Annotated in this window: 49 protein-coding genes and 1 tRNA gene (1 of these 50 running past the window's edge); 39 read left to right on the plus strand and 11 right to left on the minus strand. The window is 55.2% G+C overall.

Annotation, left to right across the window (positions count from 1 at the left end; translation table 11 throughout):
• Positions 1 to 264: 264 nt before the first annotated feature.
• The gene (locus tag A6F49_RS07130) at positions 265 to 1,485 is read right to left on the minus strand and encodes a MalY/PatB family protein (RefSeq protein WP_043057847.1); all 1,221 of its coding nucleotides are present in this window, start codon (positions 1,483 to 1,485) and stop codon (positions 265 to 267) included.
• Positions 1,486 to 1,593: 108 nt separating this feature from the next.
• On the opposite strand from A6F49_RS07130, the gene A6F49_RS07135 reads away from it, so the two are divergent.
• Positions 1,594 to 2,709: a pyridoxal-phosphate-dependent aminotransferase family protein gene (locus tag A6F49_RS07135; protein WP_043057848.1), complete on the plus strand. Its 1,116-nt coding sequence runs from the start codon at positions 1,594 to 1,596 to the stop codon at positions 2,707 to 2,709.
• 73 nt (positions 2,710 to 2,782) lie between these two features.
• On the opposite strand, the gene A6F49_RS07140 is transcribed toward A6F49_RS07135, so the two are convergent.
• Positions 2,783 to 4,213, minus strand: coding sequence for an NAD-dependent malic enzyme (locus tag A6F49_RS07140; protein WP_043057849.1), 1,431 nt, complete (start codon positions 4,211 to 4,213; stop codon positions 2,783 to 2,785).
• An 849-nt stretch (positions 4,214 to 5,062) separates the two neighbouring features.
• Between A6F49_RS07140 and A6F49_RS07150 the strand changes: the two genes are divergently transcribed.
• From A6F49_RS07150 to der, 15 genes are all read left to right on the plus strand, one after another.
• Complete coding sequence (locus A6F49_RS07150; RefSeq protein WP_052504853.1) at positions 5,063 to 6,148, plus strand: tetratricopeptide repeat protein; 1,086 nt, start codon at positions 5,063 to 5,065, stop codon at positions 6,146 to 6,148.
• 3 nt (positions 6,149 to 6,151) lie between these two features.
• The gene (locus A6F49_RS07155; protein ID WP_052504854.1) at positions 6,152 to 6,979 is read left to right on the plus strand and encodes an HAD-IIA family hydrolase; all 828 of its coding nucleotides are present in this window, start codon (positions 6,152 to 6,154) and stop codon (positions 6,977 to 6,979) included.
• On the plus strand, positions 6,972 to 7,130 hold the full coding sequence (locus A6F49_RS18045) for a hypothetical protein (RefSeq protein ID WP_161485787.1): 159 nt from the start codon (positions 6,972 to 6,974) through the stop codon (positions 7,128 to 7,130). Before A6F49_RS07155 ends, A6F49_RS18045 begins: the two co-directional genes overlap by 8 nt.
• A 1-nt stretch (position 7,131) precedes the next feature.
• Entirely contained in the window at positions 7,132 to 7,938 is an 807-nt protein-coding gene (locus A6F49_RS07160; protein WP_043057851.1) for a TlyA family RNA methyltransferase, read from the plus strand.
• A gap of 99 nt (positions 7,939 to 8,037) precedes the next feature.
• The gene (locus A6F49_RS07165; protein ID WP_043057852.1) at positions 8,038 to 9,180 is read left to right on the plus strand and encodes an NAD kinase; all 1,143 of its coding nucleotides are present in this window, start codon (positions 8,038 to 8,040) and stop codon (positions 9,178 to 9,180) included.
• Positions 9,181 to 9,190: 10 nt separating this feature from the next.
• Complete coding sequence (gene recN / locus A6F49_RS07170) at positions 9,191 to 10,906, plus strand: DNA repair protein RecN (protein ID WP_043057853.1); 1,716 nt, start codon at positions 9,191 to 9,193, stop codon at positions 10,904 to 10,906.
• Entirely contained in the window at positions 10,906 to 11,520 is a 615-nt protein-coding gene (locus A6F49_RS07175; RefSeq protein WP_043057854.1) for an NUDIX domain-containing protein, read from the plus strand. Before recN ends, A6F49_RS07175 begins: the two co-directional genes overlap by 1 nt.
• 5 nt (positions 11,521 to 11,525) lie before the next feature.
• Positions 11,526 to 12,479, plus strand: coding sequence for a site-specific tyrosine recombinase XerD (gene xerD / locus A6F49_RS07180; protein WP_043057855.1), 954 nt, complete (start codon positions 11,526 to 11,528; stop codon positions 12,477 to 12,479).
• 206 nt (positions 12,480 to 12,685) lie between these two features.
• Positions 12,686 to 13,546 (plus strand): ParA family protein, encoded by an 861-nt coding sequence (locus A6F49_RS07185; protein WP_043057981.1) that lies wholly within the window; start codon positions 12,686 to 12,688, stop codon positions 13,544 to 13,546.
• Entirely contained in the window at positions 13,543 to 14,337 is a 795-nt protein-coding gene (locus tag A6F49_RS07190; RefSeq protein WP_043057856.1) for a segregation and condensation protein A, read from the plus strand. Before A6F49_RS07185 ends, A6F49_RS07190 begins: the two co-directional genes overlap by 4 nt.
• Complete coding sequence (gene scpB, locus A6F49_RS07195; protein ID WP_043057857.1) at positions 14,334 to 14,912, plus strand: SMC-Scp complex subunit ScpB; 579 nt, start codon at positions 14,334 to 14,336, stop codon at positions 14,910 to 14,912. Before A6F49_RS07190 ends, scpB begins: the two co-directional genes overlap by 4 nt.
• Before the next feature lie 5 nt (positions 14,913 to 14,917).
• Positions 14,918 to 15,814, plus strand: coding sequence for a pseudouridine synthase (locus A6F49_RS07200; protein WP_043057858.1), 897 nt, complete (start codon positions 14,918 to 14,920; stop codon positions 15,812 to 15,814).
• Entirely contained in the window at positions 15,811 to 16,986 is a 1,176-nt protein-coding gene (locus tag A6F49_RS07205; protein WP_043057859.1) for a prephenate dehydrogenase, read from the plus strand. Before A6F49_RS07200 ends, A6F49_RS07205 begins: the two co-directional genes overlap by 4 nt.
• Positions 16,986 to 17,687, plus strand: coding sequence for a (d)CMP kinase (gene cmk / locus A6F49_RS07210; RefSeq protein ID WP_043057860.1), 702 nt, complete (start codon positions 16,986 to 16,988; stop codon positions 17,685 to 17,687). The genes A6F49_RS07205 and cmk overlap by 1 nt, the downstream gene beginning before the upstream one ends.
• A 9-nt stretch (positions 17,688 to 17,696) precedes the next feature.
• Complete coding sequence (der, locus tag A6F49_RS07215; RefSeq protein ID WP_043057861.1) at positions 17,697 to 19,205, plus strand: ribosome biogenesis GTPase Der; 1,509 nt, start codon at positions 17,697 to 17,699, stop codon at positions 19,203 to 19,205.
• A gap of 16 nt (positions 19,206 to 19,221) precedes the next feature.
• Here the strand turns inward: der and A6F49_RS07220 are convergent, their stop codons facing one another.
• Positions 19,222 to 19,755 carry an adenine phosphoribosyltransferase gene (locus tag A6F49_RS07220; protein WP_043057982.1) on the minus strand — a complete coding sequence of 178 codons (534 nt, stop codon included), beginning with the start codon at positions 19,753 to 19,755 and terminating at the stop codon, positions 19,222 to 19,224.
• Between the two features lie 125 nt (positions 19,756 to 19,880).
• On the opposite strand from A6F49_RS07220, the gene A6F49_RS07225 reads away from it, so the two are divergent.
• From A6F49_RS07225 to A6F49_RS07245, 5 genes are all read left to right on the plus strand, one after another.
• Positions 19,881 to 19,954, plus strand: a tRNA-Pro gene (locus A6F49_RS07225).
• Between the two features lie 297 nt (positions 19,955 to 20,251).
• On the plus strand, positions 20,252 to 20,704 hold the full coding sequence (locus A6F49_RS07230; protein ID WP_043057862.1) for an FHA domain-containing protein: 453 nt from the start codon (positions 20,252 to 20,254) through the stop codon (positions 20,702 to 20,704).
• Positions 20,705 to 20,784: 80 nt separating this feature from the next.
• Positions 20,785 to 21,534 carry a transcriptional regulator FtsR gene (ftsR, locus tag A6F49_RS07235; RefSeq protein WP_327019954.1) on the plus strand — a complete coding sequence of 250 codons (750 nt, stop codon included), beginning with the start codon at positions 20,785 to 20,787 and terminating at the stop codon, positions 21,532 to 21,534.
• Positions 21,535 to 21,576: 42 nt separating this feature from the next.
• The gene (locus A6F49_RS07240; protein ID WP_052504855.1) at positions 21,577 to 22,203 is read left to right on the plus strand and encodes a bifunctional nuclease family protein; all 627 of its coding nucleotides are present in this window, start codon (positions 21,577 to 21,579) and stop codon (positions 22,201 to 22,203) included.
• A 185-nt stretch (positions 22,204 to 22,388) separates the two neighbouring features.
• The gene (locus A6F49_RS07245; RefSeq protein WP_043057864.1) at positions 22,389 to 22,979 is read left to right on the plus strand and encodes a MerR family transcriptional regulator; all 591 of its coding nucleotides are present in this window, start codon (positions 22,389 to 22,391) and stop codon (positions 22,977 to 22,979) included.
• 101 nt (positions 22,980 to 23,080) lie between these two features.
• Here A6F49_RS07245 and A6F49_RS07250 read toward each other — a convergent pair whose 3' ends face one another.
• Positions 23,081 to 23,905 (minus strand): ParA family protein, encoded by an 825-nt coding sequence (locus tag A6F49_RS07250; protein ID WP_043057865.1) that lies wholly within the window; start codon positions 23,903 to 23,905, stop codon positions 23,081 to 23,083.
• A gap of 270 nt (positions 23,906 to 24,175) precedes the next feature.
• Between A6F49_RS07250 and A6F49_RS07255 the strand changes: the two genes are divergently transcribed.
• Both A6F49_RS07255 and A6F49_RS07260 read left to right on the plus strand, forming a co-directional pair.
• Positions 24,176 to 27,628 carry a pyruvate carboxylase gene (locus tag A6F49_RS07255; RefSeq protein WP_043057984.1) on the plus strand — a complete coding sequence of 1,151 codons (3,453 nt, stop codon included), beginning with the start codon at positions 24,176 to 24,178 and terminating at the stop codon, positions 27,626 to 27,628.
• Positions 27,629 to 27,682: 54 nt separating this feature from the next.
• A complete protein-coding gene (locus A6F49_RS07260) occupies positions 27,683 to 29,110 on the plus strand; it encodes a mycothione reductase (RefSeq protein ID WP_043057866.1) in 1,428 nt (475 codons plus the stop codon).
• A 74-nt stretch (positions 29,111 to 29,184) separates the two neighbouring features.
• On the opposite strand, the gene A6F49_RS07265 is transcribed toward A6F49_RS07260, so the two are convergent.
• The 3 genes from A6F49_RS07265 to A6F49_RS07275 all read right to left on the minus strand — a co-directional run bounded on the left by A6F49_RS07265 (position 29,185) and on the right by A6F49_RS07275 (position 32,319).
• Positions 29,185 to 30,996: an AMP-dependent synthetase/ligase gene (locus tag A6F49_RS07265; RefSeq protein WP_043057867.1), complete on the minus strand. Its 1,812-nt coding sequence runs from the start codon at positions 30,994 to 30,996 to the stop codon at positions 29,185 to 29,187.
• 107 nt (positions 30,997 to 31,103) lie between these two features.
• Positions 31,104 to 31,538, minus strand: coding sequence for an MFS transporter (locus A6F49_RS07270; protein ID WP_052504856.1), 435 nt, complete (start codon positions 31,536 to 31,538; stop codon positions 31,104 to 31,106).
• Positions 31,522 to 32,319 (minus strand): alpha/beta hydrolase, encoded by a 798-nt coding sequence (locus tag A6F49_RS07275; protein WP_082911648.1) that lies wholly within the window; start codon positions 32,317 to 32,319, stop codon positions 31,522 to 31,524. Before A6F49_RS07275 ends, A6F49_RS07270 begins: the two co-directional genes overlap by 17 nt.
• 140 nt (positions 32,320 to 32,459) lie before the next feature.
• Between A6F49_RS07275 and A6F49_RS07280 the strand changes: the two genes are divergently transcribed.
• On the plus strand, positions 32,460 to 33,869 hold the full coding sequence (locus tag A6F49_RS07280) for a class II 3-deoxy-7-phosphoheptulonate synthase (RefSeq protein ID WP_082911665.1): 1,410 nt from the start codon (positions 32,460 to 32,462) through the stop codon (positions 33,867 to 33,869).
• Positions 33,870 to 33,974: 105 nt separating this feature from the next.
• Here A6F49_RS07280 and A6F49_RS07285 read toward each other — a convergent pair whose 3' ends face one another.
• Both A6F49_RS07285 and A6F49_RS07290 read right to left on the minus strand, forming a co-directional pair.
• A complete protein-coding gene (locus A6F49_RS07285; protein WP_052504858.1) occupies positions 33,975 to 35,246 on the minus strand; it encodes a protein kinase domain-containing protein in 1,272 nt (423 codons plus the stop codon).
• 63 nt (positions 35,247 to 35,309) lie between these two features.
• Positions 35,310 to 37,286 (minus strand): lytic transglycosylase domain-containing protein, encoded by a 1,977-nt coding sequence (locus tag A6F49_RS07290; RefSeq protein WP_052504859.1) that lies wholly within the window; start codon positions 37,284 to 37,286, stop codon positions 35,310 to 35,312.
• A 230-nt stretch (positions 37,287 to 37,516) separates the two neighbouring features.
• Between A6F49_RS07290 and A6F49_RS07295 the strand changes: the two genes are divergently transcribed.
• Positions 37,517 to 37,879 carry an Rv2175c family DNA-binding protein gene (locus tag A6F49_RS07295; RefSeq protein ID WP_043057868.1) on the plus strand — a complete coding sequence of 121 codons (363 nt, stop codon included), beginning with the start codon at positions 37,517 to 37,519 and terminating at the stop codon, positions 37,877 to 37,879.
• 3 nt (positions 37,880 to 37,882) lie between these two features.
• On the opposite strand, the gene A6F49_RS07300 is transcribed toward A6F49_RS07295, so the two are convergent.
• The gene (locus A6F49_RS07300; RefSeq protein WP_043057869.1) at positions 37,883 to 38,959 is read right to left on the minus strand and encodes a polyprenyl synthetase family protein; all 1,077 of its coding nucleotides are present in this window, start codon (positions 38,957 to 38,959) and stop codon (positions 37,883 to 37,885) included.
• An 88-nt stretch (positions 38,960 to 39,047) separates the two neighbouring features.
• Here A6F49_RS07300 and dinB point away from each other — a divergent pair, with 88 nt between their 5' ends.
• Both dinB and A6F49_RS07310 read left to right on the plus strand, forming a co-directional pair.
• Positions 39,048 to 40,322: a DNA polymerase IV gene (dinB, locus tag A6F49_RS07305; RefSeq protein WP_043057870.1), complete on the plus strand. Its 1,275-nt coding sequence runs from the start codon at positions 39,048 to 39,050 to the stop codon at positions 40,320 to 40,322.
• Between the two features lie 121 nt (positions 40,323 to 40,443).
• Entirely contained in the window at positions 40,444 to 40,824 is a 381-nt protein-coding gene (locus A6F49_RS07310) for a DUF3040 domain-containing protein (RefSeq protein ID WP_043057871.1), read from the plus strand.
• A gap of 86 nt (positions 40,825 to 40,910) precedes the next feature.
• Here A6F49_RS07310 and A6F49_RS07315 read toward each other — a convergent pair whose 3' ends face one another.
• On the minus strand, positions 40,911 to 42,959 hold the full coding sequence (locus A6F49_RS07315; protein WP_150119418.1) for a hypothetical protein: 2,049 nt from the start codon (positions 42,957 to 42,959) through the stop codon (positions 40,911 to 40,913).
• Positions 42,960 to 43,406: 447 nt separating this feature from the next.
• On the opposite strand from A6F49_RS07315, the gene mraZ reads away from it, so the two are divergent.
• From mraZ to A6F49_RS07375, 12 genes are all read left to right on the plus strand, one after another.
• Positions 43,407 to 43,838: a division/cell wall cluster transcriptional repressor MraZ gene (gene mraZ, locus A6F49_RS07320; RefSeq protein WP_043057991.1), complete on the plus strand. Its 432-nt coding sequence runs from the start codon at positions 43,407 to 43,409 to the stop codon at positions 43,836 to 43,838.
• A 166-nt stretch (positions 43,839 to 44,004) separates the two neighbouring features.
• Positions 44,005 to 45,018 (plus strand): 16S rRNA (cytosine(1402)-N(4))-methyltransferase RsmH, encoded by a 1,014-nt coding sequence (rsmH, locus tag A6F49_RS07325; protein ID WP_043057873.1) that lies wholly within the window; start codon positions 44,005 to 44,007, stop codon positions 45,016 to 45,018.
• Positions 45,015 to 45,773, plus strand: a complete 759-nt coding sequence (locus A6F49_RS07330; protein ID WP_052504860.1) for a hypothetical protein — start codon at positions 45,015 to 45,017, stop codon at positions 45,771 to 45,773. Before rsmH ends, A6F49_RS07330 begins: the two co-directional genes overlap by 4 nt.
• Positions 45,774 to 45,814: 41 nt before the next feature.
• Positions 45,815 to 47,599, plus strand: coding sequence for a peptidoglycan D,D-transpeptidase FtsI family protein (locus A6F49_RS07335; RefSeq protein ID WP_235604901.1), 1,785 nt, complete (start codon positions 45,815 to 45,817; stop codon positions 47,597 to 47,599).
• Entirely contained in the window at positions 47,593 to 49,257 is a 1,665-nt protein-coding gene (locus tag A6F49_RS07340) for a UDP-N-acetylmuramoyl-L-alanyl-D-glutamate--2,6-diaminopimelate ligase (RefSeq protein ID WP_052504861.1), read from the plus strand. Before A6F49_RS07335 ends, A6F49_RS07340 begins: the two co-directional genes overlap by 7 nt.
• Positions 49,258 to 49,278: 21 nt before the next feature.
• Entirely contained in the window at positions 49,279 to 50,763 is a 1,485-nt protein-coding gene (locus A6F49_RS07345; protein WP_043057875.1) for a UDP-N-acetylmuramoyl-tripeptide--D-alanyl-D-alanine ligase, read from the plus strand.
• On the plus strand, positions 50,760 to 51,863 hold the full coding sequence (mraY, locus tag A6F49_RS07350; RefSeq protein WP_043057876.1) for a phospho-N-acetylmuramoyl-pentapeptide-transferase: 1,104 nt from the start codon (positions 50,760 to 50,762) through the stop codon (positions 51,861 to 51,863). The genes A6F49_RS07345 and mraY overlap by 4 nt, the downstream gene beginning before the upstream one ends.
• Entirely contained in the window at positions 51,860 to 53,380 is a 1,521-nt protein-coding gene (gene murD, locus A6F49_RS07355) for a UDP-N-acetylmuramoyl-L-alanine--D-glutamate ligase (protein ID WP_235604902.1), read from the plus strand. Before mraY ends, murD begins: the two co-directional genes overlap by 4 nt.
• Positions 53,381 to 53,404: 24 nt before the next feature.
• Complete coding sequence (gene ftsW / locus A6F49_RS07360; RefSeq protein ID WP_052504862.1) at positions 53,405 to 54,622, plus strand: putative lipid II flippase FtsW; 1,218 nt, start codon at positions 53,405 to 53,407, stop codon at positions 54,620 to 54,622.
• Complete coding sequence (gene murG / locus A6F49_RS07365) at positions 54,619 to 55,734, plus strand: undecaprenyldiphospho-muramoylpentapeptide beta-N-acetylglucosaminyltransferase (RefSeq protein WP_043057878.1); 1,116 nt, start codon at positions 54,619 to 54,621, stop codon at positions 55,732 to 55,734. The genes ftsW and murG overlap by 4 nt, the downstream gene beginning before the upstream one ends.
• Entirely contained in the window at positions 55,731 to 57,239 is a 1,509-nt protein-coding gene (gene murC, locus A6F49_RS07370) for a UDP-N-acetylmuramate--L-alanine ligase (protein ID WP_043057879.1), read from the plus strand. The genes murG and murC overlap by 4 nt, the downstream gene beginning before the upstream one ends.
• Positions 57,240 to 57,244: 5 nt before the next feature.
• Positions 57,245 to 57,671, plus strand: the 5' portion of a protein-coding gene (locus A6F49_RS07375; RefSeq protein ID WP_043057880.1) for a cell division protein FtsQ/DivIB. Its footprint extends 587 nt past the window's final position; 427 of the gene's 1,014 nt are visible here — the first part of the coding sequence; its start codon is at positions 57,245 to 57,247; its stop codon lies off the right edge, out of view.

Raw genomic sequence — 57,671 nt, forward strand, 5'->3', positions numbered from 1 at the left:
CGGCGAGTCCTACCGCGTCAAAAACGCCCTAATGAAATAACCCCTTATCGCCACTTTGGCAGGAAACCCTGCCAAAGTGGCCGGATTCTTATCGCTTTAATGGCCGACTTCTAATTGACAAAACACATGCATGGGCGTCCTTGCACCCCAGGGGTACATAGATCAAGACCGAGGTGACCCAGTTCTCACGCTATGGGTCATTTGACGTTGATTATTTGTAAGAGGATATCTAGATTCTAGAGGGTTGGTGCACCAGGAGAGACATTAGCCAGCATAAATTGCGCCCAGGCGGGTAACGATTTGCTCTACGATTGCCGGGGCGGTCGCGAAATTGATTCTCAGATGTCCATCACCTGATGCTCCTGTTTCAACGCCGTCCGTCGCGACGACTCCACTGTGTTGAGCGGTAATATCTGCAAGGCTACGGTGCTCGGTCACAAGCGTCGCAAACTTGGCATAATTTGGAGTACTGCGTAAATCGAGCCAAGCCAAGTAGGTAGATTCGGGTTCAAGGTAGCACCCTCCAGGCAGATGGTGGGCCACAAGTTCATCGAATAACCCGCGATTGGTATCTAACTGCTCTAGTGCGGCGTCGAACCACTCTTGGCTGTGGTCTAACGCGGCGATGGTGGCAACATATCCCGACGAGGCGGTCCCCATTTCAAAATGTGCTGCATGGCGGTGCCACAGGTCCGCATCAGCAGGATTGGTGAAAATCAAACTGGCGGCTTTTGTCCCAGGGATGGAATAGGCTTTTGTCGCTGACCACGCCGTGATCGCGACTTCTGCTGCTTGAGCACTGATTGAAGCAAATGGTATGTGACGGTGACCATCGTAAACCAACGGCGAATGAATTTCATCAGAGAACACCCGGACTCCGTAACGTTGGGCCAATTCCGCGATGCATTCCAGCTCTGTGCGGGTGTATACCTTGCCGATGGGGTTGTGCGGATTCACGAGAACCAATAAACCACCGGCTAACATCGCGTGCTCCAAAGCTTCCCAATCAATCCGCCAGTGGTCATGTAACTCATCAGGGGCGAGCATATCTACGGACTGGATCCGACGCTGATCAGAAAACACATGTCGTACGAAATTCATATACGCCGGCGTCATCAACGTGATGGGTGAATCGGCGGGAGTAAATAAACGCGCGACGACGTCGTACGCGGTCATGACATCCGAGATGGGGCGAAAGGCATCGTCAGACACTTCTAAGCCAACGGTCGAGAAGTATTGGCGTACAACGCGCTGAAAACCTTCGACCAGCACCGGATCCCGGTATCCCAGCGAACCATCTGCCGCCCATCGGGTCAGGGCCTGTCGTATCGGCGCCGCGGGAGTGAAGTCCATTTCGGCCACAAAACAGGGCAGCGTTTCATGACCATGAATATGTTCGGGAAACATGCTCCACTTCATCGAGCCAGAAGAGCGCAATGCAGGGATGGACAGGTCGCCAAGAATCTCAGGGACGTCATAAGTCATGCGTTCAGCCTATCGATCCTTGCTTAGTATTGACTAGGAGTAACGCAATAATGGCGGGAGAACATCGGATATACCCACGACGCAGCGCTGAGCCTAGACTGTGGAACTATGACTGAAAATTCCGTGTTTGAAAGCCCCATTGTTGGTCGCCAATTATTCGGTCCCGGACCGTGTAATCCGTATCCCGAAGCCCATTTGGCATTGAGTTTACCGTTGCTTGGGCATCTCGATCCCGCATTTATTGACGCCATGGATGCCACCAGTGAAATGCTACGTCAGGTGTGGGGAACACGAAATCAGCGCACCCTGCCGCTGTCGGCCACCGGGTCTGCTGGAATGGAAGCTGCCTTCGTCAACACGGTACACGCCGGCGACGTCGTGGTGGTCGCCGTCAACGGGCTCTTTGGCGAACGGATGGTTGACGTTGCGGCTCGTCACGGCGCTGAAGTGATCGCGGTTGAACACGAATATGGCACACCCGTTGACGTCGAGCGCGTGATTACCGCCCACCCAAATCCAAAAATTATTGCCGCGGTGCATGCAGAAACCTCTACCGGTGTGGTCTCGGATATTCAGGCGCTGGGCGAGAATAAGGGTGATGCCCTGCTGCTGGCCGACTGTGTAACCTCGATCGGCGGTATGGAGATGCAGCTGGATGACTGGGGTGTTGACTTGGCGTATGCCGGGTCGCAAAAATGTCTAGGGGTCGCCCCTGGACTGGCACCATTTACCATTTCTGACCAGGCGTTTGAGCGCCGCGTTGAAAAACCGTCGAACTGGTATCTGGATCTGAACCTTTTGGGCGGGTATGCAACCGGGACAACCGGCGGGCGACGTACCTATCACCACACTGCCCCAACGGGAATGGTGGTGTCATTGAAGGCGGCGCTGGAACGGATATTTGCTGAGGGCCTGCAGAATGTCTACGCACGTCATGCGGCAGCAGGACAAGCACTCCAAGATGGCCTTGAAGCCATGGGTCTGACCTTGTTCGCCGAAGAAGGCTCGCGTCTAGCTCAGCTGACCACAGTCAACGTTCCCGAAGGCGTCGATTCTGCGGCCGTGCGTCACTACTTGATGAGTAAATACAATCTAGAGATCGGCGCTGGAACTGGTGCTTATGCCGCCAAGATTTGGCGCATTGGGATGATGGGGCACAACGCCACCGACGCCAATGCCAACCTGCTGCTTGCCGCACTGAAAGACGCGTTGAACAATGCCTAAGCATACGCAGCCACGCGCTTAAAAAGAGTTGGGACCAGCAAATGCCGGTCCCAACGTGGTTGATAGCTGAAGACTAGAAGTCGATGTCGTCCTGAGTCTCAGTCGTGGTTGGTGCGACGCCGTTACGTTCGGCGACCGCGGCCACGGCAGCAGCGACGGCTGGAGCAACACGCTGGTTGAAGACCGATGGGATGACGTAGCTTGGGTTCAGCTCGTCTTCCGTGATGGTTTCGGAAATCGCATCGGCAGCGGCAACGAGCATATCTTCGGTGATATCAGACGCCCCGGCATCCAATAGGCCACGGAACAGCCCCGGGAAGGCCAGTACGTTGTTGATCTGATTCGGGAAATCGGAACGACCGGTCGCGACAACAGCAGCGTGCTGGGAAGCCTCGGTCGGCAGGATTTCTGGATCGGGGTTTGCCATGGCAAATATAATGGAGCCCTCATTCATGTTGGCCACGTCATCAGCATCAATGAGGTTTGGTGCAGACACCCCGATAAAGACGTCGGCGCCAACCATGGCCTCTTTGAGACTGCCGGAGAAACCCTCGGTGTTGGTATTGTCGGCCAACCACTGACGGTGCTCGTCACGCTGGCTGGTATTTGGTTCCAAGACACCGTCGCGGCCAGCGGCCATGATGTGTTGGGCACCGGAGGCCTTAAGCAGTCGGATGATGGCATGACCGGCAGCGCCGACGCCGGAGACGACGATGCGGACATCTTCGATCTTCTTGTTGACGACCTTCAGCGCGTTATTCAATGCAGCCTGGGTGACAATCGCGGTCCCGTGCTGGTCATCGTGGAAGACGGGAATGTCGAGTTCTTCGCGCAGCCGAGCTTCGATTTCAAAGCACCGTGGAGCGGAAATATCTTCCAGGTTGATACCACCGTAGGCCGGAGCCAATGCTTTGACGATCTGAATGATCTCTTCGGTGTCCTTGGTATCGAGTGCAACAGGCCAGGCATCGACATTGGCGAACTGTTTGAACAGGACTGCTTTACCCTCCATGACCGGCATTGCAGCGGCTGGGCCGATATCACCCAGGCCTAGCACGGCGGTGCCATCAGTGACCACAGCAATGGTGTTGCGCTTGATGGTCAATTCGCGGGCGCGGACTGGGTCCTTGGCAATGGCCTTGCAAACACGCGCCACGCCTGGAGTATAGGCGCGAGAGAGATCATCACGGTTACGAACATGAACTTTCGAAACCGTCTGCAGCTTTCCACCCTGGTGCATGTGGAAGGTGCGGTCAGACAGGCTGAGCACTTCGAACCCCTCTACGGCTTCGATGGCGTCTTTGACCTGGCGGCTATGTTCCTTACCACGAGTGTTACACGTCAGGTTGATGATGTTGGATTCGTGGCTGGCGTCAACAATATCTAAAGCGGTGATCGCAGCACCGGCCTCGGCAACTACAGCGGTCAGATCGCTGGTAGCGGTGAACGTCGTAGGGGCCTGGACTTTGACAATGATCGAATAGCCGGGGCTAGGTGTTGCCATGTTTGATTGAACTCCTTGAACAGGTAATAAGCAGAGTCATAAACCAAAGGCTCTGCTTTGTGGTGATTGAACGAGCGGCTCGTGTGCACTACCTGGCGATCATGGGGTATATGACGACAGCACATGCAGCGGCACTGGCCTGGGTAAAGGCTCAAAGGCCACATGATTTGGAGTTGTCAGAATACCACGCCAGGTCAAAGGCTCGATGAGAGTTCAGACTTGTTGAGCCAGATGGTGCAATATTTTATCAAAACTCTAGTAATTGGTCGTGACTTATATTACAGTGGACGCTTATCGGAGCTTCGAAGATGCAGCATCTGATACTGATCTCGCCGGATATACTCTCCGCCCACACGGTGGAGGTGGCGCAGGCTTCAGCTGCCGACTCCGCGATAACACCGCAGACGCTCTGCATGATTTCGGCCCAACCATCGACCGAAGTTGTTGCTACCCGTTGACCATATAACGGGTTCCCACAGACCAGTTCCCTTTTTCATTCGGCGCTTGTGACGCGCCCGAGGTCTTTGAGGAGACATCATGACTTCAGTTCCAAACACATCCCCTCGTCCAACACCTCTGACTCCATCGCAGCAATTGTTGGCGAATTTTCCTGTCGGGGGAGCAGATCCCGACTTTGCAGTAGAAGGATCCGTCAGGCCGAAAATTTGTGCTCTTCCTGTGGTCGGCAAATTGCTGCCTCAATGTAAGTAAGTCATTGCTGTTGGCGAAGGACGCCGTCAACGGTCAAAATCCGGCGGGCTTTGGGGGGAACAGTTGTAGGATAGAGGCAGTATATTGACCTGCCTGTATCCTAAACAGGCGCAACGTTAACCCAAGGACGTAACAGCTTTGACCGACAGCACTGGAAACCAGCCGAAGAATCGCGACGATTCACCACGTGAGGAGCGTTCGGACCGTCGAGATGCACCCCGCGATCGGCAACAGCGTGACCGCGGAGGCAACTTCGGTAAGGGGCGACAGCGCGGTCAGCAGCGCGATGGAGACCGTCGTGGTGGGGGCCGAGGCCGGGACGACCATCGTGGTCGCGGTAAAGGACCGCGGAAATTCGATGGCAAGCCGAGTCGTCGTGAGGATCGTCCAGAATACGAGGAACGTACCCCACCGCCGCACAACCCGGCCGACCTGCGTTCAGCGAACCGTCCCGATCGTGGACGCTCTCCGGATATCGATCCCGATGTGACCGGTAGCGAACTGGATAAAAGTGTGCAGCGGGAACTGGGGGCGCTCGATGATCAGAACCGCCCCTGGGTCCAGAAGCACCTTGTCATGGCCGGCCGGTTGATGGAAGATGACCCTGAATTAGCGTTTGCTCATGCGCTTGCGGCATCTCGACGGGGCGGTCGACTCGGCGTCGTGCGTGAAGCCGCGGGGATGACGGCCTATGCTGCAGGCAAGTTCTCAGAAGCCCTTCGGGAATTTCGTACCTACCGTCGAATCTCAGGCGATAACGCACACTTACCAGAGATGGTGGACTCGGAACGAGCTCTGGGCCGCATTGAAAAAGCGCTCGAAATGGCAGCCGAGGTGCCCCTCGATAAGCTGCCGGTCACATCTCGGGTCGAATTGGCGATTGTGGTTGCGGGCATTCATCTAGACCAGGACAACGCCGAACAAGCAGTCAAGGCGTTGGAGATTTCAGAACTCAACCCGCGTCGCGGCTTTTCCTATTCACCGCGGCTCTTTAGTGCTTACGCTCAAGCACTCGAGGGTGCGGGGCGAACGACTGAAGCCCGCAAATGGGCGAATCTAGCCATCCGGGCAGAACATGCATTAGGTCTGGATATCGAACCCGAACCAGAGATCTTCGATATCGCGGAAGAAGACGACGAAACGACTCCTTCGGTTCGTGCGCGCGACGTCATGCCTCCGGCAGCTTCCAAAGATGAAGCAGGCGCTCAAGGCGGCGAAAGCTAGTTCGTGACGACGTTTTTTAATGGGTACGACGGTCTGCTATGCGATCTCGATGGTGTCGTGTATGCAGGTGCACAGCCGATTGATCAAGCCATCGCCACCCTGAATGCCCTCATAAGTGCAGGGGTACCGGTTGCATTCGTCACAAATAATGCTTCGAAAGCGGCGACAGAAGTCGCAGAGCGCCTCGTTGAGCTTGGGGTTGACACGGATACTGAGCACGTGATGACCTCGGCCCAAGCCGTGGTGAACCTGCTCTCCGCAGACTATCACCGCGACGCAGGGCCGGTTCTGGTGACGGGCTCACCGCAATTGACCGAACAGATCCAGGCCGCAGGCTTCGAGGTCACCCAGGTCGCTGCTGACGACCCTCAAGTCGTTGTGCAAGGCTTCAACCCCAAACTGGGCTGGAATGATCTGGCACAGGCCAGCTTTGCTATTCAGCGTGGTGCCGGATGGTTGGCAACAAATCTTGACCTAACCATCCCGCTGAGTCAGGGGATCGCTCCTGGTAATGGCTCGCTAGTCAATACCGTCGCTCAGGCAACCGGAACCCGACCTGAGGTCGCTGCAGGAAAGCCGGCCCCGGTCATGTTCACTACGATGGCTCAGAAGTTTTCAATGACCAGGCCCCTGGTGGTTGGGGATCGGCTAGATACCGACGTTCTTGGTGCCGCAAACGCTGGATTTGATGGTGCACTCGTAGAGACCGGAATCCACCGGCGCCAAGATATCGACGCCCATCGGGTGGTGGTGACACCGACCTGGGTGTTACCGAGTCTCGGGGCGTTACTGCAAGAACCCCTCGATGATTATTGGAGTCGCGATGCGTGACTTGCAGAATTTGCCAGCCGAGGTTGCCGCGCAGTTAGCTGATGTTCATGAGCTTTCACCCGCTGATGAACTCGCCACGTATGAGCGCGTACTGACTGAACTGACGGAGCTGCTCAACGCTCCTGAAGAACACGGACCCGGAGACCAATAGAGTGAAACGTCTCGATCAAGCCCTCGTCTCGCGTCAGCTGGTGACTTCACGAACCGCAGCAGCTAAGCACATCCAGGCCGGTGAGGTGATCGTCAATGGCCAAAAAGTCACGAAGCCCGCGACCAAAGTCTCAGATCGAGACGTGATAAGGCTGACGATATCTGGGCCCCAATTCGCTTCTCGTGCCGGGCATAAATTAGCCGGAGCCTTAGAAATTTTTCACACCATCAAGGTCTCCGGGACTCGCTGTTTGGACGCCGGCGCATCGACCGGTGGCTTCACCGACGTTTTGCTTCAGCAAGGGGCGCGTGAGGTCGTTGCCGTCGATGTTGGCCATGACCAACTGGTACAGCGCTTGCGGGTTGATCCACGAGTCGAGGTCCATGAGGGACTCAATGTTCGATACCTTACGCTGGAAGAAATCGGCGAGCCAGTAGACCTTGTGGTGTCTGATCTGTCGTTCATCTCATTGAGACTCGTCCTCGGAGCTTTAGTTTCGGTATGTGTCCCCGGTGCTCACTTGGTCTTGATGATTAAACCGCAATTTGAGATCGGTCGTGAGCGCCTGCCAAAAACTGGCGTCGTGACGGATCCAGACCAACGACGCGAGGCAGTCGTCGGAGTGATTGAAGCAGCCTTAGCCCAGGGTTTAGTGCCGCAAGGGGTGGCGTTGAGTCCTTTACCAGGCCAGGACGGCAATCGGGAATTCTTTTTCTGGGCCACCTACGATGTTGCCGGAGCGCACCTTCATGCCACAATTGAAGCGTCGCAATGGTTGGACGCCCAGCGTGTTCAGTGGGCTGACTAAAACGTGACAGGTTTTCCACACCGCGCCTGGAAAGGTAGCAAAATCAGATAAAATGGCTAGATTGGTGTGTTAGGCAATACGTACAAACGAAGGAGAACCATGAGCCGGCGAATATTAATTTTGGCTCACACGGGGCGCCAAAAGGCCATGCAATCTGCACTGCAGGCCATCGAATTGTTACGTGCGTCCGGGCTCACACCGGTCATGTTGCCTCACGACGCTGCCGTCATGTACGAAGCCATTCATAATGGCGTACTACAAACTCATGAGGCCGGTGTCGATGCGATTGACACCAAAACCTCTCTACATGATGTTGAACTAGGCATGGTCTTGGGCGGGGACGGTTCGGTTTTGCGTGCTGCTGAGATGGTTCGCGAATCTAGTCTGCCACTCATGGCTGTCAACCTTGGCCACGTGGGGTTCCTCGCCGAAGCAGAACAAGCCGATCTAGAACTTGCCGTCTCGGCGGTGGTCAATAAGAATTACCTCGTTGAGGAACGCATGGCCATTGACGTGAAAGTTTTGGTGGGCAAACACCTGGTAGCTCATACTTGGGCCTTGAATGAGGCGTCGGTGGAGAAATCCAATCGCGAGCGTATGCTTGAGGTGGTCATCGGCGTCGATAATCGGCCGATTTCATCGTTCGGCTGTGACGGAGTCGTTATGGCAACTCCCACCGGCTCAACAGCGTACGCGTTTTCCGGAGGCGGGCCCATCGTATGGCCTGAGGTCCAAGCCATGCTGATGGTGCCCCTATCTGCCCACGCACTCTTTGCCCGGCCATTAGTGGTTGCCCCGGAATCCGTCATCTCTGTCGACGTACTGCAACGCAGCAACGAAAACGGAGTGCTCTGGTGTGACGGACGGCGGACCGTAGACTTGCCATTTGGGGCGAGAATTGAAGTCACCCGCTCAGACAGTCCAGTCAAACTGGCGCGGCTGGCCCTGACACCATTTTCAGAACGACTGGTCCGAAAGTTCGATCTGCCCACAGAAGGTTGGCGTGGCTCGATTAGCGAAACAGACCGAGCTGCGATTGATGCCCGCGAGCGAGCCCGTCGAGATCAAGACAGCTGGCATCAATCCCTGGCTGATTCGCAAGGCATCCGCATCGTGGAACCTCATCATGCGGCACCGCGCCCAGATATGGTCCCACCGCGCACGACACCCATTCCGATAGTCACCAAGGCCGACGAAGACGAAATTATCGAAGTATCGAAACCACCAGCCGAGGACGAATAGGGAGCAACGCATGCTAGAACACCTGTCGATCAACTCGTTAGGCGTCATCGAAGAAACCACCGTCGAACTTGATCCGGGGTTCAACGTCGTAACGGGTGAAACTGGCGCCGGTAAGACGATGGTCGTGACCGCACTGAACCTGTTGTTGGGGGCACGTGCGGATGCCGGCGCGATTCGTGCAGGTGACTCCAAAGCAACGGTTGAAGCTGGGTTTGTGTTACCAGCCGACCATCGAGCGATAGGTGCAGCTGAAGAAGCAGGCGCGATCCTTGATGAGGATAACCATGACCGCCACCTGGTCATTACCCGTGCAATCAGCGCTTCAGATTCCGGTACGCGCTCGCGGGCTACAGCCGGAGGCCGCGGTGTTCCGGTGGCGTTACTATCGGAAATCGGGGAAAATGCGGTAGCTATTCACGGTCAGTCCGATCAACTGCGGTTGAAGTCAACGACAGCACAACGTCACGCTCTGGACGCCTATGGGGGGAAATCCATTGCCAAAGCGCTGGCTGCTTACCGCCAGACTTATACCAGCCTGCAAGAGGTCTCCAGACAGCTCCAGGAACTGATTAATCAGGCTCAAGAGCGCGCTCTTGAGGCTGAAAACCTGCAACGCAGCCTGGAAGAAATCGATAACGCCAACATCCAAGACGACGAAGATGAAGAAATCCAGGAGCGCATTAAACGCCTAGAATCCGCCGAAGAATTCCGAGATGCGGCACGCATGGCCACAACGGCTCTGTCGGGGGATGATTACAATCTGGATGCTTCAAGTGCCGAATCACTAGTTGAAGCAGCGCGTCAAGTTATTGCGCAGACACCGGGACAGGTGGAAGAACTCGAAGAGATCGGCAAACGGCTCACCTCGGTCGGTATTGAGATTGCAGACATTACTGCGGAAATCTCTCAGTTTGCTTCGAGTCTGGATGATGAAGGTCCTGCCGCCTTGAACCAAGCACAATCCCGGTTGGCTGAGTTGAATCGTCTCAAAAAGCTCTATGGGCCAGATCTGGCTGATGTTGTCCGGTGGGCTGAAGAACAGCGCCCGCGCCTTGATGAACTCCACGGCGACACTGATCGTATCGAGTATTTAGAAGAAGAACAGCAAGTATTGACTGACCGACTCCAGCAAGAGGGCACCCAACTGACCTCGCTACGACAAAAAGCTGGCGAACGACTAGGCAAGGAAGTCACCAAGGAGCTCCATGGCCTGCTGATGCCAACCGCGCAGTTCTCGGTGGCCGTCACTCCAGCAGAACAACCTGGACCACACGGTTTTGACGACATAGCGCTGCTACTGCAACCGCACCCTGGCTCAGATCCGAGACCACTTGGTAAAGGCGCATCAGGCGGTGAGCTGTCGCGCATCATGTTGGCACTTGAAGTTGTTCTGGCAAACACTGATCCGGTCCCGACTTTTATCTTCGATGAGATCGACGCCGGTGTCGGTGGCGAAGCCGCCGTGCAGATCGGTCGACGTCTAGCCCGGTTGGCCAAACACGTCCAAGTCATCGTCGTCACCCACCTACCCCAGGTTGCGGCCTATGCGGATAAACACCTGCGAGTCAATAAGGCTCCGAATGTGGAAGCAGGTTTCACGACCTCGGATGTCAGCGAACTGGTCGGCGAGGCCCGCATCTCTGAACTGGCACGCATGCTGGCCGGACACGCCGATTCAACCTCAGCTCGCGAGCACGCTAAAGAACTCTTGGAGGCCTCACACTAATGGGCCAACAACACATACACGACACCGACCGGGTTGTTGCAGTTCAGGATCAGGCAACGGTCTTTCACGGTGCAATCTGGGACATCCAACGGGACACCTTCACGATGACTGATACTGAGCAGCCGCTGACTCGCGAATATATTACCCACCCGGGTGCGGTGGCCATTGTGGCTGTTGACGATCAGCAGCGAATCGCAATGATCAACCAGTATCGTCATCCGGTAGGACAGAACTGCTGGGAAATCCCGGCGGGGCTCTTGGACGTCGAGGGAGAAGACCATCTGGTCACCGCCCAACGTGAATTGGCAGAAGAAGCTGACCTGCAAGCTGCGGATTGGTCTGTGTTGGTGGACCACTATCCTTCGGCTGGGTCTTCAGCAGAAGCTATCCGTATCTTCTTGGCCCAAGGCATCGAAGAGCTCCCAGCGGAACAACGCCATCAACGCGAAGCCGAAGAAGCTCACTTGATCCTACGTTGGGTTCCTTTCGACCAAGCATTACATGCAGTGCTCGCAGGGGCAGTTCGAAACGTCAATGCAATCAGCGGTATCTTGGCAGCTCACTTGGTGCTAAACGGACAACACCAGGCCCGCCCCGCCCAGGCACCTTTCTAACCTTTATGACCGATAACATCACTATCCCCGAAGCCCTGCAGCATCACGTCACCACCTACCTGAATCACCTCATGATCGAACGTGGTCTATCAGATAACACATTGGCAGCATACCGCCGAGACCTCCAACGATATTTGCGCTATCTTGCTCAGGAACGCGTTGATGACGTCACGACGATTACTGCTCACCACCTTGCGGGTTTTCTCCAGGCGCTTAGCTCAGGTAGCCACAACATGGGCAATTTGGCTCAAAGCTCCGTCAACCGAGTATTTATTGCTGCTCGTGGTTGGCACCGATTCATGTTTTTGGAAAATACGACCTCAACCAATCCAGCTGCAGAAATTAAACCCCCCAAAACCGGACAGCAGCTGCCGGAGGGTCTCAGTATTGACGAAATCACACGATTATTAGATACTCCGCCGATCGATACCGCCCAGGGGCTCCGTGACCGAGCCATGATGGAATTGCTGTACGCCACCGGCGCTCGTATTACCGAAGCAATTGATCTTGACGTTGATGACATTGTGCATCTCGACGACGATGACACCACCGTTGTTCGGTTATTTGGAAAAGGGTCAAAAGAGCGTATCGTGCCGTTGGGTTCATACGCGCAACGAGCTGTTGATGCGTATCTGGTTCGTGGCAGACCCAAGCATGCTGCCGGTGGGAAAGGTTCACCTGCGCTATTCTTAAACAGGTTCGGAGGGCGGCTATCGCGTCAGACCGGATGGAATGTTCTGAAACAAGCTGCTGAAGACGCCGAGATCACCGCAGAAATTTCCCCCCACACTTTGCGCCACTCTTTTGCCACGCACCTGTTGCAAGGCGGAGCGGACGTTAGAGTTGTGCAAGAATTACTGGGGCATGCATCGGTGACGACGACCCAGATTTACACTCAAGTCACTGCTGACACGCTCCGGGAGGTTTTTGCCTATGCGCATCCTCGGGCGCAAGGCTAGCCTGACCTTCAGGTTTGACGTTAAACTTTAAGGCTCGCCGTGAAAAAACCAATTAGTTCGGGAAGTCATGTGATCCAGCAATACACTAGAGTCAGAAACCACACTCACGTCACTTACGAACACTAAGAGGATCACACCCCCAACTTACGTAGCGGTCAGGAGTTTCAAGCATCGTGAACGACGCCAGCCAACAACCACAACCCGTGATGATGATCACCGGAGATCCGGTGATCGGACCCACCGGGCGGCCAAAGCACGAATTTCCCGTTCCAGAGCCACTCGAAACACACGGTCCTGCCCGCATCATCGCGATGGTGAACCAAAAAGGTGGTGTCGGCAAAACCACTTCCTCAGTGAATATGGGGGCTGCGCTGGCAGGTTACGGTCGAAAAGTGCTGATGGTTGACTTCGACCCTCAAGGCGCGCTGTCGGCAGGGTTCGGCATGAATCCTCATGAGATGGACCTCACGGTCTATAACGTATTGATGGAACGTGGCGTACATATCAGCGACGGCATCGTCACGACGGAAGATCCAAACGTTGATCTCTTGCCTGCCAACATTGATCTATCTGCTGCAGAAGTACAGCTGGTCAATGAGGTGGCACGCGAGCAAGTACTGGCACGCGCCCTACGTCCCGTCATTGACGACTACGATGTCATCATCATTGACTGTCAACCGTCCCTGGGCCTGTTGACGGTCAACGCGTTAGCAGCAGCACACGGTGTGATTATCCCACTGACTGCTGAATTCTTTGCCTTACGTGCTGTGGCACTGTTGGTAGAAACCATCGAAAAGGTTCAAGATCGCATCAACCCGGATCTCATTATCGACGGCGTGCTGGCAACTATGGTCGATGGGCGAACCCTGCATTCGAAAGAAGTTATCGGTCGATTGGTAGAGGCCTTTGGCGACCGAGTGTTTGAAACAGTGATTAACCGTTCCATCAAGTTTGCTGATGCAACAGTGGCAGCGGAACCCATCACAACGTTTGCGCCCAATCACCCGGGTGCCAAAAACTACCGACAACTTGCTCGAGAACTGATCTGCCGCGGTGGCGCTCCGTGAGCCTGCTAGCTTCGCCGACCTTCGAGGATGAATACACCGAAGAACATGTTGGCTTTGAACTAGCGCTCACCAATTTTTCTGGACCGTTTGATCTGCTGCTGTCGCTGATAGCTCGGCGACGCATGGACGTCACAGAAGTTGCACTAGCCGAAGTAACCGATGAATTCTTAGCGTACGTGGCGACCTTGGAAACTACCGAGGAGGTCTTAGAGAACTCGACCTCCTTTATGGTCGTAGCCGCGACCCTGCTGGAACTGAAGACCGCCCGTTTGCTGCCATCTGGGATCGGGGACGCCAATGACGAGATGGCCCTGTTAGAAGAACGAGATCTGTTGTTTGCCCGGTTATTGCAATACCGAGCATTCAAGCAGGCCGCGGATTTGATCAAAGAACGTATTAGCATGCAATCAGCCATGCTGCCACGTCAGGGTGGGCCTGAGCCTCAGCATGCCAACCTGTTGCCAGAACTCGTCTTTGATTTATCTGCTGATGATTTTGTCGCCATCGCGAACGAAGTTTTCACAAAATTTGTGACCGAACCTGTTGAAGTCGGCACTCAACACTTACACGCGCCGGTTGTGTCCCTGACCGAACAAGTTTCAATCATGTCTCGCCGCATTCAAGAAGCTGGTCGATTGACGTTTAGCGATCTCACCAGTGACGCATCGACCACAATGGTGGTTGTGGTACGATTTCTGGGTTTACTAACGATGTACCGTGATCGATTAATCAGCTGGCAGCAGGAAACCCCACTGGGCGAAATTACGGTGTTCTGGCAAGAGGCAGCATGACACAGCAGCGGTATGAATCGGAATTATTTGCCCAGCTGGAAGCCATCTTGTTAATCTCCGATGAGCCGGTGACCGTTCAACAACTGGTCAAAGTCACGGATGCGAGCCCCACGGAACTCGAGACCACCTTGAAGGCTATTCAACGCGACTATGACGGAGAAACTGGCGGTATTGTTCGAGGTTTTCAACTGCGACATGTCGCAGGGGGGTGGCGTCTTTATACTCGTGCGGACCATGCTGATGTGATTGCCACATATATGGTCCAAGGGGCCACCCAAAAGTTAAGCCAAGCTGCGTTGGAGACTTTGGCAGTTATCGCGTATCTGCAACCGGCTACTCGATCACGGGTTGCCCAAATCCGTGGTGTGAACTCGGATTCGGTCGTACGCACGCTCCTGACAAGAGGGCTGATTGCTGAAGATGGCACCGAGGAACATACCAGTGCCGTACGCTATAAAACGACGGATTATTTTTTGGAACTACTTGGCCTAAACTCTATAGAGGAATTGCCCAAGATTTCCCCACTCCTTCCCGGAGTAGATGAAGCAAGTAAATTAGCAGAAAGTCAGGAATAAATAATATGACATCCCGCAAGCCGAGAGGCTCCGGACGCCGCAACCGCACACCCAAAGCTGGTCGTCGCGGTGGCCCATTTTCCGGTGCCGACTATGATCGCAATCTAGGTCCAGTAGACCGCAGCCAATACCGAAAAGGCAAAGGCCAGGGCAAGAAATCCCGCCAACACGTGCCTGAAGGCGAACGCCTACAAAAAGTCATCGCGGCTGCTGGTATAGCCTCCCGCCGTGTGGCAGAAGATCTCATTGCTGAGGGCCGCGTCGAAGTTAACGAAGAAATCGTGACCGCACTGGGTACTCGCGTGGATCCTGACAACGACATCATTTTTGTCGATGGTATCCGCGTCAACACCAAACCCGACTCCGTCTACTATGCCTTCAACAAGCCTCGGGGCGTTATTTCAACCATGTCGGATCCGAAAGGTCGCCCTTCGATTGCCGACTTCGTCAATACCGCAGACACCCGGCTATTCCACATAGGCCGTCTCGATAATGAAACCGAGGGCCTGCTGCTACTCACCAACGACGGCGAACTTGCAAACCGTCTTTCACATCCAAGCTACGAAGTGCCAAAAACATATCTGGTCCAGGTCAAAGGTCCGATGCGCAAGGGTGTCGGCGATGAACTTCGTAAAGGCATCGAACTGGAAGAAGATGGCCTGGTGTCCGTCGACTCCTTCAAAGTTGTAGACTCTACGCCCGGCCACATCCTGTGCGAAGTCATTATTCACAGCGGTCAGAACCGTGTGGTGCGCCGCCTCATGAAAGCTGTTGGTTACCCTGTACAACGCCTGGTTCGCATTGCCCATGGACCCATTACCCTTGGCAATCAGCGTCAAGGCAGCATCCGACAGCTCAACTCACAAGAAGTCGGACATCTCATGGCAACGGTAGGACTATGACGACACCGCGGTTCTCACGCACAGAAATTGTCAACACTGCCTCACTCGCCGCAGCTACCGAAACAATTTCCAAACACCACACCATCCATGAGCCCGTGCTCATTGTTGGGACGGGTCTGTTGGGGACCTCTATCGGTCTCGGCTTACGGTCGGTCGGCTTACAGGTTTTGCTCACTGACCCGTCACCGTCTGCCCAAGCGGTGGCCGAAGACATCGGCGCAGGCCAAGGGCTAACGGATGAAGACCAACCCGGCACCGTGGTGGTCGCAGCACCGCCAGATGTCACGGGTGCAGAAGTGATCAAAGCCTTGCGCCGCTGGCCCGCTGCGGTCGTGCTTGATATCGCTTCGGTCAAAGTGGCTATTGCTCAGGAAATCGCGGCAGCAGTTGCTGCAGGTGAGCTCACCGCTCAGGACGCACAGCGTTATATCGGCACCCACCCGATGGCTGGGCGTGAACGGTCAGGCCCAGTAGCGGCTCGTGGCGAGTTATTTACCGCTGCACCCTGGGTGCTGTGTACGACGTCCGAAACACCCCAGTACGTCATCGACGTTGCCTCTGACGTCGCACGGCTGCTTGGGGCCACCATCTATCACATGACCCCCGAAGAGCACGACGGTGCTGTTGCCCAAATCAGCCACTTGCCGCAGATTGCTGCCTCGCTGTTGGCCTCGCGCCTCCAAGGTACTTCTGGCCAAGCGCTGCAATTGGCAGGCAATGGGCTGCGTGATACGACCCGAATCGCTGCCTCTGATCCCAGTCTGTGGGTACAGATCTTGACGGCAAATGCTGAACAAATCCTGCCAGAACTTCACGGGATGAAGGCTGACCTTGACCGGTTAATTAACACCCTGAGTGCACCCAGTGCCTCGGGGGCTCGACTCGACGTCGCCCAACTGATGGACGAAGGAAACCGCGGCCAAGCGCGGATTCCAGGCAAGCACGGTGGGCCGGCTCAAGGCTTTGCCCAGGTCACCGTCCTGGTCGACGACAAACCGGGTGCGATTGTTTCAGCGCTGCAGGCTGTGGCCGATGCGGGGGTGAACGTGGAAGACTTGAGAATGGAACACTCATCTGGTTACCAGGTCGGTATGCTGGAAATCGCTGTGGTTCCCGGTCATAAGAAGCACCTGGTCAACGCGTTGACCAAACTAGGATGGAAGGTACTGTAATGTCTGCACAATCACGGCTCGTCATCGCCATAGATGGTCCTTCAGGCACTGGTAAATCCACGGTTGCCCGCTGGGTGGCCCAAGACTTGAAACTCAGCTATCTCGACACCGGCGCAAACTATCGTGCCGCCACGCTGTGGTGCATGCGAAATGGTCTGGACCTGACCCAACCGGAGACCGTGGAGACCCAGCAGATTACTGAACTGATCACGACCATGCCGCTGGCCCAGGACCTCAATCCGAATAATGTTTCGGTGGCTCTAGACGGACAGGATATTACCGAGGCGATTCGCACCGACGAAGTCACTGCCAACGTGTCAGCCCTTTCGACACGTCCGCAGGTGCGAGAATTGCTGGTCAAACTGCAACAACAAGCTATTGAATCACGGCCGCGCATTGTCGTGGAAGGCCGCGATATCACCACAGTGGTGGCGCCCGACGCCGATGCTCGCATTTTGCTGACAGCCTCACCGGAAGTACGCATGGCGCGACGTCGTCAACAATTGCGTGAGACTGACCAAGACCCAACCAACGTTGAATCTGATGTCATGGTCCGGGATGCGAAAGACTCAGCCCTCGTGGACTTCATGACCCCAGCTGAAGGTGTTGCTGAAATCGATTCGACGAATCTTTCCCTTGAAGACACCGTGACCGTCGTCCTGGCTGAAATACAACGCCAAGTCAACGCCAAACAATCTTAAGAAAGCGTAATGACAGAAGAAGAATACATCCCATCTAGCGCTGACACGGTCGATGAAGACCTCGCGCAGATGACCGATGAAGAACATCAAGCCCGCACCCAGGCCTATCTGGCCGGACTCCAACAATACGAACTTGAAGACGACGACCAACAGATCCTGGAAGGTTTCGAAGAAGCTGAAAGCTTTGCGGAACTGGACTTCGTGCCACCCGTCGTGGCCGTTGTTGGCCGACCGAACGTTGGTAAGTCAACACTAGTTAACCGCATCATCGGCCGCCGCCAAGCCGTAGTCGAGGACGTCCCGGGGGTCACCCGTGACCGCGTCTTCTACGAAGCCGAGTGGAATGGGCGTCCGTTTACCGTCGCTGATACCGGTGGCTGGGAATACGGCGTCAAAGGCCTGGCCGGCAAAGTGGCCGAACAAGCTGAGCGAGCCGTGCAGCGGGCCGATGCTGTGCTGTTTGTGGTCGATGCGACCGTGGGGATCACCGCTACCGACGAAGCGATTGTCACCATGCTCCGCAAGGCCAATAAACCAATCACCCTAGTGGCCAACAAGGCCGACGGGCAGTCGCATGAGGCCGACGCCGCGATGCTATGGGGTCTGGGTTTTGGTTACCCTTGGCCGGTGTCTGCGCTCCATGGACGCGGGACGGCGGACCTCCTGGATGCACTACTAGAAGAACTTCCCGAAGAATCTGCGTATAAAGACGTGCTGACTGCTCGGGGACCACGCCGCGTGGCGCTGGTTGGACGACCAAACGTAGGTAAGTCGTCACTACTCAATAGTCTGGCAGGCAGCGCCCGAGCTGTTGTCGACGATACCGCGGGGACTACCCGTGATCCAGTCGATGAGCTCATTGAGCTCGACGGTGATATCTGGGAGTTCATTGACACCGCTGGGATCCGACGTCGTCAACATATGGCTTCTGGATCCGACTACTATGCATCCCTGCGGACGCGTGCTGCGCTGGAACGCGCTGAGGTTGCGGTGGTCTTATTAGAAGCTTCCCAGCCGCTGAGCGAACAGGACGTGCGTATCATTCAGATCGTGCTGGATACCGGTCGCGCTCTGGTCTTAGCCTTCAACAAGTGGGACCTGCTTGATGAGGACCGTCGTCTGGATCTAGAACGAGAAGTCGACTTGGACCTGCAACACGTCTCCTGGGCGCCACGCATCAATATTTCAGCTAAAACTGGTTGGCACAAAAACCGCTTGGTGCCCGCGTTGGAGACCTCGCTGGACTCCTGGGAAACTCGTATCCCGACCGGCAAACTCAACTCGTTCATCGGCGAATTGGTGGCGGCTCACCCGCACCCGGTACGAGGTGGCAAACAACCTCGAATTCTATTTGCCACCCAATCGTCGACCCGACCGCCTAAATTCGTACTGTTTACCACAGGCTTTTTGGACCCCGGTTACCGACGATTCATCATCAATCGCCTACGGCAGTACTTCGGGTTTGAAGGTTCCCCTATCGAACTGACGATGCGTGTGCGCGAACGTCGGAAACGTTAGCTTGGACTGCCGCAGACTACATGCTAAGGAGCGCGCGAGTCTGCGGCATGACCAATCGACCGCCTAACCCTTCAAGCTCAAGGACAACACCAATTTGGGTCACCTCAGCTCCGGCTGCGGTTATCAAATGAGCACCGGCTTTCAGCGATCCACCGGTGGCCAGGATGTCATCAATGAGTAGCACTCGCATTCCTGGCTTAAGATCCGGTGATACCTCCAGGTGGTCTTCCCCATATTCCTTGGTATAGGTCACCCGATGTGCAGGCTTTGGTAATTTCCCGGCCTTGCGTATTGGGATCATACCGGTCCTCGCCAGCGTTGCGACTGCTCCGGCAAAGATAAAACCCCGCGCCTCAATGCCTGCGACGACATCGAAATCGCCTTGTGCCTGCACGAGCAGTTCGTGTGCGACGGCATGCATCGCTCGACCATCAGCCAGCAGGGGAGTGATGTCTCGAAACGAAACCCCTGGCTGAGGATAGTCTGCAATGGTCCTGATAAGGGAACGCGCATAGGCGATATTGTCTGTTTGTGAAGGAAAGACAGTCATATTGTCGATTCTAAAACCAACAGCCGAAATCAACGGCATCCACTGAAGTACATAAATTCGGAGTTTCTTTGGACATAGTGTAGAGTAACCCGAGTATCCTAGCTCTGAATCAATCAGTGCAAGATCGGGCTGTGGCGCAGCTTGGTAGCGCACATCTCTGGGGGAGATGGGGTCGCAGGTTCAAATCCTGTCAGCCCGACGAGATCATCCTTGGTTTAGCACTAAACCAAGGATGTTTTAGTCTTGTCAGTAAGCCTCTCGGCACGTGCTTGAGGAAACCCAGCAGGACGGAGTCGTAATATTTGCTCCAAAATGTCTGGGATTTTACTGTGAGCATACTTTGGCTCAAAAACCAAGATGACAGGCTGTTTTATCTGAGGCTTCCCAGCTTCAACAAGTGAATTAGCCGAATCGATCGGCTAAACTTAGGTGGGCCAGGGTGGCAGTTGGGACCGTGTCACCCATGATGAATTTGTACAACAAGGAGCGTTCAAGCATGACAAAAGATAACCCCGTTCCTGGTAACTCAGAAGACCAGTCTGAGGTTGAGTCAACGACCGTTGGGTTACCCAAGCTTGAACCCTTAAGAAACCTGCCGCTCGACGCTGAAGAACGCTCAGCCGTAGAAGCCTTGCCGATAGGGTCCGCACTCTTAGTTGCACATGAAGGACCCAACCGTGGGGCTCGTTTCTTGCTGGATCAGGACAAGGTCACGGTCGGTCGTCATCCCGATGCTGACATCTTCCTTGATGATGTGACCGTATCCCGTCAGCATGCCGTATTCGAAAGGGAAGCCGGCGGCTATCGCGTTGCCGATACCGGATCACTCAACGGCACTTACATCAACAACGATCGGGTCGATTCCTTACTACTTCGCACTGGCATGGAGTTGCAGATTGGGAAGTTCCGTTTGTCCTATTATGCAGGAACCCAGCAACCTAAAAAGTAGCCGCTTGATGCTCTCGTCGCCGGTCAGATGCCGGCGACGTGTTGCATCTGATCCTACGTTGTTGAAAAGGTTTCAAGATATTGGCCGCTTCCCCTAAACCCCGCAGCACGTCGTCCTCGAGTTCAAAACGTTCGCAGGCATTGATGAGTATCGGCGAAGTTTTAGAGCACATCAATGCTGAGTTTCCGGAAGTCCGGGCCTCAAAAGTGCGCTTCTTAGAGGAACGTGGATTAGTTACCCCCGCTCGCACAGCAGCAGGCTACCGAAAATACACGCAGGCTGATGTGGACCGGTTACGTTTTATTTTGGCCATACAACGTGATCAATTTTTGCCGCTAAAAGTTATCAAAGACTATCTTGACGCCATTGACGCCGGTAGACGCCCTGAATCGTTGCCTGGTGGGTTACGACTTGAACCTCGGTCGGTGTCTCAACAACTTGCCCACGAAATCAGCGGCCATATTCGTCCTATGACTCGGGCTGAGCTTCAGGGCATGTGTGGGGCTTCCGACGAGTTGATGAAAACACTTGAATCCTACCGTTTGATCTGGCCGGATGAGACCGGACGGTATAACGATCATAGTCTCAAAGTGGCCCGGGCGGCGGTGACCTTGGCGGAGTTTGGCTTTGAACCACGGCACCTACGGCCGTTTCGCATCGCTGTCGATCGAGAGCTAGGAATGGTTCAACAGGCCACATCAGGGCTAGGCCAGCACGATGGTGGTGTTTCGATGGAACGCGCACAGGAAGCAGCACGAGAGATCACCCAAGCCTGCCTGCGCTTGCATGCAGGGGTTGTGAGTGCTGAAATTGCAGATATGGACGACTAGCCGCAGCTAGCGTTGGTCACCACAACGAAAAGGAGCTTCACCATGGCCGACATTGTACTGAAGGTCCTTGAAATCAGGATCGTACTACCGGGTAACCAGCCGATCCTATTGCTCTTGCACCAACAAAGTCAGCGTTTGCTCCGTCTCTGGATTGGACCTTCCGAGGGGACAGCTATCGGTCTTGCCCAGCAGGGGATCGATACGCCTCGACCCACCACACATCAATTGCTGGTAGACGCTCTACGGCAAGCCGGTGACCCACTTCAAGCTGTACGCATTTCTAAAGTTGACGAAGAAGTATTCTACGCAGAACTTATTTTGACCTCCGGCACTACAGTGGACTCTCGCGCCTCGGATGCCGTAGCGTCGGCATTATTTGCTGATGTGCCGGTATATGCGACCGACACAGTTTTAGATGCGGCAGGCATTGATCTAACTGAAGGCGATATCGCAGCAGAGCTCAATATCGAACAACCGGAAATCGAGCCCGAAATTACTGAAGAAAGCGTGGATGAATTTCGCGAGTTCCTCAAAGATCTGAACCCAGAGGACTTTCTCACGCCGGAAGAGACTGCTAAAGAAGAACAAGCCGACACATCGTCTGCACATGAGGACGATGACGATAACGGCGACAACGACGGCAACGATGCTGAGGACACCGAAAAATAGTTCCGACACGACTAACGTTTTCCTCTCTGGTCTTTGACCAGGACTGATTCTCAGAATAGCGTGGGACACTATACGTTCCATTGCATAATGTGAGACCATTAACCAGTAATCGCAGATGATGTCGGTTCCACGTGAGTCTTACGAAAACTTCCCCGCGTGGAACAGAACAGCAGGAGGAAACCCTAGTGTCTCACACGAGTGATTCAGGGCATCGCCAGAGTCTCGACGCTGGCAATCAGGGTGTGTTGTTTAACGACGATGCGCCGTGGCTGGATAATGATTGCGGTTACCGCGGTCCAACCGCATCGAAAGCAGCCGGTATCACGTACCGCCAGTTAGATTATTGGGCACGTACCGGTTTGGTCGTGCCGTCGCTTCGTGGTGCAGAAGGTTCTGGAACCCAGCGACTTTATTCGTTCCGCGACGTGCTCGTGCTCAAAGTCGTCAAGAGGCTCCTCGACACCGGAGTCTCGTTGCAACAGATCCGCACGGCAGTCGAACATCTGCGTGAACGTGGGGTTGAAGATCTTGCTCAGATCACTTTGATGTCCGATGGTGCTTCCGTGTATGAATGCACCTCAGCTGACGAAGTCATTGACCTGGTTCAAGGCGGTCAAGGTGTCTATGGCATCGCTGTAGGGCGGGTATGGCGTGAAGTTGAAGGCACACTCGCCGAACTTCCAGCAGAGCGACTGGCCGATGGTCAGATCGATGCCGACTTTCCGGATGATGAGCTTGCTGCCCGACGTGCCACTCGCCGAAAAACCGCTTCTTAGCAGGCAGTCACCTCCGTATAGATTTTAAGCAAAAACCCGGTTATGTATACATAACCGGGTTTTTTGGTTCATACACGCGTTTAGGAAACGCGCTCAAAAAATTAACCCTGGAGGGCTCTGCGAGAAGGAACTTTTGGCTGGTCGAGCTTTTGCAGCAACCGATCGAACGTGCGCGCGGCCGTCGATGCGGTATCACCAGGCCAAGCATGAACCGGCCATGCAGCACCTTGGATTTGCTGCCAATTTGAGCTCTCTGGGATCTGGACGTCCAACATCCGCTTGCCGAACATCCGACGCATCTCAGCAAGGCGGTATTTATGTTCGGTCGATGCTACACGTACTCGGTTAACAACCAGCGTGGAGTTCTTAAGTTTTGGTGCGTATTCTCGTTGGAATAAATCCAACGCACGGAAGGTGCGCTCTGTGCCCGCAACGGAAAACAGACTAGGTTCTGCAACTAGCAATACGTCGGTTGATGCTGCCCACGCCATACGCGTGACACCGTTGAGGGCAGGAGGGCAGTCGATCAAGACTAGGTCATAACCCTGGGTCTGTTCTAACAAGGTCACAAGGCGATTAATCTCGCGGCGACGAGTGGTCACCTTTTCAAAAAGTGACGTTTTGGCCGATCCACGAATAACATCGAGCACGCCTGCTTCGGTGCCATTAGGTTGATTCGTTTGCATCCATCCGGATGTAACGGCGTGTTCGTGCAAGCGAAATTGTTTAGGCTTGCGCAGCATTGTACCAATCTCGGTACTCATATCATCATGTTTGATACCAAGGCCGGTGGTCGTATCAGCGTGCGGGTCGAGGTCGATGACTAGGGTCGAGACGCCAGCTGCCCAAGCCGCAGATGCCAAACCAAGGGTTATGGAAGTCTTGCCAACGCCGCCCTTGAGGCTGGAAATAGAGATAACCTGCACTACGATTGCACCTTATTTATTAAATAGACGTTTTGGTCGATACCATATTCTAACAAGCCGGGCGAGAACTTCTGGGACTGTCCCTTTCGGGTACTTATTGTTTGCAATGAGCAAGAACGTGGGTAGTATCACATATGTTCAATGTATACAGGACCGGTATCTTTGAACGTACCTGAGAGTCTGTCATTACTCGTGACAGCACTAACACACACTGGAGGAACCTTGGCTGAAAATCAAGACCACTCGGCCCACAAGAGCGGTGGTGACCCAATGTTTAACAAGGTATTGGTCGCCAACCGTGGCGAGATTGCTGTTCGCGCTTTTCGCGCGTGTCACGAGCTCAATGCCAAGACTGTCGCTGTCTTTCCATACGAAGATCGCAACTCGATTCACCGGCAAAAGGCAGATGAAGCCTATCGGATCGGTGAAGAAGGTCATCCGGTCCGGGCGTACCTAGACGTCGACAGCATTATCAAAGTTGCGTTGGAATCTGGCGCAGATGCTATTTACCCAGGCTATGGATTCCTAGCTGAGAATGCCGAGCTTGCACGGAAAGCAAAAGATAACGGTCTGACCTTCGTCGGCCCACCTGCTGAGGTCTTGGAACAAACCGGAAACAAGGTCGCCTCACTGCGCGCAGCTGAACGGGCTGGCGTGCCGACCCTGAAATCCACGGATCCTTCCGCTAATGCTGAGGAACTCATAGCTCAAGCAGACTCCATCGGCTTCCCCTTGTTCGTCAAAGCCGTTGCTGGCGGTGGCGGTCGTGGAATGCGTCGCGTCGAAGCAGCTAAAGACTTGCCTGAAGCGCTCAAGAGCGCCATGCACGAAGCAGAAACCGCCTTCGGGGACCCAACAGCCTTCCTCGAACAGGCAGTGCTACGTCCGCGCCACATCGAAGTCCAGATTCTTGCAGACAACCATGGCGACGTCGTTCACCTCTTTGAACGCGACTGCTCGATGCAACGTCGTCACCAGAAAGTCATCGAAATTGCACCGGCCCCAAATATCGATGATGAATTGCGCCAGCGACTGTACGATGATGCTGTCAAATTTGCTAAGGCCATGAACTACCAAAACGCCGGTACTGTCGAATTCTTGGTCGACACCGAAGGTGAGCGCGCCGGTCAGCATGTCTTTATTGAAATGAACCCGCGCATCCAGGTGGAACACACCATTACCGAAGAAATCACCGACGTGGATCTCGTCGCAGCCCAGCTTCGCATTGCTGCTGGAGCCTCCCTGGACGACCTTGGCATCAATCAGGAAGATCTTCAGATCCGCGGTGCTGCCATTCAGTGTCGTATTACTACCGAAGATCCCGCCAATGATTTCCGTCCAGATACCGGCAAGATTACTGCCTACCGCTCTGCCGGTGGTTCTGGTATCCGCCTGGATGGTGGCACGATCTACACCGGTGCAGAAATTTCACCGCACTTTGACTCGATGCTGGTGAAAATGTCGTCTCGAGGCCGAGACTTCCAAACTGCTATTCGCCGAGCACGTCGCGCCCTGGCAGAATTCCGTGTCCGTGGGGTAGCAACCAACATCCCGTTCCTGATGAATGTTTTCGACAACCAACAATTCATTGATGGCGACGTCGCAACGGACTTTATCGATAAGAACCCCTACCTCACGCAAATCAACCGGTCGAAAGACCGTGGCTCGCGTGCGCTGTCTTACCTTGCTGACGTCACCGTTAACCGGCCATATGGTCCTCGTATCGAGGGGATGGATCCACGTCGCAAGCTGCCGCACTTCCCTGGAGATAAGGCCGACGAACCGGACCGCAGCCCATTCGATGGTCCCTCGCTGGAAACCCCTCCAAGCGGGTGGCGCGATATCCTGGTCGACAAGGGCCCAGAAGGCTTTGCGCAAGCCCTGCGTCATCACGAAGGTCTTGCAGTCACCGATACGACCTTCCGAGATGCCCACCAGTCCCTGCTGGCAACCCGTATTCGTACCCGGGATATGCTTGCCGCCGCACCTGCAGTGTCCCATCTGATGCCACAGCTTTTATCGGCTGAAGTTTGGGGCGGGGCCACCTACGACGTCGCACTTCGGTTCTTGTCGGAAAACCCCTGGGACCGTCTGGCACGTCTCCGGGAAGAAATGCCAAACATCCCACTGCAGATGCTGCTGCGTGGTCGCAACACTGTGGGATACACACCGTACCCACAGCGCGTGACCGAAGCATTCGTTGAAGAAGCAGCACAAACCGGTGTTGATATCTTCCGTATTTTCGATGCGCTCAACGATGTCAACCAGATCATCCCTGCCATTACAGCGGTTCGCGAAAACACCTCCTCGGTTGCCGAAGCAGCCCTGTGCTACACGGGCAACCTCCTTGATCCCAACGAGAAGCTCTACACGCTGGACTACTACTTGGGCCTGGCTGAAAACATGGTCAACGCTGGGGCACACATTCTGGCGATTAAAGACATGGCAGGTCTGCTGCGCCCAGCAGCGGCAAGCAAACTGGTCACCGCCTTGCGTGAGAACTTCGATCTACCGGTGCACTTGCACACGCACGATACCTCGGGTGGACAACTGGCGACCCTGTTAGCAGCATCTGATGCAGGCGTGGACGCCGTGGATACCGCGATTGCGGCATTGGCAGGTACCACCTCGCAGGTCTCGATGTCGGCTCTTGTTGCAGCAACCGATAATACCGAGCGCGAGACCGGGCTGTGCCTGGAACACGTTGCCGGGCTGGAACCTTATTGGGAAGCAGTTCGGGAAATCTACGCACCGTTTGAATCTGGACTGCCGGCACCAACTGGTCGAGTCTACGCGCACGAGATCCCGGGTGGACAGCTATCCAACCTGCGCCAGCAGGCTATCGCATTGGGCCTGGGGGAGCGCTTCGAATCGATCGAAAACATGTACGCTGCCGCCAACGACATCCTCGGCGACATCGTCAAGGTGACGCCGTCGTCGAAGGTTGTTGGCGACCTGGCGCTGGCATTGGTATCTGCCAACGCTGACCCGGTTGACTTCGAAGAAAACCCACGCAACTACGACATTCCAGACTCGGTCATCGCCTTTTTATCCGGACAGCTTGGAGATCCTCCAGGCGGCTGGCCAGAACCATTTCGAACCAAAGCGCTGGAAGGCCGTGACACAACCGGAATCGAGGTCGAAGAGCTTGCTGCAGAGGACGAAGCCAAACTGGCCGAACCGGGGGAGACCCGTCGTCGTACCCTCAACCGGCTGCTCTTCCCTGGGCCAACCAGCGAATACGAAGAGCACGTTCGACTCTATGGCGATACCTCGGTCTTGCACACCCGCGACTTCCTCTACGGCATGGTCGAAGGCCATGAGCACGTGATCTCGCTAGGCAAGGGCGTGCGTCTGTTGACCACACTGCAGGCTGTGTCCGAAGCGGACGATAAAGGCATGCGTACCGTGATGGTCACCCTCAACGGCCAACAACGCCAGGTTGAAGTCCGCGACAGGTCCGTGAAATCCAATGTGCACGAGGCAGAGAAAGCCGATACCTCGAATACGGGTCACGTCCCAGCACCGTTTTCTGGAACCGTCACCGTCGTCGTGGAAGAAAACACGACCGTGCAAGCTGGAGACACGATCGCCACGATCGAAGCCATGAAAATGGAAGCCGGCATTACCGCCCCGATTACAGGCACTGTGTCTCGCGTGGTGCTAAAGAACCCAACCCCAGTGGAAGGAAACGACCTTATTTTGGTCCTCGATCCAGCATGACGTTAGATTGAACTAGTACGTCATTACCGGATTCGGAACCACTACACTGATGGCATGAGCATCGAACAATACGATCTGGCCATCATTGGTTCCGGATCCGGTAATTCTATTATCACCCCATATTGGGACAACAAAAAAGTTGCGATCATTGACTCTGGCACCTTTGGCGGTACCTGTCTCAACGTCGGATGTATCCCCACCAAAATGTTCGCATACCCGGCCCAGCTGACGGCAATGGCTCGTGACGCCGAACGTCTCGGCATCGACCTAAGCGTCGATGCTACGAACTGGCCGGATATCCGCGATAGAATTTTCAATCGTATCGATGCTATTTCGGAAGCCGGTAAGCATTACCGCGATGTCCAACTGGACCATACGACGCTGATCACTGAAGAAGTCCACTTCAGTGGCCCCAAACAACTCACCACGTCCAGCGGACGTGTTTTAGAAGCCGACCAAATCGTTGTTGCTGCCGGGTCTCGACCGAGCCTGCCAGACGTGCCCGGGCTCAATCTTCCTGGCGTACACACCTCAGATACGGTGATGCGGCTCAAAGCACTGCCAAAGCGCATCATTATCGTTGGTGGCAAATACATTGGTTCGGAATTCGCCGCCGTATTTTCGGGACTGGGGTCCGAAGTCATCCACATCAACCGCTCGGGGCAGTTGTTATCCAACCACGACAACACCATCTCTGATGAATTCACCCGGGTGGCAAAGGAAGCCTGGCAGGTCGCACTCAACCGGACTTTGCACTCGATTGAACGTCACGATGGCAGACTCCGGGTCAATCTCAGTGCCACCGGACATGATCACCATGAGGTCGTAGACTACTTCATCGGCGACGTCGTGTTGCTGGCCACGGGACGTAAACCAAACACTGACCGCCTCAATCTGAATGCGGTTGGCATTGACGTCGAGAACGGGTTCATCGCCCGTGATGAATACTTGCGCGTCCTCGCAGATGGCAAACCGCTCGCGGGGATCTGGGCGATGGGCGACATCGCGAATCCGCAGATGCTCAAGCATGTGGCGAACCATGAACAGCGAATCGTCTCACACAACATGGAAAACCCGGATCGGATGAAACCCGATACGCTCACCACGATTCCAGCTGGGGTCTTCACCCGCCCCCAGATCGCCAGCGCTGGTCTGACTGAAGATGAGGCGCGCCGTCAGTATGGTGATGAAGCGATCACCATGAAAGTGCAGTCCTACGGTGATACCGCCTACGGCTGGGCGATGGAAGATATCGATGGGTTTGTGAAAATCGTCGCAGAAAGAGCCACCGGCAACATTCTGGGGGCTCATATTATGGGCCAGGAAGCCACCAACCTGATTCAACCGCTGTTGACGGCCATGTCCTTTGGCATCACTGCCCATGAATTAGCACGCGGCCAGTATTGGATCCACCCGGCCATGGCAGAGGTAGTAGAAAATGCGCTTCTTGGTCTGGATGTTCCAAACTCGGAGCATCTCTAGACTCGAAATATAGAACACCGCGCTGGATCGAACCGAAAGGTTCCATCCAGCGCGGTGTTTGGTTAAGGCAGTTGTTATTTGGCTGCGGTCTGATAGATGTCGTCTACAAGATCTTGGAAATCTCGCAGAATCGTTTCACGTTTGATCTTCATCGACGGGGTCATTTGTCCTGCTTCAATCGTGAAGTCTTGATGAGCAATACGGAATTCTCGGATTGATTCCGCCCGTGAGACTGACTCGTTGGCCCGATCGATGAGTTCTTGAACATGCTCACGAACAGTCGAGTGGGATGCCATCTCTGCTATCGACATGTTGGGATCAAGGCCCTGTTGCTTGAGCCACGGTGGTGCGGTCTCCTCATCTAAGGTCACCAGTGCGGCGACGAATTTCTGATTGTCGCCAATCACCATCACCTGGGAGATCAACCCATCGGAACGGATCTGATCTTCCAACTGGGCAGGAGCCACGTTCTTGCCACTCGCAGTGACCAGGATTTCCTTCTTTCGCCCGGTGATCGTGAGATATCCGTCGTTGTCGAGATGACCAATATCGCCGGTGCGGAGCCAACCATCGACGAGGTCTTCTGCGGTCTTGTCAGGTAGGTTGAGGTATCCCTTGAATACGCACACGCCGCTGGCCAGGATCTCGCCGTCATCGGCAATCCGGATACCACATCCTGGGGCAGGCAATCCGACGGTTCCAACCCGGGTTTTGCCTGGTCGGTTCACCGTGACCGGTGCGGTCGTTTCGGTCAAACCGTATCCTTCTTTGATGTTGACCCCGACGCCGCGGAAGAAATGACTCAAATACGGGCCAAGCGGGCCGCCTCCAGAAATTGCGTCTTTGACGTTGCCACCCATCGCGGCACGAATCTTGGAGTACAACAGCTTGTCAAAAAGCCAGTGCTTCAGACGCAAGCCCACACCAATACTGCCGGCTTCCTTCGCCTTAGAATAGTCAACGGCGATTTCTGCACCACGTTCGAAGATCTTCCCTTTGCCGCCCTCCTGCGCACTCAACAAAGCCGAGTTGTAGACCTTCTCAAAGACTCTGGGCACGGCTAACAGGAAATCGGGTTGGAAGGATTTCAGATCCGGAACAAGCTGCTTGACGTCAGGGGTATGACCGACTTTCGACCCAGAAGCCAAGGTCTGGAAGGAAATAAAGCGCGCAAAAATATGCGCCAATGGGATGAATAGGATCGTGGTGCTATCCCGAGTCAGCACCTCCTGCATTTCTGAGTGCAAAATATTCAGCGATAAATTCACCAGGTTGCCGTGAGTGATCATGCACCCTTTGGGACGCCCGGTAGTGCCAGAGGTATACACAATCGTGGCCACATCATCGAGATTTGCCAGCGACCGACGACGTTCCATCTCATCGCTATCAGGTCCATTGGCGGCTAGCGCTCGCAGGTCGCCCAGACCGTCTTCCATAATCCACATGCCATGGAGTTCAGGAAGCCCTTCGCGCTGCACCGCCGTTTGAACCGCACGAGCATGGTCAGATTTTTCGACGACAACTGCTTTAACTCCTGCATCTTCAATAATCCACCCGATCTGTGAAGGAGACGAGGTTTCATAGATCGGGACCGTCACGGCACCGGCGTACATGATCGCCAGGTCAAGTAGGGTCCATTCGTAGCGGGTAGGACTCATGATGGCCACTGAGTCGCCGGGCTCGATTCCGATCGATGCTAATGCGCGGGCGATGGTTTTGGCATCTTCACGAAATTCCCGGGCCGAGATATCAGTCCACTGGCCAGGTTGCAGCTGGCGCGCAAACAGCGGGTGATGTGGATCTTGATGGAATTGATTTTCAACTAGATCGGTGGCATTGGAGTCGTGCGGGGCTTCCGCAACTGGGGGAATGATGATCTCTTTCACGGTGATGCTCCTCAGTAGACAAGGATGAGCGATTTGAATCACATTCTACTTGTCGGTAATCCAAATGACGAGACGTCGTGAAACAGGAACACGGCTGTCATGAGGGCTTATAGTTGGGCGCCGTTACCATAATCGTCGTCGTCATATGGGTTGCGGTGGTCACGCGTACGGGGGAGCAGGAAAAAGAGGCTCAGTGCCCCGGCAAGAAACGCCACAAGGGTAACCGTGGACATCCACCAGGCAAGTGGAATCCCCAGCAGTGCCGCCAGCAGCCAGATTGCAATAGCACCGATGACGCCGATCCAGGACAAGACCGTTCGTGGATTGCCAGTTGCGATCGGTCTCGGTTCGGGCGGTTGAAAGTCTTCGACGATTTCTTCGGCCGGTGCATAGTCGCGTGGCCCGGGCATTGATGAGGGGTTGGGCGTATCAGGTCCAGGCGGTGGCTCAGCGGTTGGTTCGGATTGAGCTTGCTCCGGACTGCCACCGAGTCGACGTACAAGGTCTTGCCACGCTTTATCTTCGTCACGCTGTTCCACCATGATCACCTCCAGACAGACTCAGCAGGGTGTTGACGCTGTCTTGGTAGATCAGCGGTGCGTCGTTGTCCAGAGTCGCCACGTGGTAGCTGTTATCCATGTGAACTATTCGCAAGAGGTTGGGTTCCATGCGACGACGCAGCAGTTTTGCAGTAGTTGGGGGCACAATGTGGTCTTGTGTCGACCAATACAAGGTCACCGGCGAGGAAATATCAGCCAGACGCCTGCGGACCGTCCGGAATAGTTTGGCGAGCTCGGCCACTGCCGAAACCGGGGTGCGGTCATAGGCCTCTTCGACAACGCCAGCCTTTTTAATGTCGCCAGCAAGTGGTCCCACAGTGGGAATGATGCGTTGGAAGAACGGTGACAGAGCCACTCCGAGTTGATCTACGGGTTTGAAACTCAGAGCCGGGTTGACCAGCAGGGTGGCATCGACCGCGCGGTGCGCTGCAGCATCGAGTGCCAAGGCGCCGCCCAGCGATAAACCAGCCACAGCAACGCGGTCATGTCCTTGAGCAAGCACGTAATCCACAGTCTGCTGCACGTGCCGACGCCACTGTCCGGCCGACGTTTGGGCCAGATCGCTGACTGTGGTGCCATGCCCGGGAAGTGTCAGGATGTATACCGTCGCGCCCGCTGTTGCTAAAGCCTGCCCCCAGGGCAGCACCGAGCCTGGACCAGCGGTAAAACCATGCAGCAAAACGACACCCCACTGGGTCTGGCTTTTGGCAAGGACGCCTTGGGGGTGTGGTTTAAGGATTTCAATGGACTGCATTATGCTCATCTACTCCAGCATAGTGCGGTGGATTGACGGATGAATAGCTTGTGATTTCCGCGTGAACTTTCAGCTGGAACGTGGTCTATATTGGGCTCATAGCGTCATGAACTACCTGGCGCGTGTCGTCGGGTCGTATGCTTGTCTGCATGATGTTTGACACTGCGGAAAATAATCTGGCTGTAGAGCCGTTTGGCACCACCCATTCACAGGGTGCCGCTGACTATCCTGGCCTGGATGAATGGCGGAATCTTGACGTGCAACAGGCCCCGCAGTGGTATGACCAGCAGTTGCTAGAAGATAGTCTTAACGAACTCTCCAACGTTCCACCACTGGTGTTTGCCGGAGAGGTTGATGTCCTACGCGAGCGTCTGGCCGATGCCGCTGCTGGTAAGGCCTTCGTCCTCCAAGGTGGGGATTGCGCTGAAACTTTTGCCGGTGCAACGGCCAATAAAATTTCTGCTCGAATCCGTACCATCTTGCAGATGGCCGCGGTCTTGACTTACGGCGCATCGATGCCGGTGGTCAAGATGGGTCGCATGGCTGGCCAGTTTGCTAAGCCGCGTTCATCGAATATGGAAGTCCGTGACGGCGTCGAGCTGCCATCCTTCCGTGGCGAGATCGTCAACGGCTTCGACTTCACCGAAGAATCTCGTCGTCACGATCCACGTCGCATGGTGCAGGCTTACCATACGTCCGCCTCGACCTTAAACCTGATTCGTGCATTCACGACTGGTGGCTTCGCAGATTTGCGGACGGTGCACTCTTGGAATAAAGGCTTCATGTCGAACCCGGCCTACGCTCGGTTTGATGAACTTGCCGCCGAGATCGATCGAGCCGTTCGCTTCATGGAAGCCGCCGGTGCTGACTTCAATGCGCTGCGCACCGTAGAGTTCTTCTCGGCACACGAAGCACTGCTTCTTGAATACGAACGCGCCCTGACCCGGATTGACTCCCGGACCGGTCTGCCCTACATTACGTCTTCGCACTTTGTATGGATTGGTGAACGCACTCGCCAGATCGACGGCGCACACGTGGACTACCTGTCGCGCATTCGCAACCCGATCGGCGTGAAACTTGGGCCAACCACCACGGTAGATCAGGCCATGGAGCTCATTGACAAACTGGACCCCAACCGTGAACCCGGCCGCCTGACCTTCATCGTGCGCATGGGCGCAAACACGATACGTGAGCAGCTACCGGCCATTATGGACGGCGTTAAAGCCGAAGGTGCCACTCCACTGTGGATTACTGACCCCATGCACGGCAACACCATTACTGCTGCTAATGGGTACAAGACCCGCCGCCTGGAAGACATCATGAACGAAGTTCGTGGGTTCTTTGAAGTCGCCAACGCTACTGGCACGCATCCTGGCGGGTTGCACATTGAACTCACCGGTGACGACGTCGCAGAGTGCCTGGGCGGCTCGGTTGCAATTGATGAATCAGCATTCGATGAACGCTACGAAACACTCGTCGACCCACGACTCAACCACCAACAGTCACTTGAACTTGCGTTCTTGGTTGCCGAATCGTTAGCCAAAGACAGCGCCAAATAGTCTCAAGACGTCGACCGTACCAAGCGATCAGCCCCAGGATATCCTGGGGCTGATCGCTTGCTACGGTATATAAAATTCACGGGGCGTGGTGATTCGGGGAAGGTCTTAGCCAAGGAGCAATCTCATAATGGCAGACCCCGCCCAGTTACCGAATAGCACTGTGGCTGCCGCAGCCATAATGATCAGCAGCGTATAAATTGCTGCCCGCGAGGTGCGGATCGGTGCGAAAGCCCGGACAGATTCATGTTGTTTTTTGTTTCCGAAGTCGCGCACTTGCGAACTCGTAACTGGCTGTTGCTCAACTGCTGGTCGATGATAGTGATCCATCGCGCCCATGGGAGAGGCTTCTGCGGTGACTGAGGGTGGCAGTACGGTGACGTTAGGCTGTGGGGGCGGAGGTGGCTGGTGTGGTTCCGAACTGTCATCGGTGCGCTCTGCGGTGCCGAACGCTGTGGTGGCAACATCGTCGAACACCTGGGTCGCATCGTTTGCGTTTTCCTGATGAGCCAGTTCTTCAGCTGCTTCGGGATTTTCCAACAGGTGCTGAATCAAAATCAACACTTCGGTGGCATCGGCGGGACGGTCCTCGGGAGACGGCTCGGTCATATGCAACACAATGTCATCAACTGCGGCGCTGATACCTGGAACCAGTGTCGACGGTGCCGGAACACGAGAATTGGTGTGTTGCACAGCGATGGCTACGGCTGACTCGCCACTAAAGGGGCGCTGGCCCGTGAGCATTTCGAAAATCACGATACCCAGGGCATATACATCTGATCGTTTATCGGCCTGTTCCCCGGTGACCAGTTCTGGCGACATATAGGACACGGTGCCCATCAGGGCCATTCCAGTGCCCGTGTGGTTAGAGGCGGCTCGCGCCAGTCCGAAGTCTGCGACCTTAATATCGCCATCGTTGGATACTAAAACGTTTTCGGGTTTGATGTCCCGGTGTACCAGACCCACCTGATGGGCGGCGGCAACCCCCCGAATTATAGGCAGGGCAATGTTCCAGGTTTCTTCAACCGTCATCTGACCGGCGGCACGCATCACCTCGCGCAGCGTATGGCCCTCAATAAACTCCATTGCCAGAAACGCTACGTCGCCATTACCGGCGGTACCCACGCCCTGGTCATAGACATTGACGACGTGCGGATGATTAATTTTGGCGGTGTTCTTGGCTTCTGCCTCAAACTTTTCAATAACGGCTGGATCTTCAGCCATGTTTGGTCGCAGGATTTTTAGTGCCACCTCACGGTCAAGTCGGGTATCAACGGCACGATAGACCGTGGCCATACCACCGTGGGCCAACCGCTGTGTGATTTCGTAGCGGTTGTCGACGGTGAGGCCAACGAGCGAGGGTCCTGCTGGGGTATTCACAACACATAGAATACCCGGCCAGCAATGCCGACCGGGTATCCGTTTCCTATCAGGGGAGTTTCATTAGAATCTGCTCATAGCATTTCGGACTTTGCTGACGTAGTCCTTCGTATCGGGGTACATTCCGTACTTCCGGACCCCGCCTTCACCTTGGTAATAACCGGCAATACCAATATCACCTGGGTTATTTCGCTGCAGATGACGAATGATCGCCACGCCCGCAGTGATGTTGTCCTGCGGATCCAGGAGGTTCAACTTCCGACCAACGAGCTGAGATGCCCACTCACCAGATGATGGAATGACCTGCATGGTACCGATCGCGTTGGCGGGGGAGACCGCCGTCGGGTTGAAAGCAGACTCTACCTGAGCATGCGCCAACGCCAATTTCGGATCGACACCCATCTGGCTTGCCGTCTGGCTTACCATCTGGCGCACCTGCTGAGTTGATGGCATGGGAGCAGCCAACAGCGCACGCTTATTGGCGTTCGCATTGGCCACGACGTGATCCGGATAGGTGTAGTGCAAGAACGTATTGCCGATGAGCTGTTCATTATTGTCCGCCGACGCCGTCGTCATCGAACTAGAACCACCCTTACCAGACAGCTTGAGTGTCTGGCCGGGGTAAATAACCGACGATGCCGACAATCCATTGGCTTGCAGCAGTGTCGACAGGCTCACACCATTACGTGAAGCGATGCCCGACAGGGTGTCACCCGACTTGACGGTGTAAGAACCAGTGCTCTTCGACGAACTACTCGAGCTGTTTGACGACGAGCCTGAGCTGTTTGAAGTAGCTGCCGAACCTGACAGTTTGAGCTTTTGCCCCGGGTAAATAATGGAGCTGGAGCTCAGACCGTTTGCCTTGAGAATCGTAGACAAACCGACCCCGTTGCGAGCGGCGATGCCAGACAGCGTATCGCCGGCCTTGACAGTGTAGGTCGAAGCGCTAGATGAACTCGACGACTTATTCGAACCCGAAGACGATGCACCAGACGAGGAGCTAGAACTTGCAGCACTACCTGAGAGTTTAATTTTCTGACCAGGGAAGATCGTCGAGGACAACGACAGGCCATTAGCCTTCAGGATCGTGGACAACCCGACCCCGTTGCGAGCGGCAATACCCGACAGTGTGTCGCCGGCTTTTACCGTATAGGACGACGATGACCCCGATGAGGAACTGTTAGAGGATGTGGACTTCGCCGAGGACGACGAGCTGGATGCACTACCCGACAGTTTGAGCTGCTGGCCAGGATAAATAATCGATGACCGAGACAGGCCGTTGGCGTTCAACAGTGTCGACAGGCTGACGTTGTTCTTAGCAGCGATGCCTGAGAGAGTGTCGCCCGATTGCACCTTATATGTGCCGCCACCCGAAGACGACGATGTGGAAGTCTTCGATGACGATGAAGAAGCTGACGAGGCAGAGCCTGAGAGCTTCAACGACTGTCCCGGGTAGATAACCGAAGACATCGACAAGCCATTGGCTTTCAGTAGGGTCGACAAGCCAATCCCATTGCGAGCGGCAATGGCCGACAGAGTGTCACCAGCTTTGACCTTGTAGGTGCCCTTCGACGACGAAGATGAAGTTGAACGGGCACTGGTCGTAGTCGAGCTGCTGGAACTTGCTGGACCGAGGTTGAGCTGATCACCGGGGTAAATAGTCGATGAGGCTTTGAGGTCATTCCACTTCAACAGATTAGAAAGCGAGACCTTATGCTTCAGTGCAATGTGGCCCAGCGTATCGCCCGATTCGACCTTATAGGTCTTGGGGGCGGTCTTAGCTGCTTGGAAGTACTCCTGAGTAAATCGTGCCGGCAGGGCTACAGCTAGCTGATCTGCAGGAATCAGGGTTGCTTCGAGCTGTTGTTGTGCTGCTGTCAGGTTGGCAGCTGTTGCAGGCTTAGGACTAAACGCCGTACTGGGTGCATCAGCTACCGCCGCGGTGGCCACAGTGGCGGAGCCTAAGGCAAGTAACGGCAGAGCCGAAGTCGCAACAGCTGATTTGTAAAACCGGGAAGCCCCGGAAGTACGGTCAGTCATGGATAACGTATCCTCTTTGCGTCAGGCACCCGAGCCAGGGGAAGTTCTTGTGCACTGTGTGACAAAAATAGCGTCGAGGTGTACGTGATGAAAATGTTACATAAGTGAATATACATGACGGGTGGGACAAATGTTAATAGGAGAGGTTTGATCGTCTTTGTGTGACGACGTTCCCGTGTCGAGTGCGCCAGACGTCCCTACACAGCAGGAAACTGCGATAATGTTGAGATGTGAAGGAAAACCAAGATCTAGAAGTACTTGTTGATGAGTGGCTCACGTTGCCAGAGATTGCAGAACGCCTTGATGTAATTGTGACTCGAGTTCACAAGATGATTAAGGAAGGACATCTCGTCGACGTTCGTCGCGGTAAGAGAAATGTCCGGTATGTCCCTGCTGCATTTTTCACTGACGCGGGTATCTTAAAGCCGCTTCGTGGCACCATCATGGTCCTTGCTGATGCAGGATTCAACGACGTCGAGATTATTCGTTGGCTGTTTACCGAAGACGAATCTTTGCCGGGCCGTCCTATCGACGCTCTCCATGCCGGCAAGAAGACTGAGATTCGTCGCAGGGCCCAGGCGTTGGCCTGGTAGTAGCTAGTGCTGGCGGTGCAGAAGTCCAGAGACGAGTTGCTCCAGGCCAGACTGTACTTCTTCGGCCACGGGTAGCTCTTTGAGCGCTTGGTAGGTCTGTTCGCCAAGTCGTTGGATTTCGGCTTCGACTAATGCGCGTGCTCCAGACGATTCGATGAGTACTTGCATCTTTTCGACTGTATGTTCGCTGGTCTGGGGATCTTTCAGAAAATTGTTGAGCATTTGAGTATTTTCTGGCTCCAGATTCTTTAACGCATGAGCCACGAGCTCAGTGCGTTTGCCTTCTATCAGATCATCGCCCGCTGGTTTCCCAGTTAGAGATGGGTCACCGAATACCCCCAGGAGGTCGTCGTCGAGCTGAAATGCCATGCCAAGAGGCGTCGAGAAATCTCGGTACGTCTTTAACGTGGTTTCATCAGCTCCGGCGAGAATTCCACCGAGCTCAAATGGCCAAACAGCAGAATAATGTGCAGATTTATACTGCAGCACTGTCCGAGCCTGCCTTAAACCAGCCTCAGGATCGGATGGGATATTGGCCTCTGCGAGGATATCAAGATACTGTCCCGTCATCACTTCGAAGCGCATGGCATGGAACGCTTCGCGAGCAGGCGTAGCAAACGCGGTAGCGTCCGCCGTTGTCGAGAAGACTTCTTCACTGAGCCCTAGTGCTAAGTCTCCTGCCAAAATAGCGGCCGACACGCCAAAGTGTGCTCCATCTTGCGCCCACTGTTCGTTGTGGTGGAGCTTTTCGAAGCTCTTATGAACAGAAGGTTGACCACGGCGAGTATCTGAACGATCAAGAACATCGTCATGAATCAAGGCAGCAGCCTGGAACAGTTCCAGCGCCACACCGGCCTCAACAATGCGAGGATCATCGGCTGCGCCGCTGGCACCTTGCCAACCCCACCACGCTAACAACGCGCGGAGACGCTTGCCACCTTCTACTAACCGTGCGATGGAGCCGACCAGCGGTTCTGCAGCTGGTTCAATATCACTAGCACGACGCCGATAGTCGGCTAGTAGGTCCTGCATTCGATCTTGGACCTTCGTCCGAAACCACGCGGCGTCCAATGTCGTCACGGTGTTGAGTCTCCTGCCTGCTGAGCGATTCAGCAAAAAAAATTCTATTCGTCTCAACCTTACCGGCAGCACGGCGTAGACTAGGCATATGGTCTCAGCGGGTCAAAACTCAGTTTCCGGCCAGAAGTACGTCGATGAGTCGTGGGACGCAACCATATTGCATATCGATATGGACGCATTCTTCTTGTCCGTAGAGCTACTGGACTACCCTCAATTTCGTGGTCGCCCCGCAGTAGTGGGTGGCAAGTCGCCGAGATCAGTCGTCACCTCGGCTTCGTATGAAGCTCGTGAATTTGGTATTCGTTCTGCGATGCCAATGGCCCATGCTCTGGCGCGCTATCCACGGCTAATTGTCATTGAACCCACGAGAGAAAAATACTCACAAGCCTCACAGAGCGTCATGGAGGTGTTGCATGACATTACCCCAATGGTGGAGCAGCTATCTATTGATGAGGCCTTCGTGGACGTTGAGGGTGCCCGCAGACGCTTGGGAAGTCCTGCTCAAATAGCAAGCCTCATTAAAGAACGAATCCGGGAGGCAACGCAGCTACCCTCGACCGTCGGAGTTGCTGCTACCAAATCCTTGGCAAAAATTCTTTCGGACCGTTCCAAACCCGATGGTATTGGGGTAGTTCCGGCCAACCGAACACGCGAGTATCTCGCGCCGTTGCCGGTGAATGTGATCTGGGGCGTGGGACCGAAGTTATTCGAGCGTCTCAATAACGCTGCAATTCATACGGTAGGAGATCTTGCTGCTCAAGACCCAGTTCGAATGAAACGCTGGCTTGGAGTCACTGGCCCACAGATCGTCCAACTTGCACGTGGGGAAGATCCACGACCGGTCGAGCCACGCCAGGATGCAAAGACTGTATCAGTGGAACACACCTTTGATCATGACATCACGGACCCTTACCTGCTTGAAAAAAACCTACTGGATCTGTCATACGAGTGCTCGCGACGGGTACGCAATGAGGGCCTGGCAGCCGGTGGCATCAGTGTGAAGGTCAAAGATGTCGATTTTTCTACACGCACCAAATCTGTCACCCTACACACGCCCGCCACTTCAGGTGCCGTGTTTTTCGAGCACACCAAGCACCTGCTTGAAGGCCTCATGAGCCAGCGGTGGCACCCTGTTCGACTGCTAGGGGTAAGGGCAGATCGTGTAGCCAAACCAGTTGAACAATCTGAGGCCCAAGAATCACTTTTTGACTTGGAGGGCTCTTCCACCCAAACGCACTCGGAAAAGGATTGGGATGCCACCGACAAAATTTTAGATGACGTGGCCCAGAAATTCCCTGCTGCAGCGATTAAACCGGCAACCCTGTTGCGTCATCAACGCCAAGCTCGGATGTCAGATGGTTAGATGTTGAATCTTATAGTTCACCATGTGACAATCTCAGCAAATAGTCAGGCAAAAACTCTAGAATAGAAACAGACTCAACCGGAAATTCGACGAGTTTTCGGTATCACATGTGGAGGCGACCATGGGTTTATCAGATAGAGAGCAAGAGGTATTTGCTGAGATCGAATCTCAGTTGATTTCAGACGACCCAAAATTTGCATCGCAGATGCAAATGAACGCAAAGGGGCCGTTACGTCGATTCTCAACTCGCAATATTGTCCTTGGTGTGCTAACCGCCACCATTGGCATTGTGGTGTTGTTAACCGGAGTGACGATTGATGCTATCTGGTTGGGGATTGTCGGTTTTATCGTTATGGGTGGCGGGATCTACCTTGCAACGAAACGGACCACTAAACCACCTAGCAAGTCAGGCCGTCGCGGCGGTTCCGGATCCTCGAAATCGAATCATGGATTTATGGAAGGGCTTGAATCGCGCTGGGATGAACGCCGGCGCCAGCAGTAAGGTTTACCGACCCTGGCACTTGCCCTTCACGACAAAACCCGTAGCGTACGCTACGGGTTTTGTTTTCCTAGTATCTCGACCCATCCTCACGAATTGCCAGAGCTTTGATCGGGGTCATCTTCATCCGTTGCCTCAACCGAATCTGTCTCTGGGCTCGCCCTCTCAGCCTCCTGCCTCTTTTGTCGAAGTCGACTTTGCAGGTGCTGGTATTGCGTCTGTGAAGGTATAGGGACATCGGGAAACGGGCCGGGACTCTCAAGCGACTTCGTTGTTTGTCGGGGTCGAGGGGTTGGTACCGTGGATTGCTGGTCAGAGCCGGAAGCCGGTGGCGTTTCAAAAATTTCTGTTTCAGTCAGGCGGTCTTTTGGCCCCTGGACATGGTAGGGTTTCGCCTCTTCAACTGAGCGCGCAGGTGCGACACTCCAGACCCTGGTTGCTGCCCTACGGGTCCGGAAGAGTAGCACTACGATAACGATCAGGAACACGACAGACAGGGCAGCGACCCAAGCGGTCGTAATGGTCGGCCCATTAGCCTGAATCATAAAGGTGCCAGTTGAATCTTGGATTGCAATAGTGCGTTCATTGGACTCATCTTCACCGCTGTGCCCCGAATGCATGGCTGGTAGTTGCACCCTGAAAGTCGTTGTCTCTTCTACTCCACCAGTCACCACTTCCCAAATGGGGGAAAGATCCACGCGTAGATCATAAGAGGCCCAAATGCCGGTTATCGGACCATGATCGATTGATGCTGGGGTCTCAACTCCCTTATCCTGCAGATAAGTATTGATCATTTGTGTGAGCTCATGGGCGCTTTGGGCCCTGAACGTCGTGGCATACACAGTCTTGTCCCCTTCAACTGCGGTATGGAAAGACCCAGTATTGGGTGGTGGCGAAAATCGATCAGTCACCGTATCTTCGTGCCCTTCTACCGTGGCATTGTCTACTACAAACTCAAAGGTTTGTTCCATACTGCCATCGAAGCCGAGTTGTGTGACTGCGGTCATTTGTTGCAGCGGCATGCCACGGTTGAACTCCGCGAAGAACTCACCGTCACCACGGCGGTCTTCAACGAGTTGCCAGTGTTCCGGGTAGGTGGTTTCGCCGTCAAGTTGTTGTAGGTTATTCGGGTCGCAAATCTGTGCGCAGGTCCAATTGGTGCCGAGGTATTGGGTAATGACATCTGGAGAAGTATCGGCAGTCACTTCTTGTACTTCGAAAGAGGCTTCGTCGTTTGCCAACAGTAGTTGCATGCCAGCGCTGACGGCTTCCGGGGTTGAAAACTGTGCTGCGACTTGACGGATTGTATCGCTGCCGTCAGCAGGGTCTGACGGACCGGCATCTTGAACGGGTTCTGTGAGTCCCTCAAGATCGTTGAGCTGTGCGATCTGTTCGGTGAGGAATTCATTTTGGATCTCTGCTGAGTCCGCTGAGATGCTGTACACCATGGTGACTCGCATGTCGCCCGATTCCAGGAACTCCAAATCGAGCCCGACATCTTCAAAGCGATGATCCTGAGTGAGCTGGAAGTTGATGCGGGGGAGTGAAGTGGAGGTGTTGATTTCCTCACCATTGAAGACGACTGTGGCGGTACCGCTAGAAGTTAACACTGTTGCGTTGCTCTCCACGACACCTTCGTTCATGAGCGCATCGGCTGCCCAGCCCATTAAGTCGTCGTTATAAAAGCTTTCCTGGACTGACAAGGTTGTCATTAACGGTTGATCAGCAAGCTCAATACTCATGTCGCGTTCTGCGGCGGGTATTGCGGAAGCCTCAAGCAGGGAATTGATCTTATTCTCGTAGTCCTCAAGGTCGTTGAACGCTAGCGTGAAAGTAGCACTGTAGCCTTCCTCGCGCTGTTCTACGCCGTCAAACGACAGTACCTCAGGGGCATGTGATTCGAGGACCTGTGTTGCAGCTTCAAGACCACCGGACAACGACTCGATATCAGCGTCGGCCATCGTCATAACAAAGGTCCGAGAACCCGAAAAATCGTCCTCGAGCTCCAGCTGGCTGTTGACGTCTGCGCCGCAGGCAACCAAGACCAGTGCACATAGCGATGCCAAAGCCGCCCAGATGCGTGTCCGTTTACCACGGGGTGCATCCGGTTGTGTGGTCCGAAGAGATAATGTCTGCAAAACACTACTTTCAATCGAGGCGCCACCGACGGACATGCCGGTGATCTTACCGAATCCATCTTAACGAGATTGCAGGCACTCGTCGCTCACGACAACGGCCCCCACTTTGCTCCACCACCTACGATCGGCCGACCTCAACGAGGATATGCAACGACGCGAATGCCCTCATCTTTCACAATTGTCACAATTGTCACTTCATCGAAAAATAGGTCCCCACCATCCTCCCCAAAGCGCCCCACTTCCGCCCCCTGACGCTAAGAATCGCGGAATTATGCGGTTATGCCTAGTGAGACACCAGCTTTAGTGAGTTGGTAAATTCTTGGAAATTCGCAAATAATGAGGGATGAAGTATTGAATGTGGGGGAAAGTGGGGTAAAGTGGAGCACGAAGAGGACGGTGATCGCAGAGCTAGAGCAAAAGGGATCAAACCACGCTGGAGGTAGTGCCATGTTTTTAGGTACATACACTCCACGATTGGATGAGAAGTCCCGGCTGATCTTGCCAGCGAAGTTCAGAGATGAACTGTCTGACGGACTGGTACTCACCAGAGGTCAGGAGCGCTGTGTATACGTGTTCTCGATGGAGGAATTCCAGCGAGTACACAATCAGATGCGTGAAGCACCGCTCTCTTCGCGTCAGGCTAGGGACTACATTCGTGTCTTCCTATCCGGTGCTTCAGACGAAACGCCGGACAAGCAAGGCAGGATCACGATTCCAGCACCGTTGCGCGAGTACGCGGGGTTGGATCGGGATGTGGCAGTCATTGGTGCTGGCACCCGAGCAGAGATCTGGGACCAGACGGCATGGAACGAATATCTCGAGGCACAAGAAACGGCATTCTCAGAAACCGACGAGGAAATCATTCCAGGATTGTTCTGATTCAAGATCCAGTCACGGCATAAATCAACATTTGACAAGGTCTCTTATTTCAGACCTCTGTCCGAACAGCTGGCCCGTCTTCCCCTGGGCCAGGTGCACGGATGGGGATCTGGGGTAAGAGCCATCATTTTTGCAGGGCAGCAACGGCGGAGAACGAAGGAGCGTAATGGCAGTCTTTGACCAGAACGACCGACCTGCTCCCCATGCTGCCGAAAGACATATTCCCGTGATGGCGGACCGAGTGCTCGATCTTCTCGCCCCGGGGATTGAATCCGCCCGTCAACATCAACGACAGCCCGTATTGGTCGACGCCACTCTTGGGATGGGGGGCCACACCGAGCTCATGTTGAATCGTTTCGATGACGCTGTGGTCGTGGGGATTGATCGCGACACACAAGCATTAGCACTGGCCACTGAGCGGCTGGCCGCCTTTGAAAAACGCTTCGTTGCGTTCCATGGAACCTACGACCAGATTCCTGAAGCCTTGGACGCAGCAGGGGTCGTCGCGGCGGATGGATATCTATTCGACCTGGGCGTCTCGTCATACCAACTCGACGAACGTGATCGTGGCTTCGCCTATTCATATGATGCTCCTCTTGACATGCGCATGGATCCCACGGCGCGATTCAGTGCAGCCGACGTCGTCAATGATTACGACCAGAAACACCTTGAGCAAATTATTCGTCGCTATGGCGAGGAAAAATTTGCTCGCAGGATCGCCACGGCCATAACCGAACGACGCCAGATGCGTCCATTTACGGACACTGGGGATCTGGTGGAAGTTATCCGATCGGCCGTGCCGGTAGCTGCTGGACGAAGTGGCGGACACCCTGCTAAACGCACATTCCAAGCACTCCGGATTGAAGTCAACGAGGAATTAGACATCCTACGTGAGGCATTGCCTGCGGCAATGGCTGGGCTTCACATCGGTGGCCGCATGGTCGTGATGAGCTATCACTCACTCGAAGACAGAATCACGAAAAAGGCATTCCAAGCGGAGGCCACAAGTCTGACACCTCCAGGGTTCCCAGTTGAACTGGAAGAGTATGCGCCAGTCGTGGACATACTCACCCGGGGTACAGAAAAACCAACCGAAGAGGAAATCGATCAGAACCCACGCGCGGCATCTGCCAAGGTCCGTGCAATACAAAAAATTCGACCCACCAGGAGCAACGGATGACCACTTCCCCCTCAAACATCCGCGCATTGCGTCCCGAATACTCAGCGGAATCGACCGCCCGGAAACTGGATGACCAGTATCAGCTCGGAATACATCCCGAGCACACCGCGGGCGATTCCGAAGCCAGCACACGACGTGACCAACTCAAGGTCATATCAGGTCAGCTCAAACGGGCTCCCATTGGGTATAGCGTTTTCGTGTTATCCATTCCCGTCATTGCGCTGCTCATTGTACTGGTGGTCAATATCGTGCTATCCAACCGGCAATACGAGCTTGTTGAACTCAACGGCCAGCTGACCAGCATTACGCAGACCAATGAAGCCTTAGCGCAGCAATTATCCCAGAAATCTGCACCCCAGGCAGTTGCGCAGCAAGCTGCAGATATGGGCATGGTGTTACCGGGGGCCACAGCATCCATCGACCTGACATCTGGTGAGGTCATTGGCACGGCAACTGCCGCAGAGGCGGATAATACGCCGACCAGTTTTGTAGAGAAGCCAACAGTACGCTCCAGCACGGGTATTCCCTCCGAGGTCGACGTTCCTGTACGTGACGACTCGGATCCTGTGACGGTAACGAATGGAGAAGTCCCAGGTCCGGAATCTAATACGGTCAAAATCGTAGAGCCGCAGCTGTCGCTACCGGCTGCAGATGCGACAAATTCAACACCTGAAGATGGCGTGGCAGACACGATTCAGACCTCGTCAGTAGGTAGTCTTCAAGGACCCAAGGTAAGCCTGCCGACCGGCAACTAACGTCGGCCCCTGGCTGACAATGTTGAAGGTAGGTGAGTCGCGTGCCTAATACGCCCATGAGCCGAGCACCCCAAACCCGGCTAAAAGTAACCGTGGTGTTGCTCATGATTAGTCTTCTTGTGTTAGGCGGACGACTCCTATTTATTCAAGGCATTGATGCTGAAGACCAAGCTCAGCAAGCCATGGATCGGCGTACCCGACCGGTCACGCTATCGCCGGAGCGCGGTTCCATTCTAGATCGTGATGGCAATGTCATGGCCGAGTCCGTGCAACGCTATGACCTCGTAGTTGATCAGCGCCTGGTTCAAGATTCTCGCGTCTGGGATCCAGAACAGTCCGCCTACGTTGACCTGGACATCGACGAACAACTCACGGAACTCTCAGAGATTCTCGACATCGATTATCCCGAATTGCGGGAGCTCATGGTCGGTGATCGACCATACCGGATTGTTTCTCGGCGTGTTACCCCGGAAGTGCGTCAAGAAGCCCTCGACGTCGGTATCCCCGGGTTGCTATCTGAGCCTGTGGCAGAACGGGTTTATCCTAATGGGGCAGTGGCTGGTTCCATCTTGGGCTTTAACGGACACGATGGACACGGCCTAGAAGGAATCGAACGGTCGCAGGATGATCACCTCAGTGGTCAAGCAGGAGAGCGCGTCTTCGAAATCTCGGCAGACGGCGTCCGCATCCCCAACGCATCGTTTTCAGAAACACCGGCTGTAGATGGCGACGACATTCGCCTCACAATTGATCTTGACGTTTCCTGGTACGCGCAAGAAGCCATTGCAGCCAAAGTGGACCAGTACAACGCCAAATGGGGCAATATCGTTGTGATGGACGCCAAGACGGGCGAAATCTTGGCACTGGCCGACTCAGAAACCGTAGACCCTACCGACCCGACGGCCACAGATCAGTTATTCTGGCGCCCCACAGCCCTAACGCAAGCATTCGAACCCGGCTCCACGGGTAAAGCGGTCACCTTTGCCATGGCACTAGACGCCGGCGTTGTGACTCCCGAACAAAAATGGACCGTCCCGAATAAACAAACCTTCAATAACGAATCGATCAGCGACTCCATGCCGCACGATACGTACGACATGACCACCGCAGGCATCTTTACTCGCTCATATAACACGGGTACTGTCCAGGTTGCTGAACAGCTCAGTGCCGAAACGCGCTGGGAATACATGAAAGCCTTCGGGATCGGGGAGCCCATCGATCTGGGCATTAGCGGGGTCAACCAAGGTTTATTCACCCCCTGGGAGAACTGGGACCGGCGTCAACACTTTACGACCACCTTCGGACAAGGCTATTCGCTAACGTCACTGCATACGACTAGAATTTTCCAAGCCTTGGCCAATGATGGCAAGATGCTGCCGGCTCGTCTTATCGACTCATACATCGATGAAGATGGTGTCGAACGCAAATGGGAATCACCCGAAGAACCCAAGCAAGTGGTCTCGGAAGAAGCAGCCGACGACATGCTGAAGTTTATGGAAGGAGTAGTCCAGGAAGGTACCGCATATGCTGCCCAAATTGATGGCTACCGAGTCGGGGGAAAGACCGGAACCGGCGAAGCTGCTGGAACCGGCGGATATGACGGGTACACCACCTCGTTTACCGGTATTGTTCCACTTGATGATCCACAATTCGTGGTCTCGGTTGCGGTCCACCGTCCTCAAGGCGACTGGAAGACCTGGCAAGTAACCGATACTGCCGCGGATGTAATGGAGTATCTGTTGAGTAAGTATTCAGTGCCACCGTCCGACACCGGGCCACAGCACTATGATGTATTTACAGAAGACCCACAGGAAAGGCCTTGGTAACCCAAGACGGCGGGTACACCGCGCTGACCATGCTACGACCACAAACGAAAATAAACACAAAACTCGAAGCACTCGTCGACCAGCTCGAACGCTACCGACCTGTACTCACCGGAAACCCACAACTGACGGTGACCGGTATTTCAATGAATTCCAAAGCTGTGCATCCAGGTGACCTCTACGTCGCTGTAAGTGGAGCACGCCACCACGGCGCCGACTACATCACTCAGGCTCTGGACGCCGGAGCGGTCGCGGTATTAACTGATGACAGCGGCGTTGCCCGGATACCCGAGGGACTGGCCCATCTTGTCGTCGATGATGTCCGGTCAGCATTAGCCGATGCTGCCTCGGTCATTTACGGCAATAATATCTCCGTAACCCCAAGCATCTATGGCGTTACCGGGACCAACGGCAAGACCACAACCACCTATTTCTTGAATGCAATTTTGGCGGCGTTGGATTATAAGACCGGCTTGATCGGGACCATTGAAACTCGAATTAATGGTGTCGCTGCTCCAGCGGAATTTACAACGCCGGAAGCTCCCGAACTGCACAGCCTGGTTGCCCGCATGCGTGAAACCGGGGTTGAAGCCACCGCCATGGAAGTTTCCTCACACGCCATGGACTATCGACGCGCCTTTGGACTGCGTTACCACGTCGCTGGCTTTACGAACCTGACGCAGGATCATCTTGATCTGCACGGCAGTATGGACGACTACTTCGACGCCAAGGCATTACTCTTTCAACCAGATCGTTCGGCTAGCCAAGTCATCACAATTAACGGGGGCGCAGAGCCCCAGTGGGGTCAACGCCTGGCTGAACAGTGCCCTGATGCGGTTACGCTCGATTTGGGCCCCGCCGCCGTCGTGGACGCCGGAGCCTCCAATGCCACCTGGACCATTACCGAATGCGAACCAGCTGGGCTGGGGCATCGATTCAGGCTACGTCATGACTCAGGATTCGAGGTTGCCACAAAAGTCGGTATGCCCGGCAAATTTAACGTAGCCAACGCAGCCTTGGCCGCCGTCATGATTTTTACTGGACATCCACGTCACGACTGGAACCGCATCGCAGAGGTATTGGCCAATTCGCAGCCGGCACCATTTGAATCTGCTGTGCCGGGACGTATGGAAGTCATCAGCGATGAACCAACCGTCATCGTCGATTTTGCACACAACCCAGACGGCTTGACCCAGGCACTGGCTGCCGTCAATCGGACAAAACGATCACAGGGTGGGCAGACAGCCCGGACTATTTTAGTCTTTGGTGCTACTGGCGACCGCGATACGGCCAAGCGCCCGTTGATGGGACAAATCGCAGCCGAACACGCCGATGTCGTGATTGTCACCGATGACGATCCGCACTATGAGGACCCTGCTGAAATTCGCAAGCCCGTGGTCGAGGCCGCTCGGGCACGGGCGAACCATCTCGCCCATGCGCCTGAAGTGGTCGAGATCGCTCCGCGGGCTGCCGCGTTATCCCACGCTGTGCAGTTGGCCACTGCTCAAGACATTATTCTGGCGGCCGGACGGGGCCATGAAACACATCAGGACCTGGCAGGACAACGCTTTGCGATTGATGACCGTGAAGTGTTGCGTCAAGCTTTGGCGGAATATGGCTTCGACACAACCCGCTCAGGATCATCACAAGGTACGGACTAAAACGGTAAGGTCAAAAGCGACATGATTGAACTCGATGCGAACCAGATAGCTGAAGCCACTGGGGGTCGCCTGACGGCTACCGTTGATCCCAAGACGGTGGTGACTTCGGCCAATACCGATTCACGGGAAATGAGCCCCGGCGCGCTGTTTATTGCCCGCCGCGGGGAAACCACCGATGGTCATAACTTCATCACCGCAGCACGCCAAGCAGGAGCCAGCCTGGTCTTGGCTGAACGCGAGACACAGGATGACCAAGGGGCTGTTGATCCCGCCGTCATTGTGGAAGATTCCACACTGGCTATGGGGCGGTTAGCTCGGTACATCGTAGAAAAGATTCGTGAACACTCCGAGACCACAGTTATTGCCATTACCGGATCGGTGGGCAAAACCTCGACGAAGGACGCGCTGGCTGCACTGCTGGCCACCCAAGGCCCCACCATTGCGCCCCAAGGCTCATATAATAGCGAAGTTGGCGTCCCCCTGACCATCTTTACCGCTGGACTTGATACTCGGTATTTGGTGGTAGAAATGGGTGCCGATCGTATTGGCAATATCACCGAACTTACAGACATTGTCCGCCCGGACATTTCTGTGGTGCTCACCGTTGGTACTGCGCATGCGGCGTCCTTCGGATCAGTCGACAACATTGCACTGACCAAAGGTGAAATCGTCGAAGCCCTCCCAGCCGGCGGTATTGCCGTGTTGAATGCCGACGATATTCGTGTTGCAGAGATGGCCAAGCGGGTCCCCGCGCAGGCCTCGACCATGTGGTTTTCTGCAGCTTATGCGCCACCACAGCGCGAGCACCTTGTATTTGCCGCAGACGCGGGAACCACCGAAAACGAAAACCCGCAATTCAAGCTGCAGTATTTCGGACCCGATGCTAACGATGCCGACCAGACCGGGCACGAGGTGACCGCACAGCTGATCGGTGAACACCACACAACCAATCTCTTGGCCGCGGCAACGGCCGCGTACGCCGCTGGTATTTCGCTGGACACAATCGCGTCGCTGATGCCAACCATCACGCCAACCTCGGCTCACCGCATGGCGCGTACCGATCGAACCGATGGCATCACTATTATTGACGACGCCTATAATGCCAACCCAGAATCCATGCGCGCCGGCCTAAAAACTCTGGCCATGCTCGGACGGAATACCGGCCGCCGCACGTGGGCAGTGCTGGGCCCGATGCTCGAACTTGGCACATCGCACGCCAAAGAGCACATTCTGCTGGGCGAAGTCGTCGTGCGCTTGAATATTGACCAACTCGTCGTCGTTGGCTCCGATGCTCGAGCACTCTATACGGGTGCCGTGAACGAGGGCTCCTGGGGCGACGAAGTGGATCACGTGTTATCGAATGATGAAGCCTTCGACCTGCTGGCACAGCGTGTCGAACCCGGTGACATCATCTTCGTCAAGGGTTCCAACGGCACACGACTGTGGGAACTCGCCGATCAACTCACCACCGTTGACCTGGTGGGGCAGAAGGAGAAACGCAAGTGATTGGACTCCTGCTCGGCGCCGTCCTGGGCGTCGTACTCACAGTTGTCGGAACGCCATTGTTTATCCGGCTGCTGCACAAACGCGGCTACGGCCAAATCATCCGCGACGACGGACCGACCACGCATGCCACCAAGCGGGGGACCCCCACAATGGGTGGTGTGGTGATCGTGATGAACTTTGTCGTTGTGTACTTCTTGACCCACTGGATCATGATGATGCTAGGTCTAGAAAACTCCGGTATCACAATGAGTGGTCTGCTGTTGCTCTTCCTCACCGCCGGGATGGCACTGGTCGGGTTCCTTGATGACTACATGAAGATCTCTAACCAACGGTCCCTGGGACTCACCCCAATTGGCAAAATTATCGGCCAAGGGGCCGTGGGGATTACCTTCGCAGTGCTCGCCCTCAACTTTCCCAATGAAAACGGCCTGACCCCCGCCTCCACGGCGATCTCAGTATTCCGGGACACGTCATGGGATTTTGCGTTTTTCGGCACCATCACCGGGGCCATTCTCTTTGTGGTGTGGTCCAACCTGATCTCCACCGCAACCACGAATGCGGTCAACCTCACCGATGGACTCGACGGCCTAGCAACGGGCGCCGTGGCCATGGTCGCAGTCGGCTACGTCCTAATGACCTTATTCCAAGCCAACCAATCCTGCTACGGCCCCACAAACGCCGGGGGTTGTTACGAAGTGCGTGATCCCATGGATCTGGCGCTGCTCGGGGCGATTCTGGCCGGCGTGCTGATGGGCTTTTTGTGGTGGAACACCGCCCCGGCAAAGATCTTCATGGGCGACACCGGTTCGTTGGCGCTGGGCGGTGCCCTGGCCGGCTTCGCAATCTTCTCCAAGACCCAGGTCCTACTGGTCGTGCTGGCTGGGCTGATGGTCATCATCGCACTGTCAGTTATTATCCAGGTCGGCTACTTCAAAATCTCCGGTGGCAAGCGGGTGTTCCTCATGGCACCCCTACAGCACCACTTTGAGCTCAAAGGCTGGGCCGAAGTAACCGTCGTCGTCCGATTCTGGCTGATCGGTTTGGCCTTCGTAGTCGCCGCATTAGCCTTGTTCTACACCGAATGGGTGGTCCTGCGATGAGCACGAACCTCGATACCCTCACCACTTGGGACGCCGACTGGAGCCAACTGTCCGTTGTCGTGACCGGCCTGGGCGTCACCGGTTTCTCTGTTGCCGATACCCTGGCAGAGCTCGGGGCAGCCGTGGTAGTTGTTGACGGCAAAGACAACGAACACAACCGGCAAGCCGCTGATACCCTGAAAATTGTCGGGGTCAAAGATGTGCTGCTGGGTGACGACGCCGTCCAAGGCCTACCCGATGCCCAAGCCATCGGTGGCACCATCGATTTAGTCATCACCTCACCGGGCTGGCGTCCAGATAACTCAGTGCTGGTGGCAGCTCAAGCCGCTGGGATTCCTATTTGGGGCGACGTGGAATTTGCCTGGCGGGTTCGCAAGCGGGAAGGCAAACGCACCGCACAATGGGTTGTGCTCACCGGCACCAACGGTAAAACCACCGTGGCCACCATGGCCCAATCCATGGCGCGAGCACAAGGGCTGGATGCTGTAGCAGTTGGCAATGTGGGGACACCAATTTTGGATGCGATTCGCTATCCCGACGGCTTTGACCTACTGATCGTAGAACTCTCGTCCTTCCAGCTGCACTGGCTACACCACATGGAACCAGAAGCCTCCGTGGTGCTGAATCTTGCCGAGGATCATCTGGACTGGCACGGTGGATTCGACAACTATGCGGCAGCCAAAGCCAAGATTTATGAAAACACTCGCATCGCAGCGATTTACAACGATGAAGAACCCAGCACCATGCGCATGGTGGAAGAAGCTGATGTGATTGAAGGCTGCCGGGCCATTGGGATTACCACCGATACCCCGCAGCGATCGATGCTCGGGGTGGTTGATGATCTCCTCGTGGATCGGGCATACCTGGAAAATCGTGCAACACAAGCTCTGGAACTGGCACATTTTGCCGATATCGGCACGCCAGCCCCCAAACATATGGTCTTCAACGCGCTGGCCGCCGCTGCGTTGGTGCGGGCCGTGGGCGTGGAACCAGCCGCGGTCCAAACCGGGCTGCGCAATTACGAACCCGAACCGCACCGCATCCAAGCCGTAGCGCATTTCCAAGATGTCCTATGGGTCAACGACTCAAAAGGCACCAACCCGCACGCTACCGATGCAGCTCTGGCGACTTATGACCCGATCATTTGGATTGCTGGCGGCTTGTCGAAAGGTGCATCCTATGACCAGCTGGTACAAACCCATAAGTCGCATCTCAAAGCGGTTATCTTGATTGGCACCGATCAACAGCCCATTATCGATGCGTTACAGCGACACGCGCCTGAGGTGCCGATACACGCCGACTATCTCAAAGACACTACAGTGGATTTTGCAGACGGCGCCGCGGTGATGCACCACGTCGTACGCTTGGCACACCACTTGGCCCAGCCGCACGACACAGTCTTGCTCTCGCCCGCGGCCGCTTCAATGGATCAGTTCGAAAACTATAATGTGCGTGGCGAAAAATTCACCGAAGCTATCGCACAGCTGTTATCCGATATGAACTATCCAGGACACTAACACCACAAGCACCAGGAGCACGACATGACGAAAGGTCCAGCACCTCGGGCAGCTCGTGTCTGGGATTGGCTAACCGGTAAACACTCCACGAAATCCGCCTACTGGATGATTCTGGGCCCCACCCTGGCCCTAACGTTCATCGGTGTTGTCATGGTGCTCTCGGCGTCATCGGTCGAATACATCGGCGGTGCAGGCTCCTTTGCGTCGCTGCGTTCCCAGGGTCTCTACGCCGTCATTGGAATTATCCTGTTGTTCTGGATGGGCAAATGGAAGCGTACGACGTATCACAAACTGGCCGTGGTGCTACTAGTCGCATCGATTGTTCTGTTGGTCTTAGTATTTACACCGCTGGGCTGGGAGGTAAACGGCAACCGCAACTGGATCCGGGTCGCCGGTTTCTCCTTCCAACCTTCCGAAGCGGCCAAACTAGCTTTTTGCGTGTGGTCAGCATATGCCCTGAGCCAAAAGTTCAAATACACCGGCTACGGCAAAAAGTTATTGGTTCCCGTGGTCCTACCGTTTGGTGCGGTGCTGGTATTCTTCGTTGCATTGGGCCGAGACCTCGGTACCGTGCTGATCCTGGCGATGATTATCGCGGTCGTGTTGTATCTGGGTGGTATGCGCGGGATCTACCTGTTGGGTACGGCAGCCGTCGGGCTGGTTTTTGTAACGATTGCAACCATGCTCTCGTCGAACCGCATGTTACGGATTCAAGCCTGGCTGGGCCAATGCGATCACGCTTCGGACCCCTGTTATCAGTATGAACAAGGCATCTTCGCGTTAGCCTCGGGTGGCTGGTTTGGGCTCGGTCTTGGGCAATCACGCCAAAAATGGTCTTATATTCCCGAAGCCGGCAACGACTTCATCTTCACCGTGCTTGGCGAAGAACTTGGGCTATTGGGCGCCCTGTTAGTGATCGGACTGTTCATCACCCTGGGTCTTGGCATGTTCCGGGTTGCCTATAACACCACCGACCACTTCGTGCGGATCGCCACGGGGGCCATCATGACCTGGTTACTTGGCCAGGCCTTTATGAACATTGCCATGGTGACCGGCTTGCTCCCGGTCATCGGCGTGCCGTTACCGTTTATTTCAGCCGGCGGGTCGGCGCTGCTCATGGCCATCCTCGCGGTGGGAGTAGTGTTATCGTTTGCCCGACACCAAGCTCACGAACTGCAGCAAAACACCCAGTCTGAGACCACCGAACCCAAGGTCAAAGAAAGCGTACAATCGAGACAATGAATACGACCATGAACGTAGTCTTTTGCGGCGGGGGCACAGCAGGCCACGTGTCACCCATGTTGGCCATGGCTGACTCCCTTGCTAATAGCTATCAAGACACCGACATCGACGTGAACATTTTGATGATCGGCACCGCCGAAGGTATGGAAGCTACCCTGATTCCCGATGCGGGATATGAATTTGCCACCATCGAAAAAGTCCCGATGCCACGCAGCGTCTCGCTCGACCTGTTCTCCCTGCCGTTTCGGCTGCGTGCCGCAGTTAAACAGGCCCGCAAGCTGTTGCGCGAACACCAAACCCAAGTGGTTGTCGGTGTCGGGGGATACGCCGCAACGCCCGTGTATCTGGCAGCACGTGCCGAAAAAATTCCCGTCATCGTCCACGAAGGCAATGCCCGCCCTGGCCTAGCCAATAAACTTGCCGCACGGTTCGCCACGGTCGTGGCCTGTGCGTTTGAAGACACGGACCTGCCCGGTGCGATCCACGTGGGCATGCCGCTGCGCAGCGAAGTTGCCCAACTGCCCATGGGCCCAACCATGCGAGATGAAGCCCGCCGCTCACTGGGTCTAGATTCGGACAAAACCACCCTGGTGGTGACCGGCGGATCCTCCGGAGCGCAAAATATTAACACCGCTATCGCAGGCGCACTGGATGACCTGTTAGCAACGGGTGCACAAATCCTGCATCTAACTGGACGCGATAAGGTCATCACTGACGGCGATGGCAACCGGATCGACAAACCCGGCTATGTCCAAGTGGAATACATCGATGGGCTGTCCCGGGTCTACCAGGCCGCTGATCTCATTGTGGCTCGGGCAGGTGGCGGGACGGTCCATGAAATTGCCGCGATCGGCCTGCCCTCCGTGCTGGTCCCACTGCCTATAGGCAACGGGGAACAAGACCTCAATGCCGCTAGCCTGCGAGAATCCGGGGCCGCCGTCGTCGTCGCCGACGAATATTTCACGTCCCAGTGGGTTGCCACTCGCTTGCCGGACCTACTCAAAGACCAGGCTCGTTTAGAGTACATGGCCCAGACCGCAAAGAACTTTGGCATTAATGACGCCGCAGAAACCATGGTTCGCATCATTTCAGAAACGAAAGTCGCCCGATGACCACACCCGCTATCCCTGCACTGACCGAGATTCAGCACGCGCACTTTCTAGGTATCGGGGGAGTCGGTGTCTCCGGAATCGCCCACATCTTTGCCGCTCGGGGGATCACTGTGACCGGCACTGATGCCAAAGATCTTCCGGTCATGCAGCAGCTGCGCAACCTGGGTGCCACCTTGTACGTGGGCTACTCGGCAGACAATATTGCCCAAGCTCAAACCGATACTGGCCAACCAATAGATGTCATCATCGCCTCAACCGTAGCCGGACCGGATAATCCAGAACGTCAAGCCGCAGAAACCGCAGGCATTCCGGTCTATCACCGTTCCCAGGGGCTTGCCGCTGCCATGCAGGGCAAAAAGGTCCTGACGATTGCTGGCACCCACGGCAAGACCACCACCTCCTCTATGGCCGCAGTCATGTTTGCGGCAGCAGGCTACGAACCGTCCTATGCGGTTGGAGCAACGATTGCCAACCTCGGCACGAACGCCGATCACGGCGCAGGGGAGTGGTTTATCGCTGAAGCCGATGAATCCGACGGCTCGCTGCTCAATTATCGTCCAGACATTTCGATCGTCACCAATATCGAAGCTGACCACCTGGACTACTACGGTACCGAAGCGGCCGTCCATCAGGTCTTCACGGATTTCGCCAACCTCATACATCCCGACGGCGCGCTCATCGTCTGTGCCGATGATCCCGGCGCCGAAGCCCTGGGACAGCGCTACCGGGATGCCGCCACTTCTGGGACCCCTCGGGCCAAGGTGTATACCTATGGCCTGTTGACCAGCCTGAACCCGGCCGAGACTACTAACACCCACGAACAACACCTGGATCTGGCTATCACAGATATCCAGCCGGATGCTTCCGGTACCGGACAGCAGGTGACCTATCGATTTGCTGATGGCAGCCACCAAATCGTGCGGTTAGCAACACCGGGTCGACACAATGCCCTGAACGCTGCAGGAGTGCTGCTGGCAGCGGTGGTAGCCGGTATACCAGCCGATGCTGCAGCCGAGGGGTTGTCAACCTTCACGGGTTCCGCCCGACGCTTTGAACACCATGGCACCATCAACGAGATTCGCGTCTACGATGACTACGCGCATCACCCCACTGAGGTGACTGCCGCAATCACTGCGGCCAATGCCATGGCAGCAGGCAATAAGGTGCACGTTATTTTTCAACCGCACCTGTATTCGCGCACTCGAGATTTTGCAACAGAATTCGCCGAAGCGCTGTCGAATGCCTCGACCTGCCGGGTCTTAGATATTTATCAGGCTCGCGAAACACCCCTTGATGGTGTCACCGCTGAATTGATTACCTCTCAATTGTCCGATGAGCTCAAAACCCGCTATCCTCACGCCACCCGGGTGGCTTCCCGAGAACACGCGGTAGCCTCTGTAGTACAGGCCGCCACCCCGGGCGATATCATCTTGACCCTCGGCGCCGGAGACGTCAATCAGCTGATTGACGATATTCTGGCCGGACTACAACAGCGTAACCCCTAGGCACAATGTCCAAAAAGTCATCGAATCAGGGACCAGACAACGTCACCAGCAAATATCCGGGGCTGACCGATAAGAAACCGGTCAAATCTATTTCTGTGCAAAGGCCATTGGATAGGGACCGCAAGACCGTCACCGAAACCAATCTTGAACCGATTACCGACGACGTCGAAACACCGGTGGCCAACAAGAAGCCGCGGAAAAAGCCGGCCCAGTCTAAGTCCAAACAATCCAACACGACACCACGGACCGCTGCTAAACCCGCCAAGACGGCTCCCGAAGATGACATCGTGCTGGAACTGCCACCCAGTCCCGAGCACCGCAAGGCAAGGCGACGCAAAGCGTTGTGGATATGGGCAGGGGTCGTCGCCACGATTCTGACCGCCGGGTGGGCGATTTTATATTTCAGTCCAATTCTGGCTATTGAAGAGATCT

The sequence above is a fragment of the Enteractinococcus helveticum genome (assembly GCF_001657475.1).
GTDB lineage: Bacteria > Actinomycetota > Actinomycetes > Actinomycetales > Micrococcaceae > Yaniella > Yaniella helvetica.

Bases quoted from the DNA above. Each gene is read 5' to 3' on its own strand.
- der (WP_043057861.1), top strand. From the start codon at position 17,697: ATGACAGAAGAAGAATACATCCCATCTAGCGCTGACACGGTCGATGAA.
- recN (WP_043057853.1), top strand. From the start codon at position 9,191: ATGCTAGAACACCTGTCGATCAACTCGTTAGGCGTCATCGAAGAAACC.
- A6F49_RS07330 (WP_052504860.1), top strand. From the start codon at position 45,015: ATGACCACTTCCCCCTCAAACATCCGCGCATTGCGTCCCGAATACTCA.
- A6F49_RS07200 (WP_043057858.1), top strand. From the start codon at position 14,918: ATGACATCCCGCAAGCCGAGAGGCTCCGGACGCCGCAACCGCACACCC.
- A6F49_RS07280 (WP_082911665.1), top strand. From the start codon at position 32,460: ATGATGTTTGACACTGCGGAAAATAATCTGGCTGTAGAGCCGTTTGGC.
- A6F49_RS18045 (WP_161485787.1), top strand. From the start codon at position 6,972: ATGCGTGACTTGCAGAATTTGCCAGCCGAGGTTGCCGCGCAGTTAGCT.
- A6F49_RS07140 (WP_043057849.1), bottom strand. From the start codon at position 4,213: ATGGCAACACCTAGCCCCGGCTATTCGATCATTGTCAAAGTCCAGGCC.
- ftsW (WP_052504862.1), top strand. From the start codon at position 53,405: ATGACGAAAGGTCCAGCACCTCGGGCAGCTCGTGTCTGGGATTGGCTA.
- xerD (WP_043057855.1), top strand. From the start codon at position 11,526: ATGACCGATAACATCACTATCCCCGAAGCCCTGCAGCATCACGTCACC.
- A6F49_RS07270 (WP_052504856.1), bottom strand. From the start codon at position 31,538: ATGGTGGAACAGCGTGACGAAGATAAAGCGTGGCAAGACCTTGTACGT.
- A6F49_RS07310 (WP_043057871.1), top strand. From the start codon at position 40,444: ATGGGTTTATCAGATAGAGAGCAAGAGGTATTTGCTGAGATCGAATCT.
- murG (WP_043057878.1), top strand. From the start codon at position 54,619: ATGAATACGACCATGAACGTAGTCTTTTGCGGCGGGGGCACAGCAGGC.
- A6F49_RS07185 (WP_043057981.1), top strand. From the start codon at position 12,686: ATGATGATCACCGGAGATCCGGTGATCGGACCCACCGGGCGGCCAAAG.
- murD (WP_235604902.1), top strand. From the start codon at position 51,860: ATGAGCACGAACCTCGATACCCTCACCACTTGGGACGCCGACTGGAGC.
- dinB (WP_043057870.1), top strand. From the start codon at position 39,048: ATGGTCTCAGCGGGTCAAAACTCAGTTTCCGGCCAGAAGTACGTCGAT.
- A6F49_RS07275 (WP_082911648.1), bottom strand. From the start codon at position 32,319: ATGAGCATAATGCAGTCCATTGAAATCCTTAAACCACACCCCCAAGGC.
- A6F49_RS07175 (WP_043057854.1), top strand. From the start codon at position 10,906: ATGGGCCAACAACACATACACGACACCGACCGGGTTGTTGCAGTTCAG.
- A6F49_RS07240 (WP_052504855.1), top strand. From the start codon at position 21,577: ATGGCCGACATTGTACTGAAGGTCCTTGAAATCAGGATCGTACTACCG.
- A6F49_RS07345 (WP_043057875.1), top strand. From the start codon at position 49,279: ATGATTGAACTCGATGCGAACCAGATAGCTGAAGCCACTGGGGGTCGC.
- mraZ (WP_043057991.1), top strand. From the start codon at position 43,407: ATGTTTTTAGGTACATACACTCCACGATTGGATGAGAAGTCCCGGCTG.
- A6F49_RS07290 (WP_052504859.1), bottom strand. From the start codon at position 37,286: ATGACTGACCGTACTTCCGGGGCTTCCCGGTTTTACAAATCAGCTGTT.
- A6F49_RS07220 (WP_043057982.1), bottom strand. From the start codon at position 19,755: ATGACTGTCTTTCCTTCACAAACAGACAATATCGCCTATGCGCGTTCC.
- A6F49_RS07165 (WP_043057852.1), top strand. From the start codon at position 8,038: ATGAGCCGGCGAATATTAATTTTGGCTCACACGGGGCGCCAAAAGGCC.
- A6F49_RS07260 (WP_043057866.1), top strand. From the start codon at position 27,683: ATGAGCATCGAACAATACGATCTGGCCATCATTGGTTCCGGATCCGGT.
- cmk (WP_043057860.1), top strand. From the start codon at position 16,986: ATGTCTGCACAATCACGGCTCGTCATCGCCATAGATGGTCCTTCAGGC.
- murC (WP_043057879.1), top strand. From the start codon at position 55,731: ATGACCACACCCGCTATCCCTGCACTGACCGAGATTCAGCACGCGCAC.
- A6F49_RS07135 (WP_043057848.1), top strand. From the start codon at position 1,594: ATGACTGAAAATTCCGTGTTTGAAAGCCCCATTGTTGGTCGCCAATTA.
- scpB (WP_043057857.1), top strand. From the start codon at position 14,334: ATGACACAGCAGCGGTATGAATCGGAATTATTTGCCCAGCTGGAAGCC.
- A6F49_RS07255 (WP_043057984.1), top strand. From the start codon at position 24,176: ATGTTTAACAAGGTATTGGTCGCCAACCGTGGCGAGATTGCTGTTCGC.
- rsmH (WP_043057873.1), top strand. From the start codon at position 44,005: ATGGCAGTCTTTGACCAGAACGACCGACCTGCTCCCCATGCTGCCGAA.
- A6F49_RS07130 (WP_043057847.1), bottom strand. From the start codon at position 1,485: ATGACTTATGACGTCCCTGAGATTCTTGGCGACCTGTCCATCCCTGCA.
- A6F49_RS07230 (WP_043057862.1), top strand. From the start codon at position 20,252: ATGACAAAAGATAACCCCGTTCCTGGTAACTCAGAAGACCAGTCTGAG.
- A6F49_RS07205 (WP_043057859.1), top strand. From the start codon at position 15,811: ATGACGACACCGCGGTTCTCACGCACAGAAATTGTCAACACTGCCTCA.